The 57,671-nt window shown below is 35.4% G+C and carries 47 protein-coding genes and 3 tRNA genes (1 of these 50 running past the window's edge); 26 read left to right on the top strand and 24 right to left on the bottom strand.

Features of this window, described 5'->3' with window-relative positions:
- The 5 genes from V4538_16970 to purD form a co-directional block, all read right to left on the bottom strand.
- A protein-coding gene (locus tag V4538_16970; GenBank protein ID MES2382742.1) for a hypothetical protein crosses the window boundary here: on the bottom strand, positions 1-789 show its 5' portion. The gene continues 444 nt to the left of window position 1, outside the view; only the first 789 of its 1,233 coding nucleotides appear in the window; it begins with the start codon at positions 787-789; its stop codon lies off the left edge, out of view.
- 11 nt (positions 790-800) lie between these two features.
- Positions 801-1,805 (bottom strand): PorV/PorQ family protein, encoded by a 1,005-nt coding sequence (locus tag V4538_16965; protein MES2382741.1) that lies wholly within the window; start codon positions 1,803-1,805, stop codon positions 801-803.
- Positions 1,806-1,979: 174 nt separating this feature from the next.
- Positions 1,980-2,216, bottom strand: a complete 237-nt coding sequence (locus V4538_16960) for a NifU family protein (GenBank protein MES2382740.1) — start codon at positions 2,214-2,216, stop codon at positions 1,980-1,982.
- A 26-nt stretch (positions 2,217-2,242) separates the two neighbouring features.
- Positions 2,243-3,325 carry an Mrp/NBP35 family ATP-binding protein gene (locus tag V4538_16955; protein MES2382739.1) on the bottom strand — a complete coding sequence of 361 codons (1,083 nt, stop codon included), beginning with the start codon at positions 3,323-3,325 and terminating at the stop codon, positions 2,243-2,245.
- 55 nt (positions 3,326-3,380) lie between these two features.
- Positions 3,381-4,658, bottom strand: coding sequence for a phosphoribosylamine--glycine ligase (purD, locus tag V4538_16950; GenBank protein ID MES2382738.1), 1,278 nt, complete (start codon positions 4,656-4,658; stop codon positions 3,381-3,383).
- 130 nt (positions 4,659-4,788) lie between these two features.
- On the opposite strand from purD, the gene V4538_16945 reads away from it, so the two are divergent.
- Complete coding sequence (locus V4538_16945) at positions 4,789-5,337, top strand: DUF2911 domain-containing protein (GenBank protein MES2382737.1); 549 nt, start codon at positions 4,789-4,791, stop codon at positions 5,335-5,337.
- A 55-nt stretch (positions 5,338-5,392) separates the two neighbouring features.
- Here V4538_16945 and V4538_16940 read toward each other — a convergent pair whose 3' ends face one another.
- Positions 5,393-7,996, bottom strand: a complete 2,604-nt coding sequence (locus tag V4538_16940; protein ID MES2382736.1) for an AAA family ATPase — start codon at positions 7,994-7,996, stop codon at positions 5,393-5,395.
- 235 nt (positions 7,997-8,231) lie between these two features.
- Here V4538_16940 and V4538_16935 point away from each other — a divergent pair.
- From V4538_16935 to V4538_16895, 9 genes are all read left to right on the top strand, one after another.
- Positions 8,232-8,321: transfer RNA gene (locus V4538_16935), tRNA-Ser, on the top strand.
- A 68-nt stretch (positions 8,322-8,389) separates the two neighbouring features.
- Positions 8,390-8,463 (top strand) — tRNA-Pro (locus V4538_16930).
- A 183-nt stretch (positions 8,464-8,646) separates the two neighbouring features.
- Positions 8,647-10,089, top strand: coding sequence for a hypothetical protein (locus tag V4538_16925; protein MES2382735.1), 1,443 nt, complete (start codon positions 8,647-8,649; stop codon positions 10,087-10,089).
- Positions 10,090-10,622: 533 nt separating this feature from the next.
- Positions 10,623-11,066 carry a hotdog domain-containing protein gene (locus V4538_16920; GenBank protein ID MES2382734.1) on the top strand — a complete coding sequence of 148 codons (444 nt, stop codon included), beginning with the start codon at positions 10,623-10,625 and terminating at the stop codon, positions 11,064-11,066.
- Between the two features lie 8 nt (positions 11,067-11,074).
- The gene (locus V4538_16915; GenBank protein MES2382733.1) at positions 11,075-11,692 is read left to right on the top strand and encodes a trimeric intracellular cation channel family protein; all 618 of its coding nucleotides are present in this window, start codon (positions 11,075-11,077) and stop codon (positions 11,690-11,692) included.
- A 12-nt stretch (positions 11,693-11,704) separates the two neighbouring features.
- Positions 11,705-12,319 carry a hypothetical protein gene (locus V4538_16910; protein ID MES2382732.1) on the top strand — a complete coding sequence of 205 codons (615 nt, stop codon included), beginning with the start codon at positions 11,705-11,707 and terminating at the stop codon, positions 12,317-12,319.
- Positions 12,320-12,371: 52 nt separating this feature from the next.
- Positions 12,372-13,484: a hypothetical protein gene (locus V4538_16905; GenBank protein MES2382731.1), complete on the top strand. Its 1,113-nt coding sequence runs from the start codon at positions 12,372-12,374 to the stop codon at positions 13,482-13,484.
- Positions 13,485-13,544: 60 nt separating this feature from the next.
- A complete protein-coding gene (locus V4538_16900; GenBank protein MES2382730.1) occupies positions 13,545-13,988 on the top strand; it encodes a DUF1573 domain-containing protein in 444 nt (147 codons plus the stop codon).
- A 15-nt stretch (positions 13,989-14,003) separates the two neighbouring features.
- Entirely contained in the window at positions 14,004-14,969 is a 966-nt protein-coding gene (locus V4538_16895; protein ID MES2382729.1) for a DMT family transporter, read from the top strand.
- Positions 14,970-14,984: 15 nt separating this feature from the next.
- Here V4538_16895 and V4538_16890 read toward each other — a convergent pair whose 3' ends face one another.
- The 8 genes from V4538_16890 to V4538_16855 all read right to left on the bottom strand — a co-directional run bounded on the left by V4538_16890 (position 14,985) and on the right by V4538_16855 (position 19,091).
- A complete protein-coding gene (locus V4538_16890; GenBank protein MES2382728.1) occupies positions 14,985-15,695 on the bottom strand; it encodes a DNA alkylation repair protein in 711 nt (236 codons plus the stop codon).
- Between the two features lie 24 nt (positions 15,696-15,719).
- On the bottom strand, positions 15,720-16,142 hold the full coding sequence (locus V4538_16885) for a VOC family protein (GenBank protein MES2382727.1): 423 nt from the start codon (positions 16,140-16,142) through the stop codon (positions 15,720-15,722).
- Between the two features lie 11 nt (positions 16,143-16,153).
- Positions 16,154-16,642: an SRPBCC family protein gene (locus tag V4538_16880; protein MES2382726.1), complete on the bottom strand. Its 489-nt coding sequence runs from the start codon at positions 16,640-16,642 to the stop codon at positions 16,154-16,156.
- 6 nt (positions 16,643-16,648) lie between these two features.
- Positions 16,649-17,146, bottom strand: a complete 498-nt coding sequence (locus V4538_16875; protein ID MES2382725.1) for an SRPBCC domain-containing protein — start codon at positions 17,144-17,146, stop codon at positions 16,649-16,651.
- On the bottom strand, positions 17,143-17,463 hold the full coding sequence (locus tag V4538_16870; GenBank protein MES2382724.1) for a metalloregulator ArsR/SmtB family transcription factor: 321 nt from the start codon (positions 17,461-17,463) through the stop codon (positions 17,143-17,145). Before V4538_16870 ends, V4538_16875 begins: the two co-directional genes overlap by 4 nt.
- A 167-nt stretch (positions 17,464-17,630) precedes the next feature.
- Entirely contained in the window at positions 17,631-18,200 is a 570-nt protein-coding gene (locus V4538_16865; GenBank protein ID MES2382723.1) for a Crp/Fnr family transcriptional regulator, read from the bottom strand.
- A gap of 2 nt (positions 18,201-18,202) precedes the next feature.
- Positions 18,203-18,871: a 3,4-dihydroxy-2-butanone-4-phosphate synthase gene (gene ribB, locus V4538_16860; protein ID MES2382722.1), complete on the bottom strand. Its 669-nt coding sequence runs from the start codon at positions 18,869-18,871 to the stop codon at positions 18,203-18,205.
- Between the two features lies 1 nt (position 18,872).
- A complete protein-coding gene (locus tag V4538_16855; protein ID MES2382721.1) occupies positions 18,873-19,091 on the bottom strand; it encodes a DUF2798 domain-containing protein in 219 nt (72 codons plus the stop codon).
- Positions 19,092-19,240: 149 nt separating this feature from the next.
- Between V4538_16855 and V4538_16850 the strand changes: the two genes are divergently transcribed.
- Positions 19,241-21,046 (top strand): DUF4153 domain-containing protein, encoded by a 1,806-nt coding sequence (locus tag V4538_16850; protein ID MES2382720.1) that lies wholly within the window; start codon positions 19,241-19,243, stop codon positions 21,044-21,046.
- Between the two features lie 55 nt (positions 21,047-21,101).
- On the opposite strand, the gene V4538_16845 is transcribed toward V4538_16850, so the two are convergent.
- A tRNA-Arg gene (locus V4538_16845) sits at positions 21,102-21,173 on the bottom strand.
- Between the two features lie 115 nt (positions 21,174-21,288).
- Here V4538_16845 and V4538_16840 point away from each other — a divergent pair.
- From V4538_16840 to V4538_16830, 3 genes are read left to right on the top strand one after another with little or no spacing between them, the layout of a single operon-like run.
- Positions 21,289-21,807: an acyl-CoA thioesterase gene (locus V4538_16840; protein ID MES2382719.1), complete on the top strand. Its 519-nt coding sequence runs from the start codon at positions 21,289-21,291 to the stop codon at positions 21,805-21,807.
- Positions 21,800-23,296, top strand: a complete 1,497-nt coding sequence (locus tag V4538_16835; GenBank protein MES2382718.1) for a hypothetical protein — start codon at positions 21,800-21,802, stop codon at positions 23,294-23,296. Before V4538_16840 ends, V4538_16835 begins: the two co-directional genes overlap by 8 nt.
- A gap of 20 nt (positions 23,297-23,316) precedes the next feature.
- Complete coding sequence (locus tag V4538_16830; protein MES2382717.1) at positions 23,317-24,684, top strand: NAD-dependent succinate-semialdehyde dehydrogenase; 1,368 nt, start codon at positions 23,317-23,319, stop codon at positions 24,682-24,684.
- A gap of 22 nt (positions 24,685-24,706) precedes the next feature.
- Here the strand turns inward: V4538_16830 and V4538_16825 are convergent, their stop codons facing one another.
- A complete protein-coding gene (locus tag V4538_16825) occupies positions 24,707-25,882 on the bottom strand; it encodes a class I SAM-dependent rRNA methyltransferase (protein MES2382716.1) in 1,176 nt (391 codons plus the stop codon).
- Between the two features lie 175 nt (positions 25,883-26,057).
- Here V4538_16825 and V4538_16820 point away from each other — a divergent pair, with 175 nt between their 5' ends.
- From V4538_16820 to V4538_16800, 5 genes are all read left to right on the top strand, one after another.
- Complete coding sequence (locus V4538_16820) at positions 26,058-27,461, top strand: arginine decarboxylase (GenBank protein ID MES2382715.1); 1,404 nt, start codon at positions 26,058-26,060, stop codon at positions 27,459-27,461.
- Between the two features lie 14 nt (positions 27,462-27,475).
- On the top strand, positions 27,476-28,123 hold the full coding sequence (hxpB, locus tag V4538_16815) for a hexitol phosphatase HxpB (GenBank protein ID MES2382714.1): 648 nt from the start codon (positions 27,476-27,478) through the stop codon (positions 28,121-28,123).
- A gap of 62 nt (positions 28,124-28,185) precedes the next feature.
- Complete coding sequence (locus V4538_16810) at positions 28,186-28,878, top strand: hypothetical protein (GenBank protein MES2382713.1); 693 nt, start codon at positions 28,186-28,188, stop codon at positions 28,876-28,878.
- An 8-nt stretch (positions 28,879-28,886) separates the two neighbouring features.
- Positions 28,887-29,291 (top strand): energy transducer TonB, encoded by a 405-nt coding sequence (locus V4538_16805; protein MES2382712.1) that lies wholly within the window; start codon positions 28,887-28,889, stop codon positions 29,289-29,291.
- Between the two features lie 118 nt (positions 29,292-29,409).
- Positions 29,410-30,573: an AIR synthase related protein gene (locus tag V4538_16800; protein ID MES2382711.1), complete on the top strand. Its 1,164-nt coding sequence runs from the start codon at positions 29,410-29,412 to the stop codon at positions 30,571-30,573.
- Here V4538_16800 and V4538_16795 read toward each other — a convergent pair.
- The 4 genes from V4538_16795 to V4538_16780 form a co-directional block, all read right to left on the bottom strand.
- Complete coding sequence (locus V4538_16795) at positions 30,570-31,706, bottom strand: FAD-dependent oxidoreductase (GenBank protein MES2382710.1); 1,137 nt, start codon at positions 31,704-31,706, stop codon at positions 30,570-30,572. The two genes, V4538_16800 and V4538_16795, sit on opposite strands and share 4 nt — an antisense overlap.
- Before the next feature lie 74 nt (positions 31,707-31,780).
- The gene (locus V4538_16790) at positions 31,781-37,678 is read right to left on the bottom strand and encodes a gliding motility-associated C-terminal domain-containing protein (GenBank protein ID MES2382709.1); all 5,898 of its coding nucleotides are present in this window, start codon (positions 37,676-37,678) and stop codon (positions 31,781-31,783) included.
- Positions 37,679-37,831: 153 nt separating this feature from the next.
- Entirely contained in the window at positions 37,832-38,755 is a 924-nt protein-coding gene (locus V4538_16785) for a gliding motility-associated C-terminal domain-containing protein (protein ID MES2382708.1), read from the bottom strand.
- A 15-nt stretch (positions 38,756-38,770) separates the two neighbouring features.
- Positions 38,771-39,307 (bottom strand): RNA polymerase sigma factor, encoded by a 537-nt coding sequence (locus V4538_16780; protein ID MES2382707.1) that lies wholly within the window; start codon positions 39,305-39,307, stop codon positions 38,771-38,773.
- A gap of 146 nt (positions 39,308-39,453) precedes the next feature.
- On the opposite strand from V4538_16780, the gene V4538_16775 reads away from it, so the two are divergent.
- The 3 genes from V4538_16775 (at position 39,454) to V4538_16765 (ending at position 45,185) form a co-directional block, all read left to right on the top strand.
- Positions 39,454-42,219: a gliding motility-associated C-terminal domain-containing protein gene (locus V4538_16775; protein ID MES2382706.1), complete on the top strand. Its 2,766-nt coding sequence runs from the start codon at positions 39,454-39,456 to the stop codon at positions 42,217-42,219.
- Between the two features lie 88 nt (positions 42,220-42,307).
- On the top strand, positions 42,308-43,117 hold the full coding sequence (locus tag V4538_16770) for a hypothetical protein (GenBank protein ID MES2382705.1): 810 nt from the start codon (positions 42,308-42,310) through the stop codon (positions 43,115-43,117).
- A 55-nt stretch (positions 43,118-43,172) separates the two neighbouring features.
- Positions 43,173-45,185, top strand: a complete 2,013-nt coding sequence (locus tag V4538_16765) for a helix-hairpin-helix domain-containing protein (GenBank protein ID MES2382704.1) — start codon at positions 43,173-43,175, stop codon at positions 45,183-45,185.
- Here V4538_16765 and prmA read toward each other — a convergent pair.
- Both prmA and V4538_16755 read right to left on the bottom strand, forming a co-directional pair.
- Positions 45,182-46,015 carry a 50S ribosomal protein L11 methyltransferase gene (gene prmA, locus V4538_16760; protein ID MES2382703.1) on the bottom strand — a complete coding sequence of 278 codons (834 nt, stop codon included), beginning with the start codon at positions 46,013-46,015 and terminating at the stop codon, positions 45,182-45,184. The two genes, V4538_16765 and prmA, sit on opposite strands and share 4 nt — an antisense overlap.
- Before the next feature lie 4 nt (positions 46,016-46,019).
- Positions 46,020-47,795 carry a chloride channel protein gene (locus V4538_16755; GenBank protein ID MES2382702.1) on the bottom strand — a complete coding sequence of 592 codons (1,776 nt, stop codon included), beginning with the start codon at positions 47,793-47,795 and terminating at the stop codon, positions 46,020-46,022.
- A gap of 201 nt (positions 47,796-47,996) precedes the next feature.
- On the opposite strand from V4538_16755, the gene V4538_16750 reads away from it, so the two are divergent.
- From V4538_16750 to V4538_16735, 4 genes are all read left to right on the top strand, one after another.
- Positions 47,997-49,970 carry an OmpA family protein gene (locus tag V4538_16750; protein ID MES2382701.1) on the top strand — a complete coding sequence of 658 codons (1,974 nt, stop codon included), beginning with the start codon at positions 47,997-47,999 and terminating at the stop codon, positions 49,968-49,970.
- Between the two features lie 6 nt (positions 49,971-49,976).
- Positions 49,977-50,549: a hypothetical protein gene (locus V4538_16745; protein ID MES2382700.1), complete on the top strand. Its 573-nt coding sequence runs from the start codon at positions 49,977-49,979 to the stop codon at positions 50,547-50,549.
- A 175-nt stretch (positions 50,550-50,724) separates the two neighbouring features.
- The gene (ald, locus tag V4538_16740; protein ID MES2382699.1) at positions 50,725-51,837 is read left to right on the top strand and encodes an alanine dehydrogenase; all 1,113 of its coding nucleotides are present in this window, start codon (positions 50,725-50,727) and stop codon (positions 51,835-51,837) included.
- 136 nt (positions 51,838-51,973) lie between these two features.
- The gene (locus V4538_16735; GenBank protein ID MES2382698.1) at positions 51,974-55,609 is read left to right on the top strand and encodes a TraB/GumN family protein; all 3,636 of its coding nucleotides are present in this window, start codon (positions 51,974-51,976) and stop codon (positions 55,607-55,609) included.
- Positions 55,610-55,648: 39 nt separating this feature from the next.
- Here V4538_16735 and V4538_16730 read toward each other — a convergent pair whose 3' ends face one another.
- Positions 55,649-57,043, bottom strand: a complete 1,395-nt coding sequence (locus V4538_16730) for a DUF4173 domain-containing protein (protein ID MES2382697.1) — start codon at positions 57,041-57,043, stop codon at positions 55,649-55,651.
- Between the two features lie 193 nt (positions 57,044-57,236).
- Positions 57,237-57,671 (bottom strand): nucleotidyltransferase (locus tag V4538_16725; GenBank protein MES2382696.1); only part of this gene is annotated, 435 nt, incomplete at its 5' end.

The following is a 57,671-nucleotide window of genomic DNA, read 5'->3' as shown; positions in this document are numbered from 1 at the left end:
AGCTGTTTGGTTATTGGAAGTTAAGAATATATTTTTTGAGGTACTGATACCTTGTAAACGTTGTGGTGGTGCTGCGTAGGTAGCTAACCCTGAAATGCCAACCGCTGTTTTTAAGCTTGATTCATTGGGATTTAAACCAGCTGCGTAGCCAATATTTTCTCCATCCTGGCTAAAAACCAATATGGCATTATCCGGGCGAATAAAGGTTCCTGTTTCGTTTCTTGGTCCTTTACGGCCAACGTATAAGGTATTGTCAAACAAACAAGCTATGCCTGTAAACTCAACAGCTTCATCGTCAGCACCACGGTATTGGGTACTTTGGCGCGAAGCATCACAAAATGGATGAATCAGTGTATCAACAAATTCGTAATTTCCCTGCCCTGTTCCTTTTAAATGGTACACACAAGTAACGGTTGCATTTACTCCACTGTCAAAAACTTTTCCTATTACGTAAGTATGTAAACGTCTGTCCTGAGTTACTTCTGTAGCTCCCGGAATAGCAATAATTTGTGCTAAGGTTCCTTTTTGATCTAATATGTTTAAGCCTTTATCATCTATTACATAAATCATTTCATCGTAACCTACATAAATATCAACCGGATGCTGAAAACCTTTAAAGAATGGAAATATGGGTACATAACTTACTGCTTTGGGCACTAAATTAGGATCTATTTGTCCTTGCTTTAAAACATCGTCAACGGTATCGTTCTGCTTGTCGCCAAAAATTGAACACGAAGCAACAAATGCCAGCAGGATAAATAAAATAAATATATTTCTAATTGAACTCATTTGCTTAACTACTATTTAATGGTAAACAATAAACCTAAACGATGGATATTGCCACTGCGTGATTTGCTTACCAAACCATAATCAATTCCAAAACTACCAAAGCTGCGTGGTAAACGAATGCCAAAACCCAGTGACGGGAAATTATTGCTTTCGTCTAAACCAAACTCCCAGCCGCTACGTCCTACCAATACTTTTTTCCAAGAATACTCTGCGCCAAGAGCCAATGTTTCATTGTTATCTGTTGGGTGGTTTAACTGCATGGCTGCTGTTAATAAATGAGGGCCTTGTTTAATTGGGTCAATGGCAAAACCTAAACGAAAAATAGCGGGTGCTGATACATCGGCAAAATCATTCTTTTGCGTTTCGCCATCTAATTTTAAAATGGTTACACTGCCTGTGGGTGCTACGTTTACACCAAAATTTGAAAACGACACACCAAAGCGGGCATTTTTAATACCTATATTGTAGGTTAATCCTAAATCGAATAAAACATTATTAACAGCTACATTGGCTATTAGCTCCTGAGCAAATTTTGCCTGCAAGCCAAAACTAAAATTATTAGTTAATATTTTGGCAAAACTTACGCCTATGGATGTACTGCCTAAAATTACATTTCTGCCTGTTCCGGTAGGTTGTAATACGGTTGTTTCTTTGTTATTGCCATAATCAAGACTGATTACATTGATACCTACAAAACTAAGCTTACCTACTTTCATTACCACCGCACCATAATTTACCCTACTTGAAGCAATATAAATGGTATGGCCTAACTGGGCTGTAAACTTACCGGTGTCAATAGCTGTAATGCCTGCTGGATTCCAATACATAGCGGAAGCATCGTTGGTTAAACCCACTACGGCACCACCCATGGCTGCTGAACGTGCATCAGGGGTAATTTTTAAGAACTGCATACCACTGCCTCCCGTCCGGCTATTTCCAAACGTTGGCAGTATTTGGGCTTTTACAGCACTTATACAAAAAACTATAGCTATGGTTAATACTACTCTATTTTTCATTGATTAAAAGCCGTGCAAAATAAAACAATATTTTATATTAAGTAAGTTAATTGTTTGTGAAGTATTTTAGACGATAGTTGATAGACAATAGAGGAATCTGGAAAACAAAAAAGGCTGGCATTCGCCAACCTTTTTCTATAAAACTATCGTCCTTTGTCCATCGACCATTAACTACTAATTTACGGCTATTACCTTGGTTACTTCGGGTAAAGCGTTTCTGATTCCGTTTTCTATACCCGCTTTCATGGTAATATGACTGATATCGCAACTACTGCAATTGCCTTTTAAGCGTAAATGTACTTCCATGTTTTCTGTTATATCAACCAACTCTACATCGCCACCATCGGCTTGTAAAAATGGTCGCATGCTATTTAAAGCAATTTCAATTTTATCTCGCATCAATTCGTTCATCTTTTCAAATATAATTTATTCAACAACTATTCGGCACTAACTGTTTTATTTTCGGCCGAATTAATAATGGAAACCAACTGGGCTACATTTTGGGCCACTTTTTCAAACGCTTTAAATACTGGGGTAGTTTTATCTAACGAAGCAGGTTTTCCGCTATCGCCACCTTCGCGTAAGCTCATATATATCGGAATCTGTCCTAAGAGGCTTACGTTTAATTCATGTGCCATATTGGAACCTCCGTCTTTACCAAAAATATAATATTTATTGTCGGGCAATTCTTCGGGAGTAAAATAGGCCATGTTTTCTACTATGCCTAAAATAGGCACCTTAACAGGCGTCATACTAAACATGGTAGCTGCTTTATAAGCATCTGCCAAAGCTATGGCTTGTGGTGTTGTTACCATTACTATACCTGTTAATGGTACTACCTGCAGCATGGTTAAATGTATATCGCCTGTGCCGGGAGGTAAATCTATAATTAAATAATCTAATTCGCCCCAATCACAATCGTTTATAAACTGGCGTAATGCGGACGAAACCATTGGCCCTCGCCAAACTACGGCCTGTTCTGGTTTAATTAAAAAACCAATCGATAATAGTTTTATTCCATACTTTTCAATTGGAATCATAAACTGCTTACCATTTATATCGCGCATTTCGGGCTGGCTATCCATTTCGCCAAACATCATCGGTACACTAGGCCCATATATATCAGCATCTAACAAACCTACTTTGGCTCCGCTTGCTGCTAAAGCTATGGCTAAATTACTTGATACCGTACTTTTACCAACTCCTCCTTTACCACTTGCTACCGCAATAATATTTTTTACTCCGGGTAAGGTTAATTTATCAGCACGGTTGGTGCTTACATTGGCTGTCATGCGTATGGTAATTTCAGCTTTATCGTTCACTAACTTGTGTATAGCCTCTTTACAATCTGATTCTATCTTTTCTTTTAAAGGGCAAGCGGGAGTCGTTAATACAATGGTAAAATTTACTTTTAAACCATCAACCACTACGTCTTTAATCATATTTAAGCTTACCAAATCCTTACGCAAATCAGGCTCCTGAACGGTTGATAATGCTTTTATAATATCTTCTTTTGTCATTGTATTTTGTACTACAAATTAATGTTATTGTTTGCTAATAATAAGTTGACTTAACTTATTTAAACTCATAGCCAATGTCTTTCCTAAAGTACTTTCCTTCGTACTGAATTTTCTCTGCATTGGTTAACGACTGTTGAACTGCTTCGCTTAAAGAATTACCAAATGACGTAATGGCTAATACACGCCCTCCGTTTGTTACAACCTCTTCTTCATTATTAAGTGCTGTTCCTGCATGAAATAACATAGAGTCTGCTGCTTGATTAAAACCGCTCATTACTTTTCCTTTTTCGTATTCGTTTGGATAACCTTTGGAAACCATCATAACAGTTGCAGCATGTTTGCTACTAATTTTCATATCTATATTATGTAAGTCGCCTTTTGCAGTAGCTACCATTAGCGCTGTAAAATCTGATTCAATAAGTGGTAAAACGGTTTCTGTTTCCGGGTCGCCCATTCTGCAATTGTATTCTATTACAAAAGGCTCTTCTCCTACTTTTATTAATCCAATAAAAATAAAACCAATATACTTTATGTTTTCGGCTTTAAGTCCTTTTACGGTAGGTTCAATAATCCTGTCAATTACTTTCTGCATGAACACATCATCAGCGAAGGGAACTGGTGAAATAGCACCCATTCCTCCTGTATTTAAACCGGTATCGCCTTCGCCAATGCGCTTATAATCTTTGGCTGTTGGCAATATTTTATAAGTGTTTCCATCACTTAATACAAATACTGATAGTTCAATGCCGCTCAGAAACTCTTCAATAACTACTTTACTACTGGCTGCCCCAAACTTTTCATCGCTTATCATTTGTTGCAATTCATGGATGGCTTCTTCCAGTGTTTCACAAATCAATACGCCTTTTCCGGCTGCTAAACCATCGGCTTTTAATACTATTGGCATTTTTTGCGTTTTTAAATACGCTATACCTTCGTTTAAATTCTGACTGGTAAATGTTTGATAAGCTGCTGTAGGAATATTATTTTTATACATAAAGGCTTTGCTCCAGTCTTTACTTCCTTCCATAGTGGCACCCATTTTATCGGGGCCCACAAATAGTATATTTTTTGCTTGTTCGTTGGCTTCAAAATAATCACGCAACCCTAATACCAATGGCTCTTCCGGGCCTACTACTACCATATCAATTTGGTTTTGTAAACTAAAATCAAGCACGGCAGGAAAATCGTTAGGATTAATTTTTACATTTTGGCCAAAGGCTGTAGTTCCTGCATTTCCCGGCATAATATACAGTTGTTTACACTCTTTACTTTGCTTTAGTTTATAAGCAAATGCATGCTCACGACCACCTGAACCAATCAATAAAATATTCATTTGGCAAATATATTATTGCCTTAGCAAATAACTGGCATGGGTAATAAAAAACATATTCTATTTCTTTATTATCTGAAAGTTAAGGGATAGCTTGTATAAAAAATTTAAGGATTTATTTGTATAGTTGCTTATGAAAAATAAAGTATTATTAATTGCTGTTATACTCATTGTTGTAGTAATAGCTTTGTTTGTTATTTTAAAGAATAACACCAAATCACATAGTCCTGAGGCAAAAGCTTCTTTTGCTCAAGGCGATTTAAAAATAGAAATTACTTACTGCCAACCTTACAAAAAAGGCAGGGTTATTTTTAGCGAACCTGCTGAAAAAGTACTTCAACCTTACGGTAGTTACTGGCGTTTAGGTGCTAATGAAGCTACTATATTTGATGTAAACAAAAACATTATGGTAAATAACCAGGAACTAAAAGCCGGTAAATACCAAATTTATGCTGTACCCGGAAAAGATGTTTGGAAAATTTATTTCAATACGGACTGGGATAGATGGGGTGCTACGGAAGCTGACCATAAAACGGATGTGCTACAAACAGAAGTTCCTGCTAATAATGATGCTTCGTTTGAAGAACAGTTAAAATTAACCTTTGAAAATGCGGACAGCACGGGCAATGCCAACTTAGTTATTCATTGGGATAAAACCTTGGTTAAGGTCCCTTTTAAATAGCAACAAAAAGAAAGGCCATTACAATTGTAATGGCCTTTCTTTTTTAATTCAATATTTATTTAAATCCAATTGTCCGTTTATTAGCTACGGCATTTACATCAATCACAAATTCTTCAACGTCTTCAAAAACCAATTCGTAAATCATTTCTTTGGTACGCGCACTCATTTCAATTTTTGCTAAACGCAAATGTTGGTTTTTAATGGCTTCTTCTACCACTTTTCGCATACTACGGGCATTGCCAAAAAACTTATTGCGTGTTTTATATAAAAACTCAGCATAGGCTTTAATATGTAAGGATGCTTTCTCATCTGGTTTAATACCATTATTGGCCAACATTTTCAAGGCTATATCGTGTAGTTGTGAAGCATCATAATCTTCAAACTGCATTTCTCTATCAAAACGACTGCTTAAACCCGGATTACTTTCTAAAAAGTGTTTCATATTATCAGTATAACCAGCCACTATTACTATAAAATCACCACGGTTATCTTCCATGCGTTTTAGTATGGTTTCAACGGCTTCTTTACCAAAATCATTTTCTCCTCCTTCGCTCAAGGCATAGGCTTCGTCAATAAACAAAACACCTCCTTTGGCTCTGGTTAAAACATCGTTGGTTTTAATAGCTGTTTGCCCCACAAATCCTCCTACCAAATCCTGTCTATCGCACTCTACCAGATTACCTCTTTCCAGTATACCTAAAGCTTTATAAATTTGGGCTAAAATACGGGCTACTGTTGTTTTACCTGTTCCTGGATTACCAGTAAAAACGGTATGCAATGAAAATGACTGGCGCACATCTTTTCCTATTTCGCGGTAAAAACGCACCAATTTCACTAATTCATCTATCTCATTTTTTACAGATTCTAATCCAATTAAACTGTGCAATGCACCGAGTGAACTAACCAGCAATTCTTCGTCTACCGGAATATCGGTCAATAGTTTTTGTTGTATGCCAAATACTTTATCTATATCAACGGTTTCAATGGTACTTAATACTTCATTGCTTAAATCCTGCGGATTGGGTAATTGCATCAAGCGCAATCCCATATTCATTTTAGATTCGTCAATCAGGCTATTTACGTAACGGGCATTGCCAAACATTCTATCTCTATCGCGGTATGCATCCACTAACTTTTTATATATTAATTCTCTTGATGCTTCATTAAACCTAATACCTCTTTTTTGCGATGAATATTCTGCAATACTTAACAATTCTTTTGGTGCATAATCAGGAAAGTCGTAAAACATTTGAAAACGACTGCGCATACCAGGATTGCTCTCTAAAAAATTATTCATTTCTTCAGGATACCCGGCAGCAATAATCGAAATATCGCCATCACCATCACTCATTTCTTTCAGTAAAATTTCAATGGCTTCTTTACCAAAGTCTTTGCTATCGTCATTTTTACGTGCTAAAGCATAAGCCTCGTCAATAAATAAAATGCCTCCTTTGGCTTTCTTAATTATTTCTTTGGTTTTGGGCGCTGTTTGCCCAATATATTCTGCTACTAAATCGCTCCTGTCTGCTTCTACTACGTGGCCTTTGCTTAGTAAGCCTAACTGGTTATAAATTTTACCCAGCATTTTGGCTACAGTAGTTTTACCTGTTCCGGGGTTACCGGTAAATACGGCATGTAGATTTATTCTCTCTGAATCTTCAAACCCTTTTTCTTTTCTTATTTTTAAAAAATTTAAATACGTAGTGTATTCTTTAACCTTACGTTTTATCGAATCAAGCCCAATCAAATTATCGAGCTCTACCATTATATTTTCTATGTTTTCATTACTAGGTTCTACCGGTTTTGCTTTTTCAACGCTTTTGCTTTTTGCTTTTACTTCTTTGGGTTTTTGTTCAATAACAAATTCATTGCCTACATCAAATTGAATGGTGGCAATTAACTGATCCATGAAAATAATTTCAATGCTATAATTATCAAAACCCCAAGTGCCTTTTAGCTCGCTTCCCCAACCAATACTGCATTCAAATTCTGAATCGCTGCCACTAATAAAAAACAATTTTTCAATACTCCCTTTCAGCTGGCCAGAATGTGTTTTAAAATTAAACTTCATTTCGCATGGCCAAGGCTGCTCACTTACCACAAGGTTATCGGCAACTATCTCCAGCCAAACATAGCGTGTTTCTTTGGTATCAAAAGCACTTAAGTATTTTCTTTCGCTGCGTGCTATATTGGCATCGCTGGCTTCGTAAAGTCTATTGGTTTTTATGGTAAAATAAGGGTTTACTACTTCGCTTACTATTCCTACATCCACAATGTAAAACATTCTTTCGCCTATAAACATGCCATCTATCCACGCTTCCCAACGGTAATTACCTTTTTTCCAATAAGTGCCCGGTGTTTTTACGCCCCAACCTTCTCTTACAAATACTATATTCTCATCTTTCTTTATTTGTCTTTCGGCAGATAGGGTGCAAACTTCAGAACCATCGTCCTGATTTACACATTTCAAACTTACTTTTACATCCCAATCGTGTTCATCAAATAATTTATTAAAAAAAGAAAGCTCGCAATAAATGAAGGTGCACTCGGAAACATCGTAAACCTGACGGTATTTTTTTTCGTTATTGGCTAACCATTCGGTACTACCAAAAATTTTCAAATCGCGAAACTTATAATGCACTGGTTTTTCCTTTGCCATGGCTAAAAATATTTTTTGCTAATTAACGAACATTTTTACTGCATACGATAACACCTATTGTATAAAATTTAATTTTACAAACTGCTTACTTTAACGCGCTAATATTCAAAGTGTTTTTATATGCACACCAAAAGGTGCAAACGCAGCTTTTAAAAATAATTTATAAAAAATTGCACAAAAGTTTTGAGTTTTCAATGGTAATGCTACATTTGCACTCCCTTTAAAAAATTGCAACGGTGAGATGGGTGAGAGGCTGAAACCACCGGTTTGCTAAACCGACATACGCTGTTAAGGTGTATCGAGGGTTCGAATCCCTCTCTCACCGCATAGTTTTTAAAGGGCGAGTAACACAATTACTTAGTTCAAAAATTTAGCACTTTTGAAAAAATTGTACGGGGTGTAGCGTAGCCTGGTATCGCGCCACATTTGGGATGTGGAGGTCGTAGGTTCGAATCCTGCCACCCCGACAAAAAGAATTAAAATTCTGCAAAAACCTTTGAATCATACGATTCAAAGGTTTTTTTTATTCTTCCAATTTTTTACAAACAAAAAGGTTACAACCAACCGTATATTTTTATCTGAAGAATACAGACTTGCTTTTGGTGAAAATGTATCTATTTTTGAGAAATACCCTTCATTAAAATGTAACCATGATTATCAAATCTGCATTAGTAGCCACCTTGCTGGCTTTTTTTTCACAACAGGCATTTAGCCAAAATATTCCCGCACAATGGAGTGAAATTCATACACTCGAAAACGTCACCGGCATGTACCATGGTAACCCCGTCAATTGCATAGGAGAAAACGAAAACAATATTTTTATAATATCCTACAAAGATCTTAAAAAAGGATTGCCTGTATTACAAAAGCTGGATAAAGAAACCTTAAAGCCTGTTATAGAGATTAAATGCCCCGCAGGAGTTTCCGCTTTCGTAAATGCAAAAACTGTTGATGTGATTGAAGTACGGTATGAAGGAGACAACTATAAAGCAGTAAGTTACGTGGTTAATCGCTATAACCATAACCTTGAATTATTGGAAACAATACCAATCTTAGGCATCCCTAGCCGCCCTACGGAATGTTTTACCCCACATCAGGATAATAAAGGCAATGTTGAACTGAATGATTTATTGGATAAACACAATGTATCAATTAAAGAATGGAATCTGATGGCGGTGGCCAGAGTAATTTTCCGTTACGATAAAAAAACCAGAACATATCAAGGCCGTAATCTCTGCATGCACGTAATTCTGGACGAAAATTTTAAAGTGATTAAACGGGTAGATAACACACTGGAGGAATCATTATCATTAAACGAATATTCGTATGAAGAAGATGGTTCATTTATTGCATATGGACCAGGTGGTATTAAGACAAATGGAGTATTTACAGCTTTCCCATATGATCTTCCGAAAGGATTTCAAGTCGTATCGTCCCGAGCCACATTAAGTGCAGATAAGAAAACGGTGGCTGTTGCTATTATAGGTGGTAAAAAATTTATGGACCCCGACCGGCTTTTATTTCGTACATATTCGCTCACAGGAGAATTAAAAACCAATGTTACTATACAACTTACAAAAGAAGCACTCGAACCTTATAAAAAGCTAGCTTCGGAGGCTCGCGTCTTTCACATGACTGCAAATAATGATGGCTCATTCGGCATTCACTATGGGCGTGATAACTCGTGTTATGTTAGATCGTCAGAGGGGACAACGATAGGTTCTTTCGGCCCTACTGTATACATAAAGATTTCAGCAGCGGGAGAACTGTTGATGCACTCCAAAAACGATTATCTTGAAATGAGTACTTATCCCTATGACATCAGTCCTTATTTAACTGTTTCGGATAATCAAACTCTTGTAATTCGCAATGAATTTATGAAAGTACATAAGGAAGGAGCCAGCGGAAATGCGGCCGGCATTTACATTATAGATGCGGCATCGGGTAATTTCACCCCTAAAGGATATGTTACCCTACCTGAGAAAGCAAGGTTCGCATCAATGTTCACCAGCCAGATAAACGATAAAACATTTTTGCTGTTAGTGTATTTCTCGTCAAAGAAATACCAAATAGCTTACGTAAAACTGCCGTAGCAGTTAAGTATTAAGGGGGGGGACAGACGACATAACAAAGCCTGTTTTTCTGTCTTACTGTAATGAAAAAAATTGGGTTATCTATTTTTTACTATACTCCACTAAAAAATAAATTTGCATTTATGATTTAAAAAAAATTATCATTGCAGCAAGAAAAAACAACAAAATGAATTTTAATAAAACTGTATGTAAAATGCGTAGAAAGCACTCAAATGAGAGGCTTGTTGCTTTTATGCTATAGTTTTAAATAACATGATATAAATGCAAAGCCTCTTAGAAAACCTAGGAGGCTTTTTTATGTTTAAACCAAAATAGTAACCAGAACAACCAATGAAATTAAATAACTATAAACGTCAAACTTTAAATCATACCGTGATGTGTCGTTGTGCGCATTCACTGCAGGGAGAAGATATGAGTTAATGTTATGAGTTAAAAAGTAACAATACACAAAAAAGCCTTCTCGTAAACCCGAGAAGGCTTTTTTGTTTTATCAGAATTATTATTCAAACAACCATTAAAAACCAATACACCATATGACAGACGAAATAAAAACACCCAACATAAAAGTGGTGAGTGAAATTGGAACCACTCACTCTTTTATTGTTTTCCCTGAAGACTTAAACTATGCAGGTAGCTTATTTGGAGGCAAGGTACTTGCCGAAATGGATTTAACTGCTGTAAAAGCTACGCGTAGGTTACTATACGGAACTGATTGTGATGGTGCAGTTACGGCCAGCTTAAACAAGGTTGATTTTAAAAAAGCAGCCCAGCTTGGCGATATTATAGAACTGGAAGCGGTCGTAAAAAAATTAGGCAGAAGCTCCATTGAAATTTACGTACATGTAAGCAAGGAAAATCAACAGGGATTAGTAGAAACTATATGTAATGCTACATTTGTTTTTGTTTCGCTTAAAAACGGAAAACCACACCCGCATTATTGTATGTTGGGCATTAGTCAAACGCATCAATTAAACTAATTAAAACTATGGATTTTATTTATATCTTAGAACTGGTCGGCACTGCCTTTTTTGCTATTTCAGGTGCTTTAAGTGCCAACGAAAAATCAAAGCCTGACTGGCTCGGTGTAAGCTTTATTGGTTTTGTTACTTCTATTGGTGGTGGTAGCTTACGCGATATGATGCTGGGGTCATTTCCGCTATCGTGGATTAGGGATGTAAACTATATTTATGCTATTATTTTGGGGGTGGTGTTTACCAGCCTAGCTTACCCTGTATTAATTAAACTACGAAGAACTTTCTTTTTGTTTGACACTTTAGGCATTGCCATGTTTACCATATTGGGTGTTGAAAAAGCTTTACAGTTTAATGTAAACCCCGTAATAGCAGCAATTATGGGTATGTTTTCGGCAGTAATGGGTGGTGTTATAAGGGATGTACTAACCAATGAAATTCCTATATTATTTCAAAGAACCATTTATGCTTCGGCTTGCCTAGCGGGGGCTGCCTGTTACTTAACACTGGCTTCTTTTCATATTAACAGCAATATTAATACGAGTATTTCTATTGCGCTCATTTTTACTATACGCTTTTTGGCTGTTAAGTATAACTTATACTTACCTCAATTTAAAAGAGACACTACCTAACGACTAAGTATTATGCTAACTAAAAAATTAAACCAAGGTAATATACCTATAAAAGATAATGATATTGCTTTAGACAATGTTGACTTACATACATTGACTGAACTGGTAATTATAAATATAAATGCATTTGGTGTTATGGTTAAACCAAATGAACTATTTTGTTATGCCAACCATTTTATTACAACTGATGATATGGCGTTTGCTGAACAACACAACTTAAGTATTCAACCGGTTGCGCATGCTTCGGTTAACATACAAGGCAAGTTAATTGCTTATGCGGCTCCTCAGTTTGTTAAGGCAATTGAAAAGCTTGTTGCACAAAAAACAGAGTTAACGTTAAATCATGCTTTCAATGAGCAGGCTGCACTAAACAAAATACAACATGCGCACATACCAAAACAGGTTAAAGCTTCGCGTTTTATTAAGTACGATCCTGCTCAAATAGTTTTTGTGTATATTCGGTTTAACCAAGCTACCAACCTGCCTTTTTCATTTTTAACTGAAAAAGATATTTACTTGTTTGCAGACGATATTGCTATTAAAGGAAATATCCGTTTATCGGACTTAGTTCATTACAAGGAGTGGCTTGTTGCACACAAAGTATCGGTTATATTTTTTAACCATTAGGCCTTTGCCTGCTTTCATTTATTTTATTAGTTTTACCGACAGAATGAATAAAATGAAAGTCAGGTTAATAAGCTTATTGGTATTGGTATGTTGTAAACAATATGCTTTTGCTCAAATTGACAATAGTTTATTAACCCAGAACATCAATATAAATGATACTGACAGTGCTAAGGCAGGTTTTAATATAAACGTATTAAGCTATGTGCGTAACACGGAGTATTTTAACAGAATTGAATTAGGCAGAACTTTATTTGGCTATCAGGTTAATCCGTCTGTCAGCTACCAGATTAACAAACATTTTAAAATACAAGGTGGCATTTTTGCGCGCAATGATTTTGGCGGGGATGAAGTTTACACGCAGCTTCTACCCACCTTTACGTTAAAAACTAATTACCATAATTTCCAAATGCTTTTTGGCACATTGGAAGGTGCTGCATCGCATCGCATTATTGAGCCTATGTTTGATATTGCACGCGTTATTGAACACAGGGTTGAAAATGGATTTCAACTAAAATACAAAAGCAACCAAACTTTTTTTGATACATGGATTAACTGGGAAAAATTTATTGAACGTAATTCGCCACACAAAGAAAAATTTACGGCCGGTTTAAATTACATGCGTTTGGTAACTCCCCAGCTCAATAAATTTAAATGCACGCTTATTGGTCAGGGCATGATTAGCCATGCCGGTGGACAAATAGATAAGGATACCATTAACCCTTTCACCATGCAGATGAACTATGCCGTTGGTGCGAAGTTGGGTTACCACCTCAGAAAAAACGAAAACATCAGTATTGATTTTTATAAACTTTTTTACAGCGAAACGAGTTCATCGGGTCTTTGGCCTTTCGAAAAAGGCGATGCTTTTTATACCAATCTTACTTACCAATACCAAGGCTTTAACGTAGTGCTTAGTTATTTTTATGGTATGAATTATCTGGCACCAAGAGGCACTGCTATATACCAAAGTCAGAGTATTGATGTACCTACTCGCTTTGAATCGAAACGGGAGTTATTTATGCCACGGCTTATTTATAACAAAGCTCTTTTTAACGAACTACAAATGAGTGCACGCTTTGAACCTGTTATTGATTTAAACACCAATCTTTTTGACTATTCATACTCCTTTTACCTGAGTTATCAATTAGAAAAAATATTTAAATAAATTTTTACTCATAAATTATAGCTGTAGTTTTATATTTGCTAATCATTCAAACACAATCGCATGAAAAAAATATTTTTATTGATACTAAGCATTTCTTTAGGTGTTGCCAATTTATTTGCACAGGAAACCAAAGCACCACAGGCTGAAATTACTTTTACTAAAACTGTTCATGACTTTGGTATAGTTTGGGATGGTTTACCTGTAGAATATACTTTTGAATTTACCAATACTGGTAAGGCTCCATTAATATTAAGCAATGTTCAACCTAGCTGTGGTTGCACCGCCCCTAATTGGCCAAAAGAACCTATTATGCCGGGTCAGAAAAGTAAAATAGTGGTTACCTACAGTGCAGGCTCGTACAGAAATACTTTTAACAAAACCATAACAGTAACAAGTAATGCAAGCAATAGCAGCCTTGTATTAACTATAAAAGGCAATGTAAAGGATAAGCCACGTGAACCCCAATCACCCGTAAAAACACAACCTGCCGAAGGGGGATTTTAGTCCTGAATTATTTGCATGCACAATAGCCCTACCGCAGGCATTATAGCCGCACTAATTACCTTAGCCTGTTGGACCATTGGCACTTTCTCCTTTACTATTGCTTCTAAACGTTACGCACCTGTTTCGGTAAACAGGGTACGTTTATTATATGCCTGTATTTTATTAAGCTTTGTTACCTGTATTTTTCTACAAATAAATCCTACACAATTATTTACCAATCCGTTGCCTATGCATTGGGTATGGCTGGGCATTTCGGGCATTATTGGTTTAAGCATAGGCGATCATTTTGCTTTTAGTGCTTTTAAAATATTAGGCAGTAGCCGTACCAGTTTATTTAATTCATTTGCCCCGGGAGCGGCACTTATTGGTGGTGTTTTTATGTTAGGTGAACACATCAATATAATTGGGGTACTGGGTATGGGTATTTCCCTTGCCGGTATTGCCTGGTTTATAAAAAGCAATGCCCATAACAATGATAAGATTCTTGATAAAAAACACATCAGTAAGGGAATTCTATATGCTATACTTGGAGCAGTTGGCCAAGGTGTTGGGCTGGTATTTGCAAAAAAAGGATTGGTATTAAGCAATGAGCATGGTTTATTTATTTCACCATTACACGCCACCTGGATAAGGTTATTTATTGCTTCTGCTTTTATTTATACCATGGGTATTTTTAAAGTAAACTTATGGAAAGAGTTTAAAGACATAAGCACACATAAAGCGTATTTTCAACCTATTATTATTGGTACTATATTTGGCCCGGTAACGGGAGTAAGTATGTCGTTATTTGCAGCCTCGTTAATGGATGTTTCTATTGCACAAACTATATTTTCTTTCTTACCTATTTCTGTTATTGTAACTGCATTTTTATTGGGCAAAGAAAAAATTAAACTACCTTCTATCTTAGCGGCTTTACTCAGTATTGGCGGTGTGTTTGTATTAATGTGGAGGGTAGAGATTATGCAATGGTTTGGTGCTTAAACCAATTGGGCAAAGCTACTTAGTATTCAGTTTTAAGTAGTAGTCTTTTTCATTTTTGTCTAACTTTTCTATAGCATACCTGAGCATTGTTCTTGGCATGGTAGCAGCATAAGTATCTAAAAATTCTATCAACACTAATTTATCTTTTTTACCCGCTTCTCTCATCCAACTACCCACTGCTTTTTGTATTAAATCGTGTGCATCATTTACCAATATGGATGCAATTTTAAAGGTATCAGATAAATCATTTTGCCGAATAAAAAAGTAAGTGCTTACTATAGCTGTTCTTCGTTCCCACACATTTTCTGATTGTGCCAACTGGTATAAAACAGTGCGTGGCTTATCAAACAAATAACCACCTATTACATACGGAGCGCTGCGGTCAACCATATCCCAATTATTAATACAATCATGGTGCTTCAGGTATAAGTTAAACAATTCTTTTTTGTATGCTTCGGGAGTTTTCTTATTGCGTGCCTGAAAATCCATTATACTTACTGCACCCATTCTTGCTTCGTAGTATTTGCTTTGCAATAACTTCTCCATTTCGGGCAAGGGCATTGCAGCGAACACTTTTGCCTGTTCAAAAATGTTCGCCATACGAATACCCAAAAATTGGTTGTTGGTATTTTCTTCCCTGAAAAACCGTTGCACATTTTTAAGTGCTGTTTCCGATTTTAAAAGGGACAATTGTTCTATAAATATTTTAGCTGTTAAACTCTGCATTTACAATAGCAAGTTAGGTTGTGCCTATGCTTTTTTCAATGTTTCAATGTCAAACTTTGTCATTTGCATAAATGCTTCTACTACACGTGGTGCTCTTTCAGGGTTGCTCATTAATTCCCCTAAAATATTAGGTACAATTTGCCACGATACGCCAAACTTATCATCTAACCAACCGCACCTGTCATACCTGCCACCTTCACCTAACTTTTCCCAGTAGTAATCTATTTCTTCTTGTGTTTCGCATGGTATTACAAAAGATGTAGCAGGCGAAAACTTGTATTGCGGGCCACCATTTAAGCCCATAAATTTACTACCATTCAACTCAAAGTTAACTACCATCGGGTTTTCGGCTGTAATTTTTGAATCTTTAAAAATAGAGCAGTAATAATCTGCTGCTGCTTTGGCTTGTCCATCAAACCATAAGCAAGGGTAAATTTGATTTTTCATATTGTGTTGTTTTAATTTTTTGATTGAATACGTTCAAAGATTTTATCTAATTTATCAAAGCCTTCGTTCATGCCACCTTCCATACCTGATTGCACCAATCCATCACGGTCGGCTACTGATTTAAAGATAGATTGTATATGTAATTTACATCTGTTGTTTGGTAATTCCTCAAGCGTCAAAAATTCTAATGAAACATGTCCCTTTTCAGGTAGTCCTTCAAATTCAAATGTGCGTATAATTCTTGCTGGTTCTTCTACCTCATGTATTACTCCATTAAAGCCATATTCGTTTCCTGCTTCATCAGTATGTGTAAAGCGCCATGAGCCATGCGATTTGTTTTCTAGTTTTTCTATTTTCATGGATAAATTGCTCGGGCCTACCCATTGTAAAAGTAATTCAGGTGAGCTAAAAGCCTCGTATACCAATTCTCTCGGAGCGTTAAACTCTCTTTCTATGAAAAGCTCCTGCTTGCCTTGTTCAACTGTTATTTTTGTTTTCATGTTGTTTTATTTTGAGGTAAGTACTTCTTCTAAATTATCAAGTGCCATTTTAAATCCTTCTTCAAAACCCATTTCCATAGTCTTTTCTAAATCGGAAACTGTTTTAAATACCAATTCAATATTTACTGTAGTTACGTTACCCGCTTCTGTAAATGTTGCTTTCCAGTTTGAGCCTGCTATATCACTGTTAGGCACACCATTTTCATCGGTAAAAGTATCTTCTGAGGTAAAATATTTTAAAGGAACAATGGTTCCATAATCAAACCTTGCCCATACTTTAGTACCATCCGGACCCTGCATAGCATATAGCCAAAAGCCACCTTCTCTAAAATCCATTGATTTAGTAACGGCTTTCCAAGGTTTTGGAGCCCACCATTGTTCAAGCAGGGCACTTTCTGTCCATGCAGCCCATACATTGTTAACAGAAGAATCAAATATTCTTTCTACATGAACCTTTTTGTTTTCTTTATCTGCGGAAAAATTCGTTTTTAAATTGCTGTTCATTTCTTTTTGTTTTTTAAATTATCTAATACAATGTCTAACCTGTCAAAGCGGTCTTCCCACATTTGTTGGAACGGGGCTAACCAATCAGCTACTTCTTTCATATTTTGAGGATTGAAATGGTAATATATTTCCCTGCCCGATTGCTCTTGTTTTACCAATTGGCATTCGGTCAATATTTTTATGTGTTTGGAAACTGCCTGCCTGCTGGTATCAAAATGTTCGGCAAGTGCATTGGGTGTCATAGCCTGTAAAGCTATAAGGGTTAAAATGGCTCTTCTTGTCGGGTCGGCAATGGCTTGAAATACGTCTCTTCTCATTTATGAATTTTATTACTTGCTACTGTTCGGTTGCAAATATATATGCAATTATTTGGTTGCGCAAAATTTTTCTTCATAAATTTTTTTTTGGGATGACTAAAATATTGATGAAATAATAAAGACGTTGGCATGTAACGTCCCTACATTATCTTGTTGTTGGTATCATATTATACCTTAGATTTTAACCTGCTTAAAGTTTCTTGCGAAATATTTAAATAAGATGCTACCACTTTGTTGGGTAATCTGTTTACTATAAACGGATTTTGCACCAACAATTGTTTATAGCGTTCGGTAGCATTGAGCGTTAACAGGGTCATTAACTTATTGGTATTATTTACATAGGCTTTTTCTAAATAATGCCTGTAAAATTTTTCCCATACAGGCATTATGCCCAATAAATAATTAAAATCTTTTTGATTGATGTATAATACTTCCGAAGGCTCTAAGGCCTGTAAATACTCGGCTGAAGGGCTACCTGAAATAAAGCTGCACAAGGCTGTGGCAAAATGGTTTTCAAAAGCGATGTAGCGTGTTGCCTCTTGTCCGTCTTCGTTGGTAAAGAAAAAACGCAGGCATCCTTTGCAAACAAAATGTATGCGGTAACTCACCTGTCCTTGTACAACCAGCAATTCATTTTTTTCTACTTTTAAAACATGGAAATAAGACATTACAACAGCTAGCTCTTCTTCTGTAATAGTTACTGTTTTTTGTATGTACTGCCTCAGTTGCTCTTTCATTGTTATTGATAATCCACTACATATTTACGGTAATAAATAATATCTTCAATAGATAGTACTACCAAACCGTGTTTTTGTGCAAATAATATTACTTCGGGTAACCTGGCCATGGTGCCATCTTCGTTCATTAGTTCGCATAACACAGCTTCAGGAGCAAGCTTGGCTAAGCGCATTAAATCAACACTTCCATCAGTATGGCCGTTTCTTTCCAACACGCCATTTTCGCGTGCGATTAAAGGAAACATATGCCCTGGTTTTACCAAGTCTGTTGCTTTAGCCTTTTCGTTACAAAGGGCTTGTATGGTTGTTATTCTATCTTGTGCAGAAACACCTGTTGTAATGCTTTCTTTTGCATCAATTGAAACGGTAAAAGGTGTTTGGTATTTACTGGTATTTTCCGCTACCATAGCCGGTAAATGAAGACTATTGGCTTTGGCTTGTGTTATACATAAACATACTATACCGCTGCATGCTCGTATCATCAATGCCATATCATTAGTTGTCATACTTGCAGCAGAAAAAATTAAATCACCTTCATTTTCCCTGTCTTCATCATCAACCAATAAAATGCCTTTACCGTTTTGCAAATGTGCAATGGCATTGTTAACGCGCTCCTGTGCAGTGCTGCCAAATAATGATAAACTGCTGTTTTCAAATTGTTGTTGTGTCATATCAATTGGTTAATTTTTCAGCTAATTTCCTGGCTCTTGGAATAATAACAAAAGCTGCAACATAGGCTACAGGAAGCATGACGCTCCATGCTTTTAGAAACTTTAAAAACCAGTCTTCCCCAAAACCATAGTTTCTCATTAAACCCACAAAGGCCATAATGAGGGTCATAGGGGTTACTACAAATAAGGTATTGATGTACTTGAAATATTTTTTGTCCATGCCGTAATGTATCTTTTTTGTGACGCAAATGTGTATGAACAAAAAAAATGAAACATTGATGTAAATCAAAAACGTAAGTAGATGAAAATATTTAGCTTTGATATACTATTTTATCTGATTAGTAGTTATCATTACTTAAAATTACCCTTATGCATAAATTTTTTTCGTTACGATTTATTTTTGGTGAGCTGAGTAAAGTATTCCTGCGCTTCCCCCTAACTTTAATTTATTCGTTTTTAATAGCCCTGCTTTCAGATGCGGTTATTAATAAAACATCGGTGCTGCCGGAACCCATCTTGCTAAAGTTAATACTAAGTTGTGTACTTGGTTTGAGCTCTAGTGTTGCTGTTTATTTATTTTTTGAAACAAAGGAAGAAACACCAACCAATACTATTTTAAAGCATGCTATTGCATTGCTTATACCGGTATTGCTTTTCATAAGTGTATACTCAATAGATGATATATGGGAAACGCAGCAAACACTTAAAAATTTTACTTATGTATTTATAGCACATCTGGTGGTTTCGTTTGCCGCTTTTTTAAAACAAAATTATACGGACTCCTTTTGGGAGTTCAACAAGTCATTGTTCCTGCGGTTTATTACTGCTTCCATTTATTCAGCTGCTATTTTTGCGGGTATTGCAGGAGCCCTTTTAGCCTGTAAAGAGCTTTTCGGATTAAATGTTACTGATAGGGTTTTCGGTTCCATATTCTGGTGGTGTGCTATATTTTTCCAATCGTGTATATTTTTGGCGGGAGTACCTGCTAAAAATGATTTATACAACGAAACCATTACTTACCCCAATCCGTTAAAGGTATTTGCACAGTATATTTTACTACCTATAGCTTTACTTTATTTAGGTATATTATATGCTTACGGGGCCAAAATTCTTGTACAGTTTTCTTTACCTGTAGGCTGGGTTTCAAGCCTGATACTAGCTTATGCTATTGTGGGCTTGTTCTGTTTTTTATTGCTCTATCCTGTTAAAGATAACGATGATAACAAATGGGTAAAAAGCACTTTAAAATATTTCTATTTATCTATTATTCCACTCTTGGTATTGCTGTTCATATCTATATTTTATCGTATCAGCCAATACGGAATTACCGAAGAGCGTTACTATGTAATGGTATTAAGCTTATGGCTTGCCGGCATTACTTTTTATGGCTTGTTTTCTAAAAACATCAATATAAAACTAATTCCTATAAGCCTAGCGTTGGTTCATTTGTTAATGGTCCTTGGCCCGTTAAATGGTTTTACTATTTCCCGTATCAGCCAGCACAACAGACTGGAAAAATTATTTATAAAACATAAGATGTACGATGGTGAGAAAGTAACTGCCCTAAAAGACACTATTAACATAAAAGAGGAGCAGGAAATGCAATCCATTATTTCTTATTTAATAAACAACCATAATATAAATGATGTTAACCCGTTTTTTGGAATAGATATAGCAAAGATTGATGCTTTGAAAAATAAAGAATTCCGCGGCCGAATTAAATACACCACAATAGATTCGGTTTATCAAATACTAAACCTGAGAAACTTCGACACGCCTGACCCAACCATTTACTTTACTGCTGAAGGCGAAAACACCTACAACACCTATGGCTCCAAATACATGATAATCAGAAACAATTATCCGTATGATGTGGGTGAGAAATTTTCTATTGAAAAACAAACACTGATATCTTACCATGATGATCCTTTGGATTCATTATCGGTTAAATACCAAAACAAAGTATATGTGGCTGATACCAAGAAAATGAAAGCTGATTTAATGGATTTAAGTAAACAACAACCGGATGGGGGCAGTATTTCTTTAAATAATTATGTTATTCCTTTAACCAATGGCGATGGGAAGATAACTATTTATGTAAAAGACATCAGGTTAAATAAAATGAGCGCTAAACCACAACTGGAAGGTATTAACTATTATATTTTAGTTAATTAAGGTAGTTAACTTATACACTCGCTTGAGAAACGTGAGCGAGTGTATAAGTTTATAGTGCACCCGAAGGGACTCGAACCCCCATCATCAGAACCGGAATCTAACATTCTATCCATTGAACTACGGGTGCATTTATGTATAAAGCGCGCAAATATACCGTTTGAATAATTTATTCTTCAATTTATAAATTCATTTTTAATAAAGCACCTGTTTACTAACTTGCGCGCTCAATTTATTGAAACAAAATGGATATAATTAAAACACCACAAGACAGCCACACCATTATGAACGAGTTGGTTTTACCGAATGATACCAACACCCTGAATAATTTAATGGGAGGTCGTCTGTTGCATTGGATGGATATAGTAGCTGCCATTGCTGCGCAAAAACACAGTGGCAAAACGGTAGTTACGGCTTCGGTTGATAGTGTAAGCTTTGGTAAATGTATACGTTTAGGCGATGTGGTTACTTTGGAAGCCAAAGTATCACGTTCGTTCAATACTTCTATGGAAATACATATTGTAGTACATGCGGAGAATATTCCGAGTGGTGAAAAGTTTAAAAGTAATGAAGCGTATTACACTTTTGTAGCTTTGGATAGAAATGGTTCTCCATTAAAAGTACCGGGTATAAAACCAAACAATGATGACGAACAAAAAAGATTTGAAGGCGCTTTACGCAGACGCCAGTTGCGTTTGGTATTAGCAGGCAAAATGAAACCCGATGATGCAACGGAACTAAAAGCTTTATTCAGTAATGACTAAAACAGGCACGAAAGTATATTTCCTGTTGGCTTGCATAGTAGTATGCTTAAGCTTTAACAGCCTGATGGGTAAAAATACTTTTACGCTTACACCTAACTTATTGGAGGCTCAAAAAAACATAGCTTCGCTTAGGTTAGATGCAGGAAAAACATGGTTAGAAGCGGAGAGAAAAATAAATCCTAACAATGCCGCTATTCAACTGTTTGAGAACTACATCGACTTTTTTAAAATACTCTGCTTACAAAACGAAACCGAATTTAAAGCTTTTGAGAAGAATAAAGCCATACGCATAGAAGCTTTAAAAAAGGTTGACGACAATAACCCTTATAAACTTTACGGACAAGCTGAAATACACTTACAGAGCGCTTTTTTAAAAGGTATGTTCGAAGAGTATTTAGGTGCTGCCTGGGATTTCAGGTCGTGTTACCAACTACTGGAGCAAAACCAAAAAAAATTCCCGCAGTTTATTACCAATAAAAAGGATATTGGTATATTACAAGCTATATTGGGTACCATTCCTGAATCGTACCAATGGATTGTAAACATAGCGGGCATGAAGGGCAATTTAAAACAAGGATTGCAACTGCTAAAGGAATATGTAGACAAAGCGGAAAGCGACAAGGAAATTACCATGGAGCTTAAAAATGCGCAATACTTCTACACGCTGTTTTATTTGAATTTTATGAAAAATAAAACGGAAACATGGAAGCTAACGGAGAAATATACTGCTGATTATAAAACCAATTTATTAGCCGCTTGTATTCGTTCTTTTTCTGCCAAAGCCACTGACCATACTGATGATTGTATTGAAGCGTTGCAAAGCAGGCCAACAAGCCATGAATACATTGCTTTTCCTTATATGGAAATGATGCTGGGCTCAGCTCTGTTATATAAATTAGATTTAAGTGCTGTACAACACTTTAAAAAATTTGTAGCCAGCAACAAGGATGCAAGCGATAACAAAGAGGCTTATACCAAACTGGCCTGGTGTGCCTGGTTAAAAGGCGATACGAGTACTTATTGGTTATATGCAAAAATTGCACACAACATTTCCAACAAAGGCAATAAAAATAAATTGGCCTCCAATGGTGGTGCTGATTTTTTTCCTGAAACAACTTTGCTAAAAGCACGTTTATTATTTGACGGAGGTTATTATGCACAAGCTGAAGAAATAATGTTGCACAAACCCATTCATCATTTTAAAACACAATTGGAAAAGGTGGAATATACTTACCGGCTGGGGCGCATTTACCATGAAAGCAATAAGCTGTCAAAAGCCATTGATTATTATGAGCAAACGGTAAAAGCCAACTTTAAAGAAAACGAATTTATGGCGGCTAATGCCTGCTTACAGTTGGGTTATATATACGAAAAACTCAATTTTAAACAGTTGGCTAAAACCCATTTTAATAAGGTATTTGAATACAAAAATGCAGAGTATAAAAACAGCTTACAGCAAAAAGCCAAAGCTGCTTTAGAAAAACTTTAATTGTTAAACATTTATACGCTTTGAAAAACTATATCAGTATAAATCCATTTACCGAAGAGGTAAGCGAATCGTTTGATTTTATAACAAACGAATTGTTAGAAGAAAACTTACAGGATGCTAAAAATGCTTTTACTTTTTGGCGCAACAGCACTTTTGCGCACAGGGCCAAATGTGTATTGCATTTAGCAGAATTACTGAAACAACATGCCGATGAATTGGCGCACATAGCTTCGTTGGAAATGGGCAAACTGCAAACTGAAGCCAAAGCCGAAGTATTAAAAAGTGTAAGGCTTTGCGAGTATTACGCTACACGCAGTGCCGATATATTACAAAGTAAATTAAGTCAATCGGAAACAGGAGCGAGTGTAGAAATTAAATACGAACCGCTGGGTGTAGTATTGGGAATATTTCCATGGAATTTTCCTTATTGGCAGGTATTACGAAGTGCCATACCTATTATTATGAGTGGCAATTGCATATTGATAAAACCAGCGCCCAATGTACCTAAAAGCAGTTTGGCTTTACAAAACTTAATCAATCAAAGTGGTTTTAAAACAGGCGTTATACAAACGGTTTTTGCTAATGAGCAACAAATTGCTACCATTATTGAAGATGACCGCATAGCCGCTACTACTTTAACGGGCAGCAAAAATGCAGGTTCGCACGTAGCCAAATTATCGGCTCAACATATTAAAAAATCAGTATTGGAATTAGGTGGCAGCGATCCTTTTATTGTATTGGAAGATGCTCATTTAGAAACAACTTTAAACAGTGCCATAGCAGCCCGTTTTCAAAACAATGGACAAAGCTGTGTATCGGCCAAACGTTTTATTGTGCACCAACATATAGCCGATGCTTTTTTACAAGGCTTAACTGAAAGAATAGCCGCCTTAAAAATTGGTAATCCAACTGATGCCGATGTAAATATAGGCCCGCTGGCACGTAAAGATTTACAAGTACAATTAGCACAACAGGTAAATGAATCAGTACAGGCCGGAGCGCAAATATTGTATCAAACCAAACAAACACCAGATAAAGGATTTTTTTATCCGCTTACCATTTTAGGTAATATACCCAAAAACTCGCCTGCTTATACGCAAGAGTTGTTTGGGCCTGTTATTAGCTTTTATACTTATACTGATATACAGGAAGCCATTGACATAGCCAACGGTACAGAGTTTGGTTTAGGTGCAAGCGTTTGGGGTGCTGATATTATGCATGCCAAACACATAGCTAATCAAATAGAAAGCGGCATGGTATACATCAACCAAATAGTAAAAAGCGATGCACGTTTTCCTTTTGGTGGTATTAAAAAATCGGGCTTTGGCAGGGAGTTAGGTGAGTTTGGCTTACGCGAATTTTGCAATATAAAAACCATTTGGATATAGGCTTCCATACTTCCAAAACACTTTACTCTACATGCAATAACAATCCTTTTAAATACTCTCCTTCCGGATGGTAAATATTGATAGGATGATCATCAGGTTGGCTTAACTGGCGTACTATGCGCACATTGCGTTTACACTCAGCAGCAGCACTAAATACTATTTTACGGAACAAATCTTTATCAATATGCTGGCTGCAACTAAAGGTAAAAATTAAACCATTGGGTTTAACTTTTTCAATACCTAGCTTATTCAAATTCTGATAACCACGCGAAGCATTAGCCACTGCTCTTGAATGCTTGGCAAAGGCTGGTGGGTCAAGCACTATAATATCGTATGTTTTTTCGCACTGTTTCAAGTAATCAAAACAATCAGCTGCTATACCTTCGTGGTTGCTAAATCCGTTTAAGGCTACATTTTGGTTAGCCAGCTCAATAGCTTCTTTGCTGCTATCAACCGAGTCAACCCAAGTAGCACCATATTTTAGCGCAAACAAACTAAAGCCTCCTGAGTAACTAAAAGTATTTAATACTGTTTTGCCTTTGCTTAACTCGCCAAGCATTCTGCGGTTTTCGCGTTGGTCAATAAAAAACCCTGTCTTTTGCCCTTTTTCTACATCTATATTAAACTGTACATCATACTCTTTACCAACTAAAGGCATGGGCAAACTATCATCGTTAACCCAACGATTTCCATCGGTTACATTTTCTAAAAGCTGTGTGCTTTGTTTTGTTTTTAAGTAAATGTGCTTAAAGCCTAAACTATTTAAAGCCTCAAACACATATTGACTAATTAACTCCACGCCTTTTACCAGTATTTGGCAAACGGCCGCGTTGTTGTAAATATCTATAATAATGCCTGGGAAAAAATCGCCTTCAGCATGAATTAAACGGTAAATATTGGTACTTTCTGCATTGATGAATTGCTTACGGTAATTAAACGCACGGGTAATTTTATTTTTCCAGTATAGTTCGTCAATAACAATAGGTTCGCTTGTAAACTCAAACAGCCTGCACATAATTTGGCTGTTAGGGGCAAAAAATCCGTAGCCCATTAATTCATCGGCATTGGTTCTTACCTCTACTATTGAGCCATTGGGTGCTTTAGGCATTTGCTTAACACCTCCGCTAAATACCCAAGGATGACGGTTTAACAAAGAACGTTCTCTACCACTTTTTAAAATTATTTTTTCGTAATGCATGCGGCCGCAAAGATGCACTAAAAAATTTGCTGACAAAGAATTTGATTTTATCGGTATTATTTTCATATGCTGCGCACTTTTATAAACCCAAAAACTTCATAAAAAAATCATGCAAAAAAACCTGAAGGTTTATGTAAAATTGTACCACAATAAAACTTAAAAAACATTTCAGGCATTGACAGCACAACTTCGTAATAGGTACACCGATTTAATTCATCAAACTTTCTTTTTTCCACGCCACGGATTTGAAGTAATAGACAACCATTTACACTTTAATGGGATAGACTTAATGGGATTGGTAAAGGAATACGGCACTCCTTTAAAATTTAGTTATTTACCCAAAATATCAAGCCAGATACAAAAGGCAAACGAACTTTTTAACAAGGCCATTACTAAACACAATTACGCGGGTAAATACTTTTATTGCTATTGCACCAAAAGCTCTCACTTTAGTTTTGTACTTAATGAGGCTTTAAAAAACAATGTCGACATTGAAACTTCATCCGCTTTTGATTTGGATATTTTAAGCAAGCTTCACGCGGAGGGAAAGTTTGCTGCTGATAAATATATTATCTGTAACGGTTTTAAAAACGAGCCTTATGCCAATAACATGGCAGCTATGGTAAACAAAGGTTTTGAAAATCTTATTTGTGTGCTAGACAACCCGGAAGAGTTTGATTTAATAGCCAGCAAAACTACCAACGTTACCAAACTAGGTATTAGAATAGCTACGGAAGAAGAACCTAACTTTTCGGTTTATACCTCTCGTCTGGGCATGAGCTATAAAAAGGTGGTTGATTTATACCACTCTAAAATTCACGATAACGAATTATTCAAATTAAAAATGGTTCACTTTTTTGTGAACTCAGGTATAAAAGATACTACTTACTACTGGAGTGAATTAACACGTTTAGTACATGTATACTGCGATTTAAAGCAGGCTTGCCCTGAACTGGATACCATTGATATTGGAGGTGGTATGCCTATTTATACTTCACTGGGTGTGGAGTACGATTATGAATATATGATTGACCAGATTATATTTTACATCAAAACCATTTGTGAGAGCCGCAACATTGAAGTTCCTAATATTTTTACGGAGTTTGGTTCATTTACAGTAGGCGAAAGTGGTGGCATTTTATATTCAGTAATTGGTGAAAAAGAACAAAACGACAAAGAAAAATGGTTGATGATAGACAGTTCTTTCATCACCACTCTACCCGACACTTGGGGTATTGGACAAAAATTTATTCTATTGGCCGTTAACAATTGGGAAAACGAATTTCAACGTATAAACTTAGGTGGCTTAACCTGCGATAGCCAGGATTTTTACAATAGCGATACCAACACCAATCAGGTATTTATGCCTAAAACTGATGAGGGTGAACCTTTGATAATGGGCTTTTTCCATACGGGTGCTTATCAGGAAAGTTTAGGTGGCTATGGTGGGATTCAGCATTGCTTAATTCCCGCACCCAAACATATTGTTATTGATAAAAAAGAAGATGGCTCATTAAGCTACGAAGTGTTTGCCGAACAACAAACACCTGAAAGCATGCTTAAACTGTTAGGTTACTAAAATAAAAGTAAGCTATGGTTAAAGCAATTATTTTCGACATGGATGGCCTCCTTGTTGACTCAGAACCTTATTGGAAAATAGCAGAGAAAATTTGTTTTGGTAAATTAGGTTTACAGCTGGATGATGAACTGCTACGCCAGGTAATGGGTTTCAGGCTGAGCGAAGTAGTAGAACATTGGTATAATTACCAGCCTTGGGGCGAAAAAAACTTTGCTGCTGTTGAAGCCGATGTATTGGCTACCGTACAACAATTAATTAGTGAACATGCCAATGCCTTGCCGGGTGTGGAACAAACCTTACAATTATGTAAAGCCAATGGTTATAAAATAGCTTTGGCTTCATCAAGCGCTATGAGTTTAATAAATGTAGTGGTTGATAAATTAAACATTCGTCATTATTTTGATTTGCTGGTAAGTGCCGAGTTTGAACCCTACGGCAAACCCCACCCCAGTGTATTTTTAACGACAGCCGCAAAACTACAAGTTGAGCCAACGGAATGTTTGGTTTTTGAAGATTCTGTAAACGGCATGGTAGCGGCCAAAGCTGCACGCATGCAATGTATTGTAGTACCTGAAGCAGAAAAACAAAACGAAAGCTATTGGAGCTTAGCCAACCACCAATTACAAAGCTTAGAAGCCTTTAAACTGGACTTAATTAATTAGGCAAAAAATATTTTTATGGAATTTGTGGAGTGATTGCATCTCACTTATAAAAAACAAATACCATGAAAATTTCCATTCCTGAACCATGCCACGAAAACTGGGGCGTTATGACTCCAAACGAACAAGGACGCTTTTGCCAAAGTTGTCAAAAAACAGTAGTTGATTTTACTAATTGGAGCACTGCCGATATTCAAAACTATTTTGCCAAACATTATGGGCAAAAAGTATGTGGCCGTTTTAAAAATGAGCAGCTGGCACAAATCAATATTCAAATTCCTACACACCTGTTTACTTACATACCCGCAAGCAGAAAGTTTGCTTTGGCTTTATTAATAGTGTTTGGCACTACCCTTTTCAGTTGTACTGATAACAGTGGTAACTCAGCTACCATTGGTAAAATAGAAATAATAGACAGCGCGAAAGTGACCAATGACTCTTTAAAGCCAGAACTTATTGGTAAAATGGCAGTTATTGATACTCCCGCTATCCCTGCTCAAAAGGTAATAGATGAACAGTTATTAGGGGAAGTAGTAACTAAAGGTGAAATTAGAAGTATACCTGTAATTATGGGCGATACGATTATAGAAGAACCCATAATAAATGCGGTTAAAGGAAAGGTCAAAGTTGACAAACCCAAACCTACTCCAATAGATACTCTGCATTCCTCTGAAAACATAATAATCCATACTACCGGACTGATTGCAGTTGACTATAAACCGGATTCCAATTTAAATAGTAAATTGCCGAAAAAATAAATGACTGTATGAAATATGTATATTTTCTTTTATGTGCCATTGGCTGTTTAATCAATACTAAGAGTTATGCTCAAATGCTGCCCGTTGATACGACCAAACAAGTACTGACTATGCCGGAAGAAATGCCACAATTTCCGGGAGGAGAAAATGAAATGTATAGTTTTATCAGTAAGAACTTGTATTACCCTACACTCGCAAAAGAAAATGCAATAGAAGGAAAAGTTTATGTTAGGTTTGTGGTTGAAAGGGATGGCTCTATTGACCAAATAGAAATTCTGAAAAAATTAGGCTGGGGTTGTGATGAAGAAGTAATACGCATGATTCAGCTAATGCCCAAATGGAAACCCGGAAAAATGAAAGGAAATGCGGTACCCGTTTTTTTTGTACTGCCCGTTGTTTTTAAACTTAAGTAAAGGTTTATTTTGTTAAACAGTGCATTTCATTAAAAACTGATTTTCCTTTTTCTATTTATTAAGTAAAATAATTTAAGCATCTTCGTTGCGTTAAATTGTTCCCTAAACGCCTCCAGCAATGACCAACGATAAATACATGAAACGTGGTGTTTCATCGCAAAAAGAAGATGTTCACGCAGCTATTAAAAACTTAGATAAAGGATTGTTTCCGCAAGCTTTTTGCAAAATAGTTCCTGATTATCTGGGAGGTGATAACAACTTCTGCAATATTATGCATGCAGATGGAGCAGGGACAAAATCGAGCCTAGCTTATTTATACTGGAAAGAAACGGGCGATTTATCGGTTTGGAAGGGCATAGCACAGGATGCTATTGTAATGAACTTAAATGATTTGTTATGTGTAGGTGCTTATGATAAAATTATTCTTTCATCAACCATTGGCCGCAATAAAAATTTAATTCCCGGTGAAGTTATACAAGCCATTATTGAAGGGACAGAAGAGTTTGTTGCTATGTTACAATCATACGGTATCAATATTCACTCTACCGGTGGCGAAACCGCTGATGTAGGGGATTTGGTACGTACCATTATTGTTGACTCAACAGTAACAGCCCGTATTGAGAAAAGCAAAGTTATTTCTAACCACAATATAAAAGCAGGCAATGTAATTGTTGGTTTTGCCAGCTACGGACAAACCACTTACGAAACAGCTTACAATGCAGGAATGGGCAGCAATGGATTGACCATGGCCCGCCACGATGTGCTTTCTTCCTTTTATAAAACATTTAGTGAAAGTTTTGACCCGCAGGTACCGGATGATTTGGTATATACCGGTGGCCTAAAATTAAGCGAGCAATTGGCTGAAAATCCATTAAACGTAGGTAAAATGATTCTTTCTCCTACGCGTACATTCAGCCCTATTATTAAAGAGGTTTTTGAAAACTACTTTGATAAAATAGATGGCATGGTGCATTGCACGGGTGGCGGACAAACCAAAGTTTTACACTTTGTTAAAAACGTAAAAATAATTAAAGACAATTTATTTAAAACACCACCTTTATTCAGTATGATTCAAAGCCAAAGCAATAGCCAATGGCATGAAATGTACAAGGTATTTAATATGGGTAATTTACTGGAATTTTATACGGATGAAAACACTGCTCAGCACCTAATTACTTTAGCTAATAAATTTAATATACCAGCTCAAATAATAGGCAGAGTAGAAGCAGCAGAAAAAAATGAATTAGTAGTCACAACGGAACACGGGGAGTTCACATACTAATTCTCTAATAAGCTTACCACATCTTTAGCTATTTTACTACCAAGGGCTACACCCATTCCATTAAGGCGTGCGCCTACCACCACGTTTTTACTTTGCTTTTGTATAATGGGTAATTTATCCTCGCCAAAAGCCATAATACCGCACCACTCATAATCTATTTCAAAAGGTGTGTTCGGTAAAATCAATGTTTTGAGTAAGCGTTTTAGCTCATCTTGAATATGTGTATTAATTTCAAATACAGTTGTTGTTTCTTCTTCAAAAGCTAAATTTCTTCCGCCTCCAAAAATTATCCTGTTATCTATATTTCTAAAATAATAAAAGCCTTCGTCAAAACTAAAGGTTCCTTTTATTTTCAAATTATCAATCGGTTTTGTAACCAATACCTGTCCTCTTCCCGGGCTTATTGTCAATGTTGGAAATAACTTTTTTGTAAATGCATTGGTACAAATGGCTACTTTTTTACACGTAAACTCAATTATTTCCTGTTGTAAACCTTTGACACTAACAGTAACAAAATTTTCTTTATCAACTACATCCAATACTTCGGCTCCTGTAATAATATGAACCCCTAATTTGGTTATATGCTCTATTAAAGCTTGCATCATTTTACCTGTATTTATTTGGCCTTCTAATGGATTGCGGATAACTCGTTTCACCAACTGTTTATCAAAGCCAAAATCATCAGCCGCTAAGTCATCAAACAAAAAAACATCTTGCCTAAATAATGGGAATAATAGTTTATTCAAATGCTCCAATTGGGCAGGCAATTCATCGTGGTTATGCTTTTCAATAATTAATTCATACCCTCCGTTGTTTATGTATTCAATCTTATCGTCACCTAAACGGTTTCGGAGTATCTGTAAGCCAGCTATTCTATCCTGTACCAACTTTAATAAATTAGCTTCTCCCATAACAGATATATCGTAAACCATTTCTGTTAGTGTTCCGAAACAAGCAAAGCCGGCATTTTTTGTAGATGCTCCGGTTGGTAACAAACCTCTTTCCAGTACTAATACTTTTGCCGTTGGGTATTGTTCTTTTATTTCAGCAGCACATGAAAGGCCTGTAATACCTGAACCAACAATAATAAAATCGTAATTTAAAAATTGTGTTTGTTCCCAATAACTTATCATAGGCTCAAGTATAAAACAAAAAATGCTGACTCAAAATAAATTGAGTCAGCATTTTTTATATAGTTAGTTACTTATTATTTAATTAATGAGATAGAACCCCTTACTGTTTTTTCAGGACCACCTTTTAATTGATAAGTAAATATGTAATAGTAAGTACCAGAAGGGTTTTCACCACCATCGTTATTGGTTTTACCATTCCATGTTTTAGTAGGACTATCGCTTTCAAATACGGTGTTACCCCAACGATTCCAAATAGTTAAACTATACTTACGGAAATTCTCAATTTCAATTACAAAGTTATCGTTTATGTTATCGCCATTTGGAGAGAACGCATTTGGAATATTGATTTTACTTGGAGGTAAAATTATTTGAATAATCTTACAAACCGAATCAGGACAACTAACCGTACCAGCTACATCAGCAATGATACAAACCATTAAACTGGTCGATGAATCTACGTCAAACTTAGCAGTAAAATCGTTTAACGGACTTACATCATCAAAGTCTTTAGGGTAACCATCAAACATGCTTCCATCTGCTTTATACACTTTCCATGTATATTTATCAGAAACAGCAGTGTCTGAGTTATTAACCAATCGGAACGATGATTCACCTGCTTGCGTTGGTGTAAAGTCCGCTTTAGCTTTAGAAGCTACTACTGTTACTGTATCAGTATTAGCACATGGTGCATAACCATATTGGAATCGGGTAGAAGTCAATACAAATTTATATTGTCCTATTTGATTCAATTTATACTGCCATGTAGTATCTACATTAATATCTGTTTTCAATACTGAATCTAACCTGGTTGAAAGGGTTGAATTAAATACATCTAACCTGTATCTGTCAATAGTATCCCTATCTGATTTATTGGTAAATTTAAATACTTCACCCACACAGACCGTATCTTTAGAAGATTCTAAATTTACTTGATAAGGAACATTGGTTCTTATTCTTATCGGTGCTTCAAAACCTCCTAAAGTATCAGGTACAGTAATTGGTCTACAAACACCTTTACCTGTTTCACTATCAAATGCCTCTGCAAAAATATAGTATGTGCCTGGCTCATCGTAAATAAACTCAACGGTATCGACAGTAGAGTATTTAACCGGTATTGCTAAATTATCTGGTCTACCAGAACGGATAATGGTTAATTTAGTAGGTGTATCTGTTGGGCTAGCCCAAGGCTCTCTTTCTGGTATACTTACTACCCTAACTCTATGAGGAACGCAACCTAATGTATCGTCTAAGATAAATAAATGAGGACGAGGGCCACTTATAAATATGTCTTTTGTGATAGTATCAGTACATCCTTGTTCTGTATTCACTGCTAATTGCAATGTATATTTACCATTTTTACGGTAATCGTATTTAGGATTTTGTAAATCTGATCTAAATGCATCTTGAGCAAAGCCAAGATCACCAAACCACCATTTCCATCCTACTACATTATCAAAACCAGGAGCTCCACCAATATAACTTGAATCTTTAAATAAATACTCATCACCACATTGGTATACATCTTTTGCTTCAATAGCTGCATGTGGATGTACAATGTTAACGTAGCGGTAACAAGTATCCCAATAACCAACGCTATCTCTCGTAATCATCGACACTTTGTAACGTCCCGGTGCACTGTATTTATTGCTAACAAGTATGCCAGGAACACTGCTTCCAACGGCATCTAAATTACCATCGGAATCGAAATCCCAATACAAACGCTCATAATAATAGGTACGTAACTTATAACATCTTGTTATTGGAGCAGCGGTAACCGGATCTGTTCCTGCAACACCAAAATGTGTAGGCGGGCAAACCTGAATAGGGCCACTTAATATAAAGTAATCAGTTGGATCAGGATAAATTTTAGTAGTATCTGACGGATAGTTAACCAATGCCGGTCCAAATTTATCCATCAATTCATCTAATCTATCATTGTTTTCGCCCGGTATTTGCAATGGACGAGAACAAACTCCTGTTCCTGCGGTATACCAGTAGCGTACTGAATCTCTAAAATAAACGGATTCTCCCTGACAGAATATGGTATCAAGGTCTCCTGCTCCATTCAATACATCAAAAGTATCAATAATACCTACTACAATATATTTCAATGCTCTGTTCTCACAACGTGAGAAATTATTCGCAATCATATTATGTAATACCGGAGTAATATCTCCTCTTCGTTCTAAACCGTTTCCTCCGTCTACAAGCATTTCCCATGACGACAGTTTGTAAACATGTTGAATAGGTAATAGCATAAAACTTGTATCGCGTGAAATTACTCTCACATCTATACGCAATGGTGGTAATGCATGCAACGGGTCGTTACATCTCCAAATAGTATCTCTAACTGTTTGTGAGAATACGCGTGTACCAATTGGATAATAGGTTGTATCTGTACATTGCCAAGGTAATACCTGTGTATTATACTCATATCTTATTCTATTATATGGCTCATCTGTTTCCGGTTGGTAGTAGAATGAATCTACTGTTGCTGTTCCATCACCCCAATCCCAAACATCGGCAATCACATTGTCTTGTAACGAATCAAAATAATGGAAAGTAACTGTATCACCTTTACCTCTTAAGTAACAGAAATTAGGTTTAGCAGGATCTTCAAACGCAAATTTTTCAATGGTAAAGCTTGCATTTAATTGAATAAATCGGAAGAAATTATGGTACCAAACTGTATCACTCAAACAACCTGGTGAATTACAGTTGGTAGGAGAGGCACAACCTGTACCTACTATAATACCTAAGGTAATCCATCCTTTGCTACTGTATGGCATATTTGTTATACCACCCGGAGTTGGACCGCTAGGGAAATAATGTGCCCACATTCTGGCTCCTGAAGGAGAAGTCCATGGTCCTCCAGGTGTTGGAGGATAGTTAACTCTGTTATACATACCAGGCATGGTTAATCCTCCATTGGTAGTTCCACCGGCAAAATCAACGAAATTATCTAAATCGCAAGGTGTACCATCGTTTCTATCTAATAATGAATCGTAATTAATCATTAAGAAAGTACGAGAACTGCTTGGCACAATACCAGGTCCAGGCTGTGTTCTGGCTGAATCTAAATATCCGGCTCTGTTCAATATAATTTGTGGATCACCACCTGAAGAACCTGATTTAAAATTAGGACAAACTTTTCCATCTTGACTTAAACCAAAAGCATCAGGACGGGTAAAACTTAACTGAACTGTTGATGCTCCATGGCAATCCCACTCATCTAAGTGAAGAGAATCTCTGATAATTGAATCCTTAGTATAAGTGTGGGTAATAGGATCATATATTTTTATAGTGTCAAACTTGATTTTAACTGTTCTGTAATCAGGATCTTGTGAAGTATTGTTAATTGAATCCTTCATCTGTAAAGTAACAGTTATATCTTGAATTGTTTGGCGGTTAAATGCATAACGATACAAGGTAATATTAGTGCCTGGTAATAAATCTGATCCTTTGTATGATCTCGGTTTACCATCATGTGCATTTGGCAAGCTAATAACCAATAAACCACTATCAATTCTGGTTCCTACCGGAAGTACATCCATCCAGTTACCTCTGGCACTTGAAATTGGATCGGGAATTGGATTATTTAATCTTATTACATTATTTGGTTGAATATCGGTTGGCCAAATATTAGACATTGTATCTACCCTTGTTGGAGTTGGACCAGAAGCCAATACCGGCTGATTCCAAGGCCACCAAGTAGGACCACCCGCAGTATCGCGCGGTTGTACCCAATTAAATCCGGTTGGAGGAGCTTGGCTTGTTGGCCATTGTGTATATCCTTTTGTCCATCTTGTAGAATCATAAGGAGGGAAATCATGTCCATATTTATTCCAATCAAAAATTACATCCCAATTTTGGTATAAACGAGTTGGCAATGAATCGTGAGAGAAATTACATGAAGTGAATCTACCTAAATATGATTTTCCGTTGGCAACAAAAGCACCTAATGTTCTGTTTTGTAAATCAGCCGCATTTAAATAAGGTGGTAAACCTCCGTTTGCAGCAACTGGGTTTGGAAAAGAATAAGAAGTACATGCGGGAGCATATTGGTCTTCAGCAAAATCCCAACGTTTCCATAACCTGTCTGACTGGTAAATAAGTGATGTATTTACAAACTGAACAGGAAAGGTTGGACCACACTGTAGTTTTTGCCATGGTAGAATAGTAATAGGCGTATTAGGATCTTCTATTCTTACTAATGGCCCCTGAATTTGAACACCTATTCCAATCAATCTATCTTTAAATACTTCTAATGAATCGTGAACATTTGCATCATTAAGTGTCTTGAATCTTAATGCTCTCGAAATTGGGTTATAATAAGGTGTTAAAACCGGTCTGGTAATTAAAGTACTGGTTTGTGGATTTCTAAACTGAATCATTTGCGTATCGTAAAACGTAGGCAAAAAACTCATATCCGGTTTACGGAAGAAATCCCAGTCAGAACTCATTTCATCACCCCAGCCATCAAACCTTCCTACAATTTTATCTACATCTGTTGGATCGCTGGCATTATAAGTTGTATCGTAAATGAATTTTGGAATACGACCATTTGTATTGTAAAACAAAGTATCAAGTGTTGAAGCAGGAGTTAAAACACGTCCCTTTCTGGTATACAATACTGGATTTAATCTAGGCCCAAATGCATTGACATACTGCGGAACGTTTGGTTTTGGCGCAGCATAAAAATCTTCATACTGATACCGGTTCGGGTCTTTTGGCAGCGTATCTAATTTTGAATAATAAGTATAGGTTCTGGTTTTAGAAGGAATTCCCGGACACGCAACCGTTAAGGTTGGAAAATATTGACCAAGTCCTTGGTATTGATATCTTGGTTGGAAAACATTTAAAAATCTGTCTGAACCAGGAGGATTAGCGTTAGGGTCATTAAAACTCCATAAAATATTTAATGGTGTTCCACCCGGACCTTCTAATGCAAAATTATTGTACAATGTTACAAAGGCAGCATTAGGAACCATTAAACAAACTGAATCTGCTAAAGAATCGTTTACCGGGCTTCTTTTAGTTAAGATTTCTATTTCGTAAATAATGTTTTCAGGTAATTTTAAACCCGATGTTTGAAAATAAAACGAATCGGCACAACCTGATCTTTTATCGTATACAAATAAAGAAGGATAAAATACGCCTGCAGTAATATATTGATGTTGGTAAGCATTATTCCAACGCGCAAAATCTTGAGTTTGTTTGCCGGGTACGCCTGAATAATACATTGTTCCATCGCCATAATCCCAAACAAATGAATCAACAAATGAATATTGAAGAGGGGTTGTATTTTGATATATATATTTCGATGTATCACACTGAGCTATACCAGAAATGGTAAAACCAGGTTTAATATCGGGAGCAATAGTAATTGGTAATGTGCTCAATGGATCACTTAATGGATCTGTTTTACAACCAACTGAATCGGTAATAGTTAAACCAATCTGGTAAGTTGGTTTATTCAAAGTGTATTTATGGTTTAATATATTTTGCGACATATTGGTAACCGTTACAGCACTACCATCTCCAAAAATCCAGTCTGCTTGTACCAAAGGTGCACTAGGTGCAGCTCCTCTGGTAGACGTGTTATTAAAAACATAATTATTGTTTTTAAAACATTGGTTATCGGGCGACTGTAATATAAATGAAGTAACAGGTCTGTTCCAAATTCTTCTATTAGCCGTAACCACTATATCTGGTCCGTTAGTTCTTTTAACCACCAAGGTAATTACATAATCACCACCGGTTGCGTACTTTTTAAAGAAAAACTGATTTGGTGGGTTGCCTGCAATTCTGTTGTTAACAGCTGTATCATTAGGAAGTCCCCAACGAATAGTATAAGAAACAACATCAGCCGGTAAAATACCGGTAGTAACTACTTCTACCGTTGTTAAATCAACACCAGCACAAGCAACAGCTGGAGTAATAACTATAGAAGCTGATTGCCCTCTTGCCATAATGCTGGATAGCAAGAGAAAAACCAAAACATAGAGATGTTTTAGTTTTAAAAGAGATAACTTGTTGTACATATATTTCATTTTTATTTTATTTTTTTTAAAATTATACAGTTTGCTAACATAAGAAAATTTAGCTAAAATACAAATTCGTGCTTATCTTATCAATTGAATAGCTGTTTTTAAAGTTTTTAAATCTGCATTATCAGCACCTTTGTAAATTAATATTCCATAGTAGGTACCCATAGCACAAGCTTGCCCAGTTTTAAAATTCGTTCCATCCCAATTATTCAATTTATCACTCGATTCAAAAACCAATTCATTCTGTGTATTATAAATTTTTAAATTATAATACTTCTCCCCTTCTATCTCTACTAAATATTTATCGTTCAAGCCATCATTATTCGGTGTAAAAACGTTTTGAAGGTTTTTAAGTGTAACCTTTCCAATTTCTTCTTTTGGCTTCTCAACCTCTTCCTCTTTTTTACTTGATTCTATTTCTTCATTAAGGTTGCTTTCCTCTTTTAATTCGCTTTGTAAAATTTGCGGATTATCTGTTTTTGGTTTTGCTTCCGTTTTTGTATTGATTGGGTTAGCGTTTATTTCCTGGTTTTGTATATGGTTGTTGATTTGATTGTTTAAAGCCTCTTCATTATTGTTATTATGAGCTAATTCTTTAATAATAGCTGGTTTCTTATTGGCTTTATTAGTATTGTTATTATTAGGAGTAGTTTTATTGGTTGCAATTTCTTTTTCTGTCGGTTCAACTGGCAATGGCTGTTGGCTTACTAATTCTTGTTGTTCTTTAATTTCCTGTTGGGTAGTAACAACCGCTTGATTATTGTCTGTATTAGGGTTTGCTAAATAACTGTAAGCTATAAAAGCTGCAGGTAAACTAGCTATAGCCAGCATTTTTAAAATTCCCATTCCAATTTTTGAGCCTGCCGCAGCGTTACCACTACCGGCATTTGATGAACCTGCATTATTTTTAATACCCGTTTCTATACCAGCCCAAACATTGGGTGCTTCTGGCGCAAATTGTTCCATTTGCTCTTTAAGTATTTTATCTAAATTATTCAACTTCGTTTACTTCGTTTACTTCGTTAATTTTGTATATTCCTTTAAAAAAGCCGCTCTTGCTCTGGCAAGCTGGCTTTTTGATGTTCCTTCGTTTATTTGAAGCATTTCAGCTATTTCTGCATGGCTGTAACCTTCTATAGCGTATAAGTTTAAAACTGTTCTGTAACCCAATGCTAATTTTCCCATAGTCAGCATAATTTCTTTCTGCCCTATCTTATCCATGGTTAAATTTTCATAAGATAAATCAAAAGCTTCCGTTACATCACTTGTTTCGGTGTAAAATTTATTTACCCTAATACTTTCCAATGCACAGTTCACAAAAATCCTTCTCATCCAAGCCTCTATCACCCCTTTGCCTTCAAACTGCTTCATTTTACTAAAAACCCTAATATAACCCTCCTGCATGGCATCCCGGGCATCCTCCGGGCTTTTACAATACCTTAAACACACACCATACATTTGCCTAACTGTTTCATCATACAATTGCTTTTGCGATTTAGCATTGCCTTGCATGCATTTTTCAATTAATTCTAGGCTTATATTCTGACTCACTTTATATATTAGTTTTTGCTTGATTAATGAACCTAAGTATAAGTTGCACGTTAAAATAAAAAAACTTAAAATTTTCTAAATGCTTTTAGTCCCAACACTTTATATTAAATTTTGCTTACTTTGCTAAATAAACTATTTTCAATTACGTGTTTAATAGGTATTTATACATATTTTTATTTGCTAGCCTTTACCTTGTAGTACAAACTCCAACTTGGGGTCAAAATAATATATTACCTGACAATACGAATAGTAAAATTAGCTTTATAGAAAATAAAGGTCAGTGGGATAGTGATATAAAGTTCAAATTCAAAAGTGCCAGTTTAGATATTTTACTCCACCAAAATACTATTTCCTATTATATACTAGACCCCATTCAAATAGCCAAACTTAACAGCCATCCACACAAAACAGAAGTTAGTAGCAATTCTGTTACTGGACACTTTATTAATTTAATATTTCGCAACGCAAACAAAACACTCAACCCCATAGCCAATGGTGAGGCTAACCATTTTTATTACAATTATTTCATTGGTAAAAATCCTGCAAAATGGCGCTCAAAGGTTCAATCGTTTCAAAAAATAATTTACCCTGATTTATACGCAAACATTGATTTAGCCATTAGCAGTGAATCAAATACCAAGCTTAAATTTGACTGGATACTAAAACCAAATGCCAACATTAACGATATTGAACTGGAGTACAAAGGTTCAACTGATTATAAAATTGAATATGGTGAATTATTTATTTACCATAGCTTAGGCTTTATTAAAGAAAAGCAGCCTTTTGCTTACCAGTTTATTAATGGTAAAAAAGTAATAGTTGATGTAAAATACGTTCTAAAAAATAATTGCATTCATTTTGAAGCAGCTGAATACAACAAGCAGTTTAACCTGATTATTGACCCTGATTTAATTTTTAGCACTTATAGCGGCTCTACAGAAGACAATTTTGGTTTTACTGCTACGTATGACAGCCAGGGCAATTTATATGCAGGAGGTATTACATCAGGAGGTGGAACAGGCCAGTATCCGGTAACACCAGGAGCATACCAACTTACTTTTAGTGGAGGTACTTCAGAAGAGCCTATAGGGTTGCCGAGCGATATTACCATTAGCAAATACCGCAGCGATGGCAAGGAGCTTTTATATGCTACTTATTTAGGAGGGCAATTAAATGAAGCCCCGCATAGTTTAATTGTTGACAATAATGACAACCTTGTTATTATGGGCACTACAAAGTCTGATGATTACCCTGTTAGTGCAAAGGCTTATAACAGTATTCATCAAGGCAAGTCGGATATTATAGTTACCAAACTATCAAAGAATGGAGATTCATTACTTGCTTCAACGTATATTGGTGGAAGTGAAAACGATGGTTTAAATAGTAAAGGTACCGCATTACACAAATTTTATGCTGATGATTTTAGGGGCGATGTAATAGTTGACAAAGAGCATAATATTATAGTAGGCAGTTGTTCACGCTCAACTGATTTCCCTATAACTACCAATTCATTTGGAGGCAGTGTTATACCTAACTTTTTAAAAGGTGTTGTATTTAAACTTGACAGTGATTGCAGTAAACTTCTTTTTAGTTCTGCTTTTCAAGGATTCAGCCACAATGCTGTTCATAGTGTTGACTTAAATACGAATGGTGATATTTTTATAGCGGGTGGAACTACTGAGGACATGAGTATAACTACTGCTAAAAATGCTTATAATGGAGGAATTGCAGATGGTTTTTTTGCCAAAATAAAAAAAGATGGAACCCAAATACTCAATGCCCGATATTTTGGAACAGAAAAATATGATCAAATATTTGGTTTAGAATTAGACCTTGATGAAAACATATACATAGTGGGGCATACTGATGGTGTACTCAGTACCGTTGGAAATGTTTACTTTACTCCCAATGGAAAACAATTTATTGCTAAAATAAGCAACGACTTTTCCAATATTAATTTTTTAAGCAAATTTGGTTCTGATAGAAACACCATTGACTTAACCATCAATGCTTTTTTATTGGACGATTGCGGAAGATTATACATGAGCGGCTGGGGAGGTGTAAACGATGTTGGCAATACAAACGGACTTCCCGTTACCAGCGATGCTTACAAAAAGAATACTGATAACAGGGACTTCTATATTATTGTATTGGGGCTAAACGCACAAAAACTATTATATGCTACTTTTTTTGGTGGAGACCTTACTGGTGACCACGTAGATGGGGGAACCAGCAGATTCGACAAAAAAGGATATATTTATCAGTCAGTTTGTGCCAGCTGCCCGGATGTCGGAGGAACCATAAGTGATTTTCCTACCAGTTCCGATGCTGTATTTAAAACCAATGTGAGCCCACGCTGCAGCAATGCTGCTTTTAAAATGCAGTTTAGTTTTAAACAAGTGCAAATAGGCTTTACCATTGATACTTGCGCTGCCAGTATAAAATTTAACTGCTTAACAGAAAACGTTTTTTCTTATTTTTGGCAATTTCCCAATGGGGAAACAAGCACTGAACAAAACCCCATTCTGCCTATTGATAAAGTAAACAATAAAGACATTAGCCTAACAATTAACCGTTTAACCTCGTGTGCTGATTCTACAAAAATTACTGTTGCCTATACCGAAGACATTAAAAAGGTAAAAACCGCTAATGCTTTTACACCAAACAATGATGGGCTAAACGATTATTTTTTACTGGATGGATTAACCGCTCCTTGCGATGAAGCCGAAGTAACCATATACAACAGGTGGGGGCAAGAAATGTACAAGAGTTCCAGTGCAAATTTTAAATGGGACGGAAAAGATAGCAACGGAACAAATGCCACCGATGGTGTTTATTTTTATATTGCCAGTTTCAAAAAACTGAACAACACAAAAAAAGAACTACACGGCACTGTTACCTTATTACGCTAAAAGCATTAAAAAAATTTAATTATGAATCCTTCGGGCAATTTGCTTTTTTGTGTACCATTAAAACCTAAGATATACCCCGACTCTAGCTATGAAAATAGCCTTTTTATATACATTCCTTATACTGTTTTCATTTGGATATAGCCAACCTATATTTGAACCAATAGGTGCAAAGGCATGGGCTATGGGCGGAAGTAATACCGCAGAAACAAATGTATTTTCAACTAACAACAATATTGCCACCTTAACCGAAATTCAGAAAATAGAAATTGGCGTTTATAATCAACTGCGCTTTGGCTTAAAAAATTTAAACATAATCAATACCAGTGTAGCGCTACCAACCAAATGGATTAATATAGGTATAGCAGCCAATCATTATGGTTATGAAAAATTTAACCAGCAGAAAATTACACTTGGCTTTGCAAAAAAACTAAACAACAATTTCAGCTTAGGTGTTAACCTTAACTATGTAGCTTTAAACATAGCTGAGCAAGAAAACACTTACGCATTTACAGCCGATGTAGGTTCATTTTATAAAATAAATAAACAACTGCAAATTGGATTTTTCCTTTCAAATATTACCCAATCAAAGTATAGCAATAATACTTATGGCAAAGTTCCAAACTTAGCCAAGTTCGGGGTAAAGTATAGCATTAATACCAAACTGTTTTTGTTAACTGATATAGAGAAAATTTTTGATTATGATATAGTAGTAAGAAGTGGATTAAGCTACGATATACATCAAAACTTTGGATTACAAATTGGTTATGCCAGTAACCCCAATTATTTTACTTGTGGCTTCACTGCCAAGTTTAAACAATTTGATTTCAACTGTGCTACCAGTTTGCACAGCTACTTAGGTTTTACTCCTCACGTTGGGCTTATATTTCATGCAGACTAATTATTATAAACTTCTTGTTTTAGTTTCATGTTGCCTGCTCCTGTTCAACAAGAGTTTGATAGCGCAAAAACAAAAAAATGAAGTGATTGCTATAGTCATTGAAAAGCTGATTGAAAACGATGAATCAAAAATTGATTATACCGATTTACAAGCTCAGCTTGAATATTATTTTGACAACAAAATAAACCTAAACCAAACAAACGAGTACGAGCTGCAACAACTTATATTTTTAAAGCACAGCGAAATTATTGCACTATTAAATCACCGTAAATTGTATGGCGATTTTGAAAGCATATATGAGTTGCAAGCGGTGGCTAACTTAAGCGATGAAAACTTACAGTTGTTAAAATATTTTTGCTTTGTAAATGAAAACAACAAACAGTTAAAACTAAGCGAGCTTTCGCAACTTGGCAAAACAGAAATTATATTACAAACGGATAGAGATATTGAGGAAAGGTTAGGTTTCAAAACAGCCTTGCTAAAAGCCCAAAACAGGCAATACTATTTAGGTTCTCCTTACCGAACTGTGTTAAGGTTTAAACAACAAATTGGCAAACGAATTACCATTGGTTATACTGGCGAAAAAGATGCGGGTGAGCAGTTTTTTCAGGGAAATCAAAAATCAGGTTACGACTTTAATTCAGGATTTATACAAGTTCGGAACGTTGGCCATTTCACCCAAATTATATTAGGCGATTATCAGGCTAATTTTGGACAAGGTTTAACTTTTGGAAGTGGCTTATCGGCAAGGAAATCGGCTTTTGTATTAAACACTACACGAAACTTTCAGGTAATAAGGCCATATAGAAGTATTAATGAATTTGAATTTTTACGCGGATTATCATGTGTATATGAATACAAAAACTGGCAAGTGGTTCCTTTTATTTCCTTCAAAGCTATCAATACTAATTTTACAAATGCCGATACTTCGTATAATTCATTTGACGGATTTACCAGTTTTAATTTAACAGGATTACATAGAACCAACAATGAAATAGCAGATAAAGACAATGTAAACCAAACTATAATTGGTTTGCATGTACAAAAAACATATAAGCAATTACAAATTGGTTTAACTACAGTAAAAACAAACTACAGTGCTCCTTTACTAAAAGGTGATGACTTATACCAAAAATATAATTTTGCAGGAAATGAATTACTCAACCTAGGTGCTGACTACAGATTAAATATAGCGAACACATTATTACTGGGTGAGGTTTCCATAAGTGATAATAATGCTTTGGCCACTACTCATACTTTACTGGTACCGGTTGATGCAAAATTAGATTTATGTTTTCTTTACCGAAACTTTAGCCGTGCTTACCAAACAACTTTTAACAACCCTTTTGCTGAGAACAATGATGGTAGAAATGAAGGAGGATTTTATACAGGGCTTTCATTTAAACCACGCAAAAGCATTACATTTAATGCCTATATTGATTTTTATAAATCAAGTTGGTTACGCTATCAGGTTGACGCACCTAGTAAAGGTTATGATATATTAACGGAATGGCAATACACACCTAACAAGCCAACAAGTATGTACATCAGGTATAGGTATGAAAACAAAGAGCATAACAAGTTAAATAACAACAACGATTTAAACGATGTGTTAGCGGCCCAAGAAAAGCAACAATTGCGTTTTCATGTCAATTACAAAATCAGCTTATTGATGGAATCGGAAAGCCGTATTGAATTCAGTATGTTCAATACAGCCAACGTAAACCAAAGTAATGGTTTCCTCATTTTTCAAGGTTTAAAGTATAAGTTTTGTAAAAATAAAATGTCTGTCAATGCACGACTCAGTCAATTTAGCATTGATAATTATTATGCAAGAATTTATGCTTATGAAGACAATGTACCTTATACCTTTAGTGTGCCATTGTATCAAAATAGTGGTACTCGCTTTTACATTGTATACAAATACCAAATAGTAAAAAACATAAAACTGTTTTTACGTTACGCCCAAACCAAATACAGTAATGTAAATAGCATTGGAAGTGGCTTAGAACAAATTGACGGTAACACGCAAAGTGATATAATTACTCAGCTACAAATAGCCTTTTAACTACTCTTTTTTTGTAATACGGCTGCACACCAACCATTACAAACAGTAGTTTTTTGCAATATCAAATTATACTTTTCACTAACCGCTAATAAGTCATTCAAATCGGTTTCAAAAAAACCACTTATCATTACTATTCCGTTTTCCTTACAATGCTTACTAAGCTGCTCAAAGCTTTTCAATAAAATGTTTTTATTAATATTGGCTAAAATTATATCAAACTGCTTATCAGGCACTACACTTAAATCGCCTTTCATATATTCAATATTTGTTATGTTATTATACTGTGCATTTTCACCTACGTTTTCAAAAGCCCAGTCATCAATATCGTTTGCAAAAATATAATCAGCCTCTAGCTTGCTGGCTAAAATAGATAGTACGCCTGTGCCGCAACCATAATCAAAAACCGATTTGTCTTTAAAATCCATTTGCAACATCAGCTCCATAATACTTTGCGTTGTTTCATGGTGGCCTGTACCAAATGACGTTTTAGGTTGAATGATTATTTGATAGGAATACATTTCTTCAATAACATGGAATGGAGCCTTAATAATTAATTGGTTGCTGATAATAACCGGTTCAAAACTGCTTTCCCATTGTGCATTCCAGTTTTGTTGAGGTATATTATTTTCTGAATAATCAGTATCACCAATACTATACTTATTTAAAACCGCAATAAAGTCCTCATTGCTAAATAACGCTTCATCAATATAGGCTTCAAAGCCGTTCTCTTTTTCTACAAATCCTTCAAAATTTATATCGCCTAACTCGGCTATTATTATATCCTTTAACTCAGCAGTACACGTTACGTCAAACACTTTATAATTACCCATATTATTATTCTATTGTAGTTGTTATTAATTTTGTTCTATAGCTCGAAAAGACACTTGATTTGGAAATAAATCCGGTATAAACCCCATTTGTAGTTACCGGTAAATTCCATGCTCCAGTTTCATCAAATTTTTTCATAACTGATTCCATTGTTTCATAACTGTCAATAATGGCAGCCGGCACAACCATTAAATCGCCAACGCTTATTTTTGAATGCATGTCTGTATTAAACATTATTTCCCGAATATCATCTAAGGTTATTATACCTATTAGTTTATTGTTGGTATCAATTACGGGAAACAAATTACGTTTTGATTGCGATATAATTTTCACCAAATCGCCTAACGAATCGGTAGGTAATACTGATTGAAAATTGTCTTCAATCAGGTTCGCTATTTTTATGGTGGTTAAAATATTTTTATCCTTATCGTTGGTAAACATCTGCCCACTATTGGCAAGCTTCTTCGTATCCATAGAGTACGGTTCAAAATGTTTTGATATAGCATAACTAATAGATGATACAATCATGAGCGGAATCATTAAGGTATAACCACCCGTTATTTCTGCAATTAAAAATATAGCTGTTAAAGGCGCGTGGTATATGCCACTTAAAATACCCGCCATTCCAACAATGGTAAAGTTACTGATAGGTAGCGTAGTAATACCTAATAAATTAACTAAACGCGAAAAGAAAAAACCTACATAAGCACCCACAAATAACGATGGTGCAAAATTTCCTCCATTACCTCCACTACCCAATGTTAAAGCCGTAGCTATCGATTTAATAAAAATCAATACACCAACAAACAACAATACAAACCATTCCTTATCTCGGTATATAGTTAGTACACTTCCATCTAATAACGATTTTGCATCTTGTAAAGAGAGTATTTTTATACTTTTATATCCTTCGCCAAATAAACTGGGGAAAACAAAAATTAGTGCCGCTAACAATAAGCCTCCAAAAATGGCATTCAGCCATATTTTATTCTTCGACTTACTAAAAATGCCTTCCACTTTCATAAATGTTCGGGAATGATAGACCGATACAAGCCCTGCAAATATGCCCAGTAGAATATAAAAAGGTACATTATAATAATTAAATGCCTGCTGTAATTGAAACGATAATAAAATATCATCTTCCAACACAATTTTAGCAATTAAAGTGCCTGTTGCGGCTGAAATAATTAAAGGAGTAAATGCTGAAATACTAACATCTAATAATAAAACTTCCAATGCAAATAAAACTCCGGCTATTGGTGCATTAAAAGCTGCTGCAATTCCGGCCGCTACGCCACATCCCAATAAAAGAGTTCTATCTTTATAATTTAATTTATAAGCTTTTGAATAGTTAGAGCCAAATGCCGCCCCTGTAACAACAATAGGCGCCTCTAATCCTGCCGACCCTCCAAAGCCAACCGTTAAGGAACTGGTTATTATCTGAGCATACATTTGCTCTCGAGGTATGATGCTTGATTTATGGGCAATGGCATAATGAATAGGTGAAATGCCTTTATCTAATTTTGATTTCAGTACTTTTTTTACTATCAAAACAGTCAATAAAATACCGACTAAAGGCAAAAACAAGTACAAATAAGGAATACCAAATTTTTCGTTTAAGCTGGCAGCAATAAAAATATAATGTACAAATGTTTTTAAAACAATGGCTGCTGACCCGGCAGACAAACCAACCAACACGCTCGACAATATAATAAACTGCTTTTTGGTAAGCTTAACTTGTAGCCACCGCACCAATTGTTTTATTTTGCTAAATCCAACCATATTTTACTGTACCGCGAATTTAACCCCAATTATTTAAACCATTTCAATCAAGGATGAAATAAAAATCATACTCATTTCCTCAAAACAAACCAAATCCCGTTTATTTTTGACTAAATAAATACTCGTAGCAAACCTTATTATTCAATGATTAAATTTATAATTGCCTGGCAAAAGTTGTATTGCCAATAACCTTAAGTATATTTGAAAACAGTACAGAATAATTTATTCATGCCACTAAAAAAACTCATATTAATTGTATTAACCTGCTTACCTGCTTACTTTGTTTTTGCACAACAAGGAATACCCCCATATCAGTTTGAACTTGATAATGCGAACAAGGCTTTCAATGCAAAAAAATACAATACTGCAGCCAATTTATTTAAAAAAGTATACCCCAAAATTAAAGTAGATACTTTGAAGCAAAATGTACTTTTTATGATTGCGGAAAGCTACCGGTTAAGCAATAATTATAACCAGGCTATCAAATGGTTTGAAGATGCAATCAACTCAAAATATCCGGACCCAAGCATTTTATACAGCTATGGTAATTTACTAAAATACTTTGAGCGTTACGATGATGCCAACAGAACTTTTTACGATTATTTATTTGAAGTACCTGATGATAAAAAAGCGCAGGTAGCATTTCAGTCGTGTGCTATTGCGCAACAATGGAAAGCCAATCCTCAAAAATTTAATATTACCCCGATTAAAGAGATAAACACAGAGTTTAGCGATTACGCTCCTTTTTATAGCAATGGAAAATTGTTTTGGAGTTCAAGTAGAAAAGAAAGCCAAGGCTCGCTTATTTTTGAATGGACAGGGCAAAAAATGTGTGACATTTTTGAAGTAGATTATAACAACAGCGTTAGTACCAAACCCAACAATGTAAACGGAAAAGTTAACAGTAACTATAACGATGGCGCTTCATGTACCGATACAACAGGTAATACCATGTATTTTACACAGTGTAACGGTATAGATGGAAAAGGAATAAACTGCAAAATATATGTTAGCTATAAACAAAATGGATTATGGAGTCAACCCACTTTATTGCCATTTAATTCTGATAGTTTTAGCTGCGGGCACCCAAGCATAAGTGCTGATGGCAAGAAGCTTTATTTTGCCAGCGATATGCCCAACGGCTTTGGAGAAAAAGATATTTATGTAAGCCAGTTTGATGAAGTAAAAGCCGTTTGGTTAACACCCAAAAACTTAGGCCCGCAAATTAACACCATAGAAGATGATATGTTTCCTTACATCAGTGAGGATAATGAACTCTATTATTCAACTAAAGGCAAAATTGGATTAGGTGGCTTAGATATTTTTAAAACCACAGATTCATCAACCACCTACAAAACACCCGTTAACTTACAATATCCCATTAACAGCGGTGGTGATGATTTTGGTATCAGCTTTATTCCAAAATGGCAACAAAAACCTGAAAAGCCTATTGCTTTTTATAGCTCTAACAGAATAAACGGAATGGGCGATGATGATATATACACCATCAGCATTAAACCATTTGTATTTTTAGTAAAAGGAAAAGTTTTTGATAGGGAAAGCAGCACTTTATTAAGCAAAGCCAATGTAACCCTAACCAGCGAAAAAGGAAGCAATATTTTCACTATTGCAACCAACGATAAAGGCGAATTTACAGGCGAAATACCACTCAATGCTATACAACAATTATTGGTTACCAAAGCAAGTTATTTTGCCAGCACACCTATTGATATTTCAAGCTTGGGTTTACAAAAAGATTCATTATTGGAACTAACTATTTATTTAGATCCCATTCCTGCGCCCGAAGTTGATTTTACCTTACAAGGCATTTTGTACGATGTAGATAAATACGATTTGCGTCCTGAATCAAAAGTAATACTAGATTCATTGGCCATTATTCTAAGAAATAATCCGAGCATAACCATAGAAATCGGCTCACATACGGATAGTCGTGCCCCGGCAGATTACAACTTAGAACTATCTAAGAAAAGAGCACAAAGCTGTGTAAACTATTTACTGGCAAAAGGTATAGCTAAAGACAGACTAGTAGCTGTTGGATATGGAGAAACAAAACTGGTAAATGACTGTGCTGACGATGTAGATTGTACAGAAGAGCAACACCAACAAAACAGACGAACAACTTTCAGGGTTTTAAAAACCGACTACAAAAAATAATACAATATGCATCACTTGGAGCCACACTTTTTATGGCGTGATATTTATAAAAGCGAGGAAGATATTTACTCTCCTTTTTTTGAGCGTGAATACAGCGAATTTGATTTTACCAATCAAATTTATAATTACTTATTACACCCACAATGGGATGCATTTGGAACCCCAACACTTTTTATTAAAATACTATTTGCCGACTACGATAAACGTTTTTTAGTAGCAGAATTGATTGGTGAGTGGAACGATGCACTCCACAATGATATTATGTTTTTAAAACGCGATGTAATGGAAGTATTCATCGAAAATGGTATTGATAAATTTATTTTAATTGGCGAAAACGTATTAAACTTTCATGCCAGTGACGATAGTTATTACGAAGATTGGTTCCAGGATATAGATGATACAGGCGGTTGGATTGCAGCTATTAATTTTCAGGAACATGTGTTGACTGAATTAAGAAACAACAATATTGATTACTATATTAATTTTGGAGGTGAGCTTGACAATATGATTTGGCGCACATTCAGCCCCTTTCAACTATACCAAAAGGTAAAAGAAATTATAGGCCATAGGCTTAATTAATACCGTTTCCTCTTACAAATAAACGGCCGATAAACAGCCCGTTTATTTATTTTAACAGGCATTTAACCTGCTATAAATAAGCCAATAACAGTCATGAAATTTCAGTGTTTGTTTTGGTGAAAATATGGGCTAATTTGCGAGCCATTTTCAAAACGCAAAACAAAATAATAAATTTATGATAATTGGAGTTCCAAAGGAAATTAAGAACAACGAAAACCGTGTAGGATTAACCCCTGCAGGTGTTAGTGCATTTGTTAAAGCCGGTCACCCGGTTTTTGTTCAGGCTACTGCTGGTAACGGTAGTGGTTTTTCAGATGCTGATTATGCAGCTGCAGGCGCAACAGTATTACCTACTATTGCCGATGTATATGCAAAAGCAGAAATGATTGTTAAAGTAAAAGAACCAATTGAACAAGAGTATCCTTTAATTAAAGAAGGTCAATTATTGTTTACTTATTTCCACTTTGCAAGTTATGAGCCATTAACGCACGCTATGATTGAGCGTAAAGCTACTTGTTTAGCTTACGAAACAGTAGAGAAAAAAGACCGTTCTTTACCTTTATTAGTGCCAATGAGCGAAGTTGCCGGACGTATGAGTATACAAGAAGGTGCTAAATATTTAGAAAAACCAATGGGCGGACGCGGCATTTTATTAGGAGGCGTACCAGGTGTTAAACCAGCTCAAGTATTGGTATTAGGTGGTGGTATAGTAGGAACACAAGCGGCTAAAATGGCTGCAGGTATGGCTGCTGATGTTACCATTATGGATATTTCAATTCCTCGTTTACGCGAGTTAGACGACATTTTACCTGCAAACGTAAAAACAGTATTCAGTAACGAGTACAATATACGCGAAGCTATTAAAACTGCTGATTTAATAGTTGGTGCGGTGTTAATTCCGGGTGCTAAAGCGCCTCATTTAATTACCCGCGATATGTTAAAAGAAATGCGTCCGGGTACTGTTTTGGTTGACGTAGCAGTAGATCAAGGTGGATGTATTGAAACCTGTAAGCCAACAACCCACGAGAACCCGACTTACGAAATTGACGGAATTATTCACTACTGCGTAGCTAATATGCCGGGTGCCGTTCCTTATACATCAACTTTAGCATTAACCAACGCTACTTTACCTTATGCTTTACAATTAGCTAACAAAGGTTGGAAAAAAGCTTGTGTTGATAACGAAGAATTACGTTTAGGTTTAAATGTAGTAGATGGAAAAGTAGTTTACAAAGGTGTTTCTGATGCTTTTGGATTACCATACCATGAAGTAAGTTCAGTATTGTAATTTAATTTCTAAAATACATTTTTAAAAAAGCTGCTTCAAATATTTGAAGCAGCTTTTTTTGTATAGCTTATTAATTTAGTTGTTGTTTAATTCATTCTGTTTTTGCTCATTTGTATGTAATCATACAACCCTCATTTTGACAAAATCAACTACCCCAAATCCAAGAACCGGCATACAATTGGCTTTTACCCTACTTTATTGTTTATCGTTTCAACTCCTTTTCGCTCAAAGCAATACAAACAATCAAAAAAGTTTACTCTGGGAAATTGTTGGCAAAAATGGTCAAAAGCCTTCCTACATTTATGGTACTATGCATGTGAGCGGAAAGCTGGCATTTAATTTAAACGATTCCTTTTTTATAGGGCTAAAAAATTGCGATTTTATAGCACTTGAGATTGACCCGGACTTAATGCTAACCGACCTAGTTAACTCCAAGCTAATGAAATCTGCTTTGGGTGCAGGTGTTCATTCATTTAAAAACAAAGGTGGCTTTTATGAAAATTCTTTTGCTTTAAATGAAATCAAAAACAGAAGCCTGGCTGGTTTCTTATCACAAAAAGTTGATTTAGTTAACAACCTCCTTTATCGTTCCAGTGCTGGTAATGCTAATAAAGAAGAGGATACCTATTTGGACCTGTTCATTTTTCAAGCAGGAAAAAAGCTTCACAAAAAAATTATAGGCTTAGAAACTTTTGAAGGAACGATGGATATGTATGCCAAATCGTTAAAAGCAGAAAGTGAGCTGGATGAAAAAGAAAAAACCATAGCCAGATATAAGGAAGGCGTTTATACCATAGAAAAATTAGAAGAGGCATACCGCAAAGGCGACTTAGTGCTCATTGATTCACTAAGCAGAAACACTTCAAGCAAAATGAGCCATAAATACATGATCATAGAAAGAAACAAAATTATGTACCACGGCATTGATAGCTTAATGAAGTTGGGAGCATCTGTTTTTACAGGTGTTGGAGCAGCACATTTAGGTGGCGAAGAGGGTGTTTTAAATATATTGAGAAAAAATGGCTACACAGTTAACCCTGTTAGCTGGCAGGCATTGAAGCCAAGTAAGCTAAAAGCACAGATTCAAAAAATTAATTTTATAACTGAATTAAGCAAACAATATAGTACTGATTCTTCTTTTTCAGTGGAAGCACCCAATAACATGCAATCGTTACAGAATATTAACCAGGACGGTATTTACCTGGCTACTGACATGATTAATGGAAGTTATTATATGGTATCGAGTATCAGTCATAACGGATTTATTAATAAGCACGATAAAAAATATTGGTCACAAAAAGTAGATAGCCTGCTGTATGAAAACATTGATGGAACCATTACACTAAAACAGGAAAGCCTTACAGAAAACGGAGATATATGTTTCCTTGTTAACAGTAAAACCAGGCGAGGTGATATAGAAAAATATAAAATTATTATTACTCCTTTTAAATTATTTGCGTTTAAAGTAGCTGGTAATGGTGCTTACGCCAATAGTAGCACAGCTAATCAATTTTTAAACTCCGCTAAGCTGTATACCACAGCAACTGTAAATAAAAAAGAAGCCGGGTTTACTTACCAGTTTACACAAAACAATGTTTCCATTTATAATGGTGACGATAATAATGTTGGAAAACATATTGCCATCAGTAATGATGGAACAAAATTTAATTTGCTATTGGTAGCAACAAATAATGAAACCAAATACATTGAGCAGGATACTTTTGAACTGAACTATATTATTCAGAAAGCGGCTGAAAAATATAACTGTGAGATAGCATATATTCATATAGACAGCAACAAAGCTTCTGCTTTATTTGAATGGAAAAAAAACAATGAAACATATAAAGGCAAGTTGGTAATTAGTGGCCCTCACTACTATTTTTTACTCGATAACTCAAACGATGAAACTTTTATCAATTCCTTTAAGCTAAACCAAAAACCACTCATTAATAATTACCAAATACATACTGATACGGGTATGCTATTCTCTGTTAAATTAGTTGATGTTCCGGAGAAAAATGAGTTAGCTACTTTAATAGGTAATTATCAAAAAAAGAAAGTAGCCGATGCTGAGTATAAAACGGAATTCTATTCGTCAAAAGCTACGGGAGAAGTAATACGACTTACCTACAATAAACTCAATCTATATAAATCGTATGATAATTTAGATTCATTGTGGAATAAGAATATAAAACAAGCTACTGATTTTATTATGCCAACTATAAACCAAAAAGTTTATACCCAGAAAAAGGGTGCCGATATATTAGACTTTAATGTGGAAACAAATGAAAACACACACCAATACATCAGGGTTAAAATTATTCAAAAAGGTCGTTATATATATATATTAAATACTCTTTGCGAAAAAGGAAAATTAAGTGCCTTTATTGATTCTTTTTACAATACATTTTCATTGCTAGATTCTAACTATGGTTTATCGGCTACAGAATCTAAAGTTTCATTGCTCTTAAACAATATACTTCATACGGACTCTACCACCAAAATGGAAGCAAGGGAATATGTATATGACTTAACAGCTATTGTTAAACCAAGTGACTTTAAAGCTGTAAAAGAAACTATTAAAAAAGCCGAACAAAGTGATTTGGAAATGAATAAACGCATCATGGTTATTGAATGCCTGAAAAATATTAAAACGACTGAATGTATTAATTGGCTGAAGGCATATTATACTACGGTAAAAGATACTCCTGCTTATCAATTTGCTGTATTATATGCATTGGCGGCACAACAAACCCTGCCTGCTACATTGGCTTTTACTGAGTTAATTAAAAAAGAAACGCCCATAGCAGAAGAAAGCTCCAGCTTTAATAGCTGTTTTAATGCGTTTAACGACAGTTTAGAGCTAATGGCTAAGGTTGTGCCGCAACTTGTATTTTTACTAGACTATGATGAATACAAAGAGCGTACTATAGAACTTCTTGCTGCGCTTAAATACAAAAATTTAATATCTACAGATTTATATGCAGCCAATAAAACCAAGTTTTTAAACAGTGCTAATATTGAACTAAAAAAACAAATAGCAAGTTTACAAAACACCACGGAAAACACTTCCTATAACGACTATGAGGAGGAAGATTCATACGATTATTACAATAAAGAAAGTCTGACTATGGATAAAAAATTTAAACTGTTCGAAGGCATTGTATTTGACTATGCAATACTGTTACAACCTTTTTACCAAGAAGCAGCGGTTAAATCTTTCTTTGATAAAGCTATTAAAAATGGTGATGCGTCATTGCAATTAAGCATTGGTGCTTTACTACTAAAAAACAATATAGCTGTTGATGATAACAACTGGGAGAAATGGGTTGCCAACAACTCTTTAAGAGCTAATACTTATATACTATTAAACAATATAGGTAAACTTGAAAAATTCCCTAAATCATACAAAAATTTAGACTCTATAGCACGTGCTCAAGTATATATAAACGAAGCAAAAAACAGTTTAAAAGATTCAATAACACTAGTTCTGAAAGAAAGTATAAACTCAAAAAAAGGAATAGGAACACTTTTTGTTTTTAAGAAACGAAACAATGATAATACCAGCTGGAAATGGAGTTACATATACTTAAAAGACGCTGGTAATTTTGACATAAGGGAATTAACCATGAAAACTTTTATGAATGAATACGAAGACTTAACAGACGAAAAAATACTTGACAAAATAAGGTTATCTATCAGGTTGCTTGATAGAGAAAAATGTGAGGAGGTTAATTTCTATAACTTAGCTAGTGAAACAACTGAAGACTAAAAACAAAAAAGGCTGTCACAAAATGACAGCCTTTTTTGTTTAATTAGCTAATTTCTTATAGGCATTTGATTCCGGCAAGTTCCAATCGAGCCAACTTTGTTCAGGCCAAATAGCTTTGAAATACTTTTTTCTTAATTCAATATAATCAGAAAACTCATCACTTGTAGTTTTCCCTCTGGTATCAAAAGTAAAAAAGTTAGCTTGCACCCTATCAATTTCATGCAAATGTTCTTTGTTTGTTTCTAAATAAGGCAGGGCACTATTATTAAGCTCTTTCAGGAAATCATAATGAACATAAGACTCTTTATAATTACTAAAATTATATTTAGCAATAATCAAATCCCAATTGAATAGTGAAGCACTTAAAAAAATAAGAAAGATTGATATGGAGTTTACTTGCAGTAAGAACGCAGTATTTTTTTGTTTGAGTGTTTTTATAATAATGGAAACGAGTCCAACCAAACAAGCCACTAAAAAGAAATACACAAAAATTCTTTTGTAGGCCAAAGCAAAATATTGAATATAGTAGGCATTACGAAAAGCCACTGATACAATCATAACAATATTTTGAATAAGCCATACTATAATCAGCGTTTTTAAAACCTTATTATTTTTGATGAATACCAAATTGGAGTTTAAATAATAAACAGATATAGCCATTGAAATAAGTATGGCAAAAATGAGTAAATAGGTTCCTTGATGAACCATATCTTTCAAAAAGCCACCATCCCATTTAAAATCAACCCAAATGTATTTAATATCAAGATAGTTAATAATGGATATTATAATATTCAGTAAAATGAATAAACCGATTGCTACGTAGTTTACTTTTAAAAGCCTTCTACTTAAAAATTTAAGAATGGTTCTTTTGAAACTTTTTCTGCTTAAGTTAGTGTTCAGTTCTGCATCATGTTGAATATGTTTTTCAAGTGATAACTTAAGTATATAAAACAATCCAATAATGAAACCTACAATAAAAAACACGCTTCTTTCTACTGAAATTTTCAATATCCAACTTGAAATTATTTCCGTTACACTATCAATTATAACTTCAAAATAATGGTTGGAAAGTGCATATAGTTTTAATAACACCAATATTACTACCAGAGGCAACACAACCAAAGGTAACCACGATTTTAAATTACTACTATTCTTTATATTAAAACTTTGCCTGAATAAATCACCTAAACCTTTAGGAATAAATGTTAAGGCATTAACTGTAAATAGTGGTGCAAAATAAAAATGCTGAAGCTCCGTATGAACAATTGAAGCTAAATAAATGAGAAACGATATCCAGAAAAAAACTATGCTATATGAAGTATGAGCTATAACAACTCCAATGGCACTTACCCAACAACATATTTGAATTAAATAGGCTGTTTTTGATTTAGGTTTCTTCCCCAATACGAGGCCTAGTAGTGAAGAAAGGAGCATAAAAATAAGGCAGTTCAGCCCCATATTATGATTAGAAAAAAGCACCTGAAATAGAAGTGCAAATACAAGTAATATCCAAATATTATAACGCGGGTTTATCATATTTGAATGGTAACGTAGTGCTAGAACAAAGCGTATAAAAAATGCCGCTCTGTGAAGCGGCATTTTTATATTTTAGGATTTTATTAAGTAATTATAATACCGTTGTAAAGTCGCCAATGCTTAAGTCTTTTGCTTCGCCATGGTATTCCACACTGTTTCCAATCATTGCATTATCAATAACTGCATTTACCAACTTGGTATTGGTTTGTACTATACAATTGCTCACTACTGAATTTTCAACTGTACAACCATCGCCAATGCTAGCATACGGGCCAACTACACTGCGGTTTAGTTTTACATTTTTACCGATATAGCTTGGTTGAATAACAACCGATCCTTCCATTTTAACTGACTCATGCACCATGTTTTCTTTATCATCGTGCATATAAGAAAGTATACGTCCGTTGGTGAAAACAGTTGAATTTTTATTACCGCAATCTAACCACTCTGTTACCTTTCCAGGTTCAAATTGAGTACCTTTTGCTTTCATGTTTTCCAAAGCATTGGTTAATTGGTATTCGCCTTT

It is taken from the genome of Bacteroidota bacterium, assembly GCA_040388375.1.
Lineage (GTDB): Bacteria > Bacteroidota > Bacteroidia > UKL13-3 > UKL13-3 > JAAFJM01.
This window is presented reverse-complemented; position numbering and strand designations above follow the sequence as displayed.

Excerpts from the sequence above, each read along its gene's own strand:
- V4538_16905 (MES2382731.1), top strand. The coding sequence starts at position 12,372 with ATGAAAGTCAGGTTAATAAGCTTATTGGTATTGGTATGTTGTAAACAA.
- V4538_16955 (MES2382739.1), bottom strand. The coding sequence starts at position 3,325 with ATGACAAAAGAAGATATTATAAAAGCATTATCAACCGTTCAGGAGCCT.
- V4538_16920 (MES2382734.1), top strand. The coding sequence starts at position 10,623 with ATGACAGACGAAATAAAAACACCCAACATAAAAGTGGTGAGTGAAATT.
- V4538_16965 (MES2382741.1), bottom strand. The coding sequence starts at position 1,805 with ATGAAAAATAGAGTAGTATTAACCATAGCTATAGTTTTTTGTATAAGT.
- V4538_16770 (MES2382705.1), top strand. The coding sequence starts at position 42,308 with ATGAAAATAGCCTTTTTATATACATTCCTTATACTGTTTTCATTTGGA.
- V4538_16865 (MES2382723.1), bottom strand. The coding sequence starts at position 18,200 with ATGAAAGAGCAACTGAGGCAGTACATACAAAAAACAGTAACTATTACA.
- V4538_16915 (MES2382733.1), top strand. The coding sequence starts at position 11,075 with ATGGATTTTATTTATATCTTAGAACTGGTCGGCACTGCCTTTTTTGCT.
- V4538_16730 (MES2382697.1), bottom strand. The coding sequence starts at position 57,043 with ATGCTCCTTTCTTCACTACTAGGCCTCGTATTGGGGAAGAAACCTAAA.
- V4538_16960 (MES2382740.1), bottom strand. The coding sequence starts at position 2,216 with ATGAACGAATTGATGCGAGATAAAATTGAAATTGCTTTAAATAGCATG.
- V4538_16910 (MES2382732.1), top strand. The coding sequence starts at position 11,705 with ATGCTAACTAAAAAATTAAACCAAGGTAATATACCTATAAAAGATAAT.
- V4538_16945 (MES2382737.1), top strand. The coding sequence starts at position 4,789 with ATGAAAAATAAAGTATTATTAATTGCTGTTATACTCATTGTTGTAGTA.
- prmA (MES2382703.1), bottom strand. The coding sequence starts at position 46,015 with ATGGGTAATTATAAAGTGTTTGACGTAACGTGTACTGCTGAGTTAAAG.
- V4538_16880 (MES2382726.1), bottom strand. The coding sequence starts at position 16,642 with ATGAAAACAAAAATAACAGTTGAACAAGGCAAGCAGGAGCTTTTCATA.
- purD (MES2382738.1), bottom strand. The coding sequence starts at position 4,658 with ATGAATATTTTATTGATTGGTTCAGGTGGTCGTGAGCATGCATTTGCT.
- V4538_16940 (MES2382736.1), bottom strand. The coding sequence starts at position 7,996 with ATGGCAAAGGAAAAACCAGTGCATTATAAGTTTCGCGATTTGAAAATT.
- ald (MES2382699.1), top strand. The coding sequence starts at position 50,725 with ATGATAATTGGAGTTCCAAAGGAAATTAAGAACAACGAAAACCGTGTA.
- V4538_16800 (MES2382711.1), top strand. The coding sequence starts at position 29,410 with ATGACCAACGATAAATACATGAAACGTGGTGTTTCATCGCAAAAAGAA.
- V4538_16810 (MES2382713.1), top strand. The coding sequence starts at position 28,186 with ATGAAAATTTCCATTCCTGAACCATGCCACGAAAACTGGGGCGTTATG.
- V4538_16840 (MES2382719.1), top strand. The coding sequence starts at position 21,289 with ATGGATATAATTAAAACACCACAAGACAGCCACACCATTATGAACGAG.
- ribB (MES2382722.1), bottom strand. The coding sequence starts at position 18,871 with ATGACACAACAACAATTTGAAAACAGCAGTTTATCATTATTTGGCAGC.
- V4538_16890 (MES2382728.1), bottom strand. The coding sequence starts at position 15,695 with ATGCAGAGTTTAACAGCTAAAATATTTATAGAACAATTGTCCCTTTTA.
- V4538_16795 (MES2382710.1), bottom strand. The coding sequence starts at position 31,706 with ATGATAAGTTATTGGGAACAAACACAATTTTTAAATTACGATTTTATT.
- V4538_16875 (MES2382725.1), bottom strand. The coding sequence starts at position 17,146 with ATGAACAGCAATTTAAAAACGAATTTTTCCGCAGATAAAGAAAACAAA.
- V4538_16850 (MES2382720.1), top strand. The coding sequence starts at position 19,241 with ATGCATAAATTTTTTTCGTTACGATTTATTTTTGGTGAGCTGAGTAAA.
- V4538_16790 (MES2382709.1), bottom strand. The coding sequence starts at position 37,678 with ATGGCAAGAGGGCAATCAGCTTCTATAGTTATTACTCCAGCTGTTGCT.
- V4538_16805 (MES2382712.1), top strand. The coding sequence starts at position 28,887 with ATGAAATATGTATATTTTCTTTTATGTGCCATTGGCTGTTTAATCAAT.
- V4538_16855 (MES2382721.1), bottom strand. The coding sequence starts at position 19,091 with ATGGACAAAAAATATTTCAAGTACATCAATACCTTATTTGTAGTAACC.
- V4538_16755 (MES2382702.1), bottom strand. The coding sequence starts at position 47,795 with ATGGTTGGATTTAGCAAAATAAAACAATTGGTGCGGTGGCTACAAGTT.
- hxpB (MES2382714.1), top strand. The coding sequence starts at position 27,476 with ATGGTTAAAGCAATTATTTTCGACATGGATGGCCTCCTTGTTGACTCA.
- V4538_16925 (MES2382735.1), top strand. The coding sequence starts at position 8,647 with ATGATTATCAAATCTGCATTAGTAGCCACCTTGCTGGCTTTTTTTTCA.
- V4538_16825 (MES2382716.1), bottom strand. The coding sequence starts at position 25,882 with ATGCATTACGAAAAAATAATTTTAAAAAGTGGTAGAGAACGTTCTTTG.
- V4538_16835 (MES2382718.1), top strand. The coding sequence starts at position 21,800 with ATGACTAAAACAGGCACGAAAGTATATTTCCTGTTGGCTTGCATAGTA.
- V4538_16745 (MES2382700.1), top strand. The coding sequence starts at position 49,977 with ATGCATCACTTGGAGCCACACTTTTTATGGCGTGATATTTATAAAAGC.
- V4538_16895 (MES2382729.1), top strand. The coding sequence starts at position 14,004 with ATGCACAATAGCCCTACCGCAGGCATTATAGCCGCACTAATTACCTTA.
- V4538_16885 (MES2382727.1), bottom strand. The coding sequence starts at position 16,142 with ATGAAAAATCAAATTTACCCTTGCTTATGGTTTGATGGACAAGCCAAA.
- V4538_16900 (MES2382730.1), top strand. The coding sequence starts at position 13,545 with ATGAAAAAAATATTTTTATTGATACTAAGCATTTCTTTAGGTGTTGCC.
- V4538_16870 (MES2382724.1), bottom strand. The coding sequence starts at position 17,463 with ATGAGAAGAGACGTATTTCAAGCCATTGCCGACCCGACAAGAAGAGCC.